This is a genomic window from Vicinamibacterales bacterium, from assembly GCA_036496585.1.
Taxonomy (GTDB): Bacteria; Acidobacteriota; Vicinamibacteria; order Vicinamibacterales; family 2-12-FULL-66-21; genus JAICSD01.
Genome location: DASXLB010000028.1, coordinates 115343 through 171539, shown reverse-complemented (window position 1 = coordinate 171539; position 56197 = coordinate 115343). Strand labels below are relative to the sequence as shown.

Annotated in this window: 51 protein-coding genes; 12 read left to right on the top strand and 39 right to left on the bottom strand. The window is 68.0% G+C overall.

Annotation, left to right across the window (positions count from 1 at the left end):
- Positions 1-1284: NAD(+) synthase (nadE, locus tag VGI12_09460; GenBank protein ID HEY2432885.1), on the top strand; the 1284-nt coding region annotated here is incomplete at its 5' end.
- Here nadE and VGI12_09455 read toward each other — a convergent pair.
- The 3 genes from VGI12_09455 to VGI12_09445 are packed head-to-tail and all read right to left on the bottom strand — an operon-like array spanning position 1265 to position 4844.
- Positions 1265-2344 carry a DUF3500 domain-containing protein gene (locus VGI12_09455; protein HEY2432884.1) on the bottom strand — a complete coding sequence of 360 codons (1080 nt, stop codon included), beginning with the start codon at positions 2342-2344 and terminating at the stop codon, positions 1265-1267. The two genes, nadE and VGI12_09455, sit on opposite strands and share 20 nt — an antisense overlap.
- Entirely contained in the window at positions 2341-3114 is a 774-nt protein-coding gene (locus VGI12_09450) for a hypothetical protein (protein HEY2432883.1), read from the bottom strand. The genes VGI12_09455 and VGI12_09450 overlap by 4 nt, the downstream gene beginning before the upstream one ends.
- A complete protein-coding gene (locus VGI12_09445) occupies positions 3114-4844 on the bottom strand; it encodes a lactate permease LctP family transporter (GenBank protein HEY2432882.1) in 1731 nt (576 codons plus the stop codon). The genes VGI12_09450 and VGI12_09445 overlap by 1 nt, the downstream gene beginning before the upstream one ends.
- A gap of 124 nt (positions 4845-4968) precedes the next feature.
- Between VGI12_09445 and VGI12_09440 the strand changes: the two genes are divergently transcribed.
- A complete protein-coding gene (locus VGI12_09440) occupies positions 4969-6114 on the top strand; it encodes an alpha-hydroxy acid oxidase (GenBank protein HEY2432881.1) in 1146 nt (381 codons plus the stop codon).
- 38 nt (positions 6115-6152) lie between these two features.
- Here VGI12_09440 and VGI12_09435 read toward each other — a convergent pair whose 3' ends face one another.
- From VGI12_09435 to VGI12_09390, 10 genes are all read right to left on the bottom strand, one after another.
- The gene (locus tag VGI12_09435; protein ID HEY2432880.1) at positions 6153-6629 is read right to left on the bottom strand and encodes a hypothetical protein; all 477 of its coding nucleotides are present in this window, start codon (positions 6627-6629) and stop codon (positions 6153-6155) included.
- A 25-nt stretch (positions 6630-6654) separates the two neighbouring features.
- On the bottom strand, positions 6655-7197 hold the full coding sequence (locus VGI12_09430; GenBank protein HEY2432879.1) for a YaeQ family protein: 543 nt from the start codon (positions 7195-7197) through the stop codon (positions 6655-6657).
- Between the two features lie 46 nt (positions 7198-7243).
- A complete protein-coding gene (locus tag VGI12_09425) occupies positions 7244-7708 on the bottom strand; it encodes a DUF1569 domain-containing protein (protein HEY2432878.1) in 465 nt (154 codons plus the stop codon).
- A complete protein-coding gene (locus tag VGI12_09420) occupies positions 7701-8042 on the bottom strand; it encodes a DMT family protein (GenBank protein HEY2432877.1) in 342 nt (113 codons plus the stop codon). Before VGI12_09420 ends, VGI12_09425 begins: the two co-directional genes overlap by 8 nt.
- 16 nt (positions 8043-8058) lie before the next feature.
- Positions 8059-8583: a GNAT family N-acetyltransferase gene (locus VGI12_09415; protein HEY2432876.1), complete on the bottom strand. Its 525-nt coding sequence runs from the start codon at positions 8581-8583 to the stop codon at positions 8059-8061.
- A 53-nt stretch (positions 8584-8636) separates the two neighbouring features.
- Positions 8637-9029: a hypothetical protein gene (locus VGI12_09410; GenBank protein ID HEY2432875.1), complete on the bottom strand. Its 393-nt coding sequence runs from the start codon at positions 9027-9029 to the stop codon at positions 8637-8639.
- Entirely contained in the window at positions 9029-10489 is a 1461-nt protein-coding gene (locus tag VGI12_09405; protein ID HEY2432874.1) for a tetratricopeptide repeat protein, read from the bottom strand. Before VGI12_09405 ends, VGI12_09410 begins: the two co-directional genes overlap by 1 nt.
- A 70-nt stretch (positions 10490-10559) precedes the next feature.
- Positions 10560-11528 carry an amidohydrolase family protein gene (locus VGI12_09400; GenBank protein ID HEY2432873.1) on the bottom strand — a complete coding sequence of 323 codons (969 nt, stop codon included), beginning with the start codon at positions 11526-11528 and terminating at the stop codon, positions 10560-10562.
- A gap of 13 nt (positions 11529-11541) precedes the next feature.
- Positions 11542-11931, bottom strand: a complete 390-nt coding sequence (locus tag VGI12_09395; protein ID HEY2432872.1) for a hypothetical protein — start codon at positions 11929-11931, stop codon at positions 11542-11544.
- Positions 11932-12097: 166 nt separating this feature from the next.
- Positions 12098-15277 (bottom strand): M14 family zinc carboxypeptidase, encoded by a 3180-nt coding sequence (locus tag VGI12_09390; GenBank protein ID HEY2432871.1) that lies wholly within the window; start codon positions 15275-15277, stop codon positions 12098-12100.
- A 44-nt stretch (positions 15278-15321) separates the two neighbouring features.
- Here VGI12_09390 and VGI12_09385 point away from each other — a divergent pair, with 44 nt between their 5' ends.
- Both VGI12_09385 and VGI12_09380 read left to right on the top strand, forming a co-directional pair.
- The gene (locus VGI12_09385; protein ID HEY2432870.1) at positions 15322-16269 is read left to right on the top strand and encodes a TIM barrel protein; all 948 of its coding nucleotides are present in this window, start codon (positions 15322-15324) and stop codon (positions 16267-16269) included.
- Between the two features lie 30 nt (positions 16270-16299).
- Positions 16300-17043 carry an SDR family NAD(P)-dependent oxidoreductase gene (locus tag VGI12_09380; GenBank protein ID HEY2432869.1) on the top strand — a complete coding sequence of 248 codons (744 nt, stop codon included), beginning with the start codon at positions 16300-16302 and terminating at the stop codon, positions 17041-17043.
- 124 nt (positions 17044-17167) lie between these two features.
- Here VGI12_09380 and VGI12_09375 read toward each other — a convergent pair whose 3' ends face one another.
- Positions 17168-20329 (bottom strand): di-heme-cytochrome C peroxidase, encoded by a 3162-nt coding sequence (locus VGI12_09375; GenBank protein ID HEY2432868.1) that lies wholly within the window; start codon positions 20327-20329, stop codon positions 17168-17170.
- Positions 20330-20510: 181 nt separating this feature from the next.
- Between VGI12_09375 and VGI12_09370 the strand changes: the two genes are divergently transcribed.
- The gene (locus VGI12_09370) at positions 20511-23186 is read left to right on the top strand and encodes a hypothetical protein (GenBank protein ID HEY2432867.1); all 2676 of its coding nucleotides are present in this window, start codon (positions 20511-20513) and stop codon (positions 23184-23186) included.
- A 73-nt stretch (positions 23187-23259) separates the two neighbouring features.
- Here VGI12_09370 and VGI12_09365 read toward each other — a convergent pair whose 3' ends face one another.
- From VGI12_09365 to VGI12_09345, 5 genes are all read right to left on the bottom strand, one after another.
- Entirely contained in the window at positions 23260-23802 is a 543-nt protein-coding gene (locus VGI12_09365) for a DUF1697 domain-containing protein (protein HEY2432866.1), read from the bottom strand.
- The gene (locus VGI12_09360; GenBank protein ID HEY2432865.1) at positions 23799-24368 is read right to left on the bottom strand and encodes a YdeI/OmpD-associated family protein; all 570 of its coding nucleotides are present in this window, start codon (positions 24366-24368) and stop codon (positions 23799-23801) included. The genes VGI12_09365 and VGI12_09360 overlap by 4 nt, the downstream gene beginning before the upstream one ends.
- Positions 24369-24780: 412 nt before the next feature.
- Positions 24781-25134 (bottom strand): YciI family protein, encoded by a 354-nt coding sequence (locus tag VGI12_09355; GenBank protein HEY2432864.1) that lies wholly within the window; start codon positions 25132-25134, stop codon positions 24781-24783.
- A gap of 18 nt (positions 25135-25152) precedes the next feature.
- Entirely contained in the window at positions 25153-26841 is a 1689-nt protein-coding gene (locus VGI12_09350; GenBank protein HEY2432863.1) for a M1 family metallopeptidase, read from the bottom strand.
- Positions 26842-26857: 16 nt separating this feature from the next.
- Entirely contained in the window at positions 26858-27709 is an 852-nt protein-coding gene (locus VGI12_09345) for a VOC family protein (GenBank protein HEY2432862.1), read from the bottom strand.
- A gap of 85 nt (positions 27710-27794) precedes the next feature.
- On the opposite strand from VGI12_09345, the gene VGI12_09340 reads away from it, so the two are divergent.
- Complete coding sequence (locus VGI12_09340; protein ID HEY2432861.1) at positions 27795-30401, top strand: protein kinase; 2607 nt, start codon at positions 27795-27797, stop codon at positions 30399-30401.
- Positions 30402-30443: 42 nt separating this feature from the next.
- On the opposite strand, the gene VGI12_09335 is transcribed toward VGI12_09340, so the two are convergent.
- Positions 30444-31040 (bottom strand): hypothetical protein, encoded by a 597-nt coding sequence (locus VGI12_09335; GenBank protein ID HEY2432860.1) that lies wholly within the window; start codon positions 31038-31040, stop codon positions 30444-30446.
- A 35-nt stretch (positions 31041-31075) separates the two neighbouring features.
- On the opposite strand from VGI12_09335, the gene VGI12_09330 reads away from it, so the two are divergent.
- Positions 31076-33730: a hypothetical protein gene (locus VGI12_09330; protein HEY2432859.1), complete on the top strand. Its 2655-nt coding sequence runs from the start codon at positions 31076-31078 to the stop codon at positions 33728-33730.
- A 25-nt stretch (positions 33731-33755) separates the two neighbouring features.
- Here the strand turns inward: VGI12_09330 and VGI12_09325 are convergent, their stop codons facing one another.
- From VGI12_09325 to can, 6 genes are all read right to left on the bottom strand, one after another.
- On the bottom strand, positions 33756-34112 hold the full coding sequence (locus VGI12_09325; GenBank protein ID HEY2432858.1) for a hypothetical protein: 357 nt from the start codon (positions 34110-34112) through the stop codon (positions 33756-33758).
- Between the two features lie 59 nt (positions 34113-34171).
- Positions 34172-36343 carry a penicillin acylase family protein gene (locus VGI12_09320; protein HEY2432857.1) on the bottom strand — a complete coding sequence of 724 codons (2172 nt, stop codon included), beginning with the start codon at positions 36341-36343 and terminating at the stop codon, positions 34172-34174.
- Positions 36344-36369: 26 nt separating this feature from the next.
- On the bottom strand, positions 36370-37482 hold the full coding sequence (locus VGI12_09315; protein ID HEY2432856.1) for a hypothetical protein: 1113 nt from the start codon (positions 37480-37482) through the stop codon (positions 36370-36372).
- 88 nt (positions 37483-37570) lie between these two features.
- Entirely contained in the window at positions 37571-37891 is a 321-nt protein-coding gene (locus VGI12_09310; GenBank protein ID HEY2432855.1) for a PQQ-binding-like beta-propeller repeat protein, read from the bottom strand.
- A 197-nt stretch (positions 37892-38088) separates the two neighbouring features.
- Positions 38089-38964, bottom strand: coding sequence for an alpha/beta hydrolase (locus tag VGI12_09305; GenBank protein ID HEY2432854.1), 876 nt, complete (start codon positions 38962-38964; stop codon positions 38089-38091).
- Positions 38965-38986: 22 nt separating this feature from the next.
- A complete protein-coding gene (can, locus tag VGI12_09300) occupies positions 38987-39655 on the bottom strand; it encodes a carbonate dehydratase (protein HEY2432853.1) in 669 nt (222 codons plus the stop codon).
- Between the two features lie 45 nt (positions 39656-39700).
- On the opposite strand from can, the gene VGI12_09295 reads away from it, so the two are divergent.
- On the top strand, positions 39701-40774 hold the full coding sequence (locus tag VGI12_09295; protein HEY2432852.1) for a Gfo/Idh/MocA family oxidoreductase: 1074 nt from the start codon (positions 39701-39703) through the stop codon (positions 40772-40774).
- A 33-nt stretch (positions 40775-40807) separates the two neighbouring features.
- Here the strand turns inward: VGI12_09295 and VGI12_09290 are convergent, their stop codons facing one another.
- The 8 genes from VGI12_09290 to VGI12_09255 all read right to left on the bottom strand — a co-directional run bounded on the left by VGI12_09290 (position 40808) and on the right by VGI12_09255 (position 47634).
- Positions 40808-41326, bottom strand: coding sequence for a DUF1572 family protein (locus VGI12_09290; protein ID HEY2432851.1), 519 nt, complete (start codon positions 41324-41326; stop codon positions 40808-40810).
- Positions 41327-41328: 2 nt separating this feature from the next.
- Positions 41329-42294 carry a lysophospholipid acyltransferase family protein gene (locus VGI12_09285; GenBank protein ID HEY2432850.1) on the bottom strand — a complete coding sequence of 322 codons (966 nt, stop codon included), beginning with the start codon at positions 42292-42294 and terminating at the stop codon, positions 41329-41331.
- Complete coding sequence (locus tag VGI12_09280; GenBank protein ID HEY2432849.1) at positions 42291-43154, bottom strand: class I SAM-dependent methyltransferase; 864 nt, start codon at positions 43152-43154, stop codon at positions 42291-42293. Before VGI12_09280 ends, VGI12_09285 begins: the two co-directional genes overlap by 4 nt.
- Positions 43155-43231: 77 nt before the next feature.
- A complete protein-coding gene (locus VGI12_09275) occupies positions 43232-44179 on the bottom strand; it encodes a lysylphosphatidylglycerol synthase domain-containing protein (protein HEY2432848.1) in 948 nt (315 codons plus the stop codon).
- Positions 44180-44213: 34 nt separating this feature from the next.
- Positions 44214-44657 (bottom strand): hypothetical protein, encoded by a 444-nt coding sequence (locus VGI12_09270; GenBank protein HEY2432847.1) that lies wholly within the window; start codon positions 44655-44657, stop codon positions 44214-44216.
- Positions 44658-44727: 70 nt separating this feature from the next.
- Entirely contained in the window at positions 44728-44964 is a 237-nt protein-coding gene (locus VGI12_09265) for a hypothetical protein (protein ID HEY2432846.1), read from the bottom strand.
- 26 nt (positions 44965-44990) lie between these two features.
- Positions 44991-45716 carry a hypothetical protein gene (locus tag VGI12_09260; protein HEY2432845.1) on the bottom strand — a complete coding sequence of 242 codons (726 nt, stop codon included), beginning with the start codon at positions 45714-45716 and terminating at the stop codon, positions 44991-44993.
- Positions 45717-45828: 112 nt separating this feature from the next.
- Positions 45829-47634 (bottom strand): amidase, encoded by a 1806-nt coding sequence (locus VGI12_09255; GenBank protein ID HEY2432844.1) that lies wholly within the window; start codon positions 47632-47634, stop codon positions 45829-45831.
- Between the two features lie 147 nt (positions 47635-47781).
- Here VGI12_09255 and VGI12_09250 point away from each other — a divergent pair, with 147 nt between their 5' ends.
- Entirely contained in the window at positions 47782-49122 is a 1341-nt protein-coding gene (locus VGI12_09250) for a hypothetical protein (protein ID HEY2432843.1), read from the top strand.
- A 65-nt stretch (positions 49123-49187) separates the two neighbouring features.
- Here VGI12_09250 and VGI12_09245 read toward each other — a convergent pair whose 3' ends face one another.
- Entirely contained in the window at positions 49188-49940 is a 753-nt protein-coding gene (locus VGI12_09245) for a hypothetical protein (protein ID HEY2432842.1), read from the bottom strand.
- Between the two features lie 127 nt (positions 49941-50067).
- Between VGI12_09245 and VGI12_09240 the strand changes: the two genes are divergently transcribed.
- Positions 50068-51969, top strand: a complete 1902-nt coding sequence (locus tag VGI12_09240) for a S53 family peptidase (GenBank protein ID HEY2432841.1) — start codon at positions 50068-50070, stop codon at positions 51967-51969.
- 6 nt (positions 51970-51975) lie between these two features.
- Here the strand turns inward: VGI12_09240 and VGI12_09235 are convergent, their stop codons facing one another.
- Positions 51976-52383, bottom strand: coding sequence for an SET domain-containing protein-lysine N-methyltransferase (locus VGI12_09235; GenBank protein HEY2432840.1), 408 nt, complete (start codon positions 52381-52383; stop codon positions 51976-51978).
- On the bottom strand, positions 52380-53561 hold the full coding sequence (locus VGI12_09230; GenBank protein ID HEY2432839.1) for a WG repeat-containing protein: 1182 nt from the start codon (positions 53559-53561) through the stop codon (positions 52380-52382). Before VGI12_09230 ends, VGI12_09235 begins: the two co-directional genes overlap by 4 nt.
- Positions 53562-53587: 26 nt before the next feature.
- Between VGI12_09230 and VGI12_09225 the strand changes: the two genes are divergently transcribed.
- Positions 53588-54409: a hypothetical protein gene (locus VGI12_09225; GenBank protein ID HEY2432838.1), complete on the top strand. Its 822-nt coding sequence runs from the start codon at positions 53588-53590 to the stop codon at positions 54407-54409.
- On the opposite strand, the gene VGI12_09220 is transcribed toward VGI12_09225, so the two are convergent.
- Both VGI12_09220 and VGI12_09215 read right to left on the bottom strand, forming a co-directional pair.
- On the bottom strand, positions 54373-55026 hold the full coding sequence (locus VGI12_09220) for a class I SAM-dependent methyltransferase (protein HEY2432837.1): 654 nt from the start codon (positions 55024-55026) through the stop codon (positions 54373-54375). The genes VGI12_09225 and VGI12_09220 overlap by 37 nt on opposite strands.
- Positions 55027-55067: 41 nt before the next feature.
- A complete protein-coding gene (locus VGI12_09215; GenBank protein ID HEY2432836.1) occupies positions 55068-55676 on the bottom strand; it encodes a hypothetical protein in 609 nt (202 codons plus the stop codon).
- A gap of 140 nt (positions 55677-55816) precedes the next feature.
- On the opposite strand from VGI12_09215, the gene VGI12_09210 reads away from it, so the two are divergent.
- Positions 55817-56194 (top strand): MmcQ/YjbR family DNA-binding protein, encoded by a 378-nt coding sequence (locus VGI12_09210; GenBank protein HEY2432835.1) that lies wholly within the window; start codon positions 55817-55819, stop codon positions 56192-56194.
- Positions 56195-56197 lie beyond the last annotated feature (3 nt).

Genomic DNA, 56197 nt, shown 5'->3' with positions numbered 1-56197 from the left:
TGGGACGAGTTCTACGCCGTCAAGCCGCTGCCAGAGCTGGCCGCGCAGGGCGCGTCGGTGCTCCTCAACATCAATGCCTCGCCGTATTACCCCGGCAAGCGGCGGATTCGTGAGCGGCTCATTCAGGAGCACATCGCCGCGCTCGGGCGGCCGATCGTCTACGTGAACACGGTCGGCGCCGCCGACAACGGCAAGAACATCATTCCGTTCGACGGCGAGAGCCTTGTCTACGACGCCTCGGGTCGCCTCGTCGCGATCGGCAGCGCGTTCGAGGAGGACCTGCTCGTCGTCGACCTGCCCAGCCACGCGCGCGGCGCCAAGACGGACAGCGATGCGGACGGGCCCGCGCTCGCCCTGCCGGCGGACGATCGGGAGCGCGAGATCTACGACGCGCTGGTCATGTCGCTCACCGACTACATGCGCAAGCTCGGGTTCACGCGCGCGATCGTCCCGGTGTCGGGCGGCATCGACTCGGCGCTGGCGGTCACGATCGCGGTCGACGCGCTCGGCGCCGGCAACGTGTCGGCCTTCAACCTGCCGTCGCGGCACAACACGGACACGACGCGGTCGATCGCGGCACGGCTGGCGCAGACCCTGGGCGTGCAGTACGGCGTCATCCCGATCCAGGGGATCGACGAGTGCGTGCGCGGGACGTTCGAGGAGCATGCGCACCGGATCCAGCACAACCTGACGCGCGAAAACCTGCACGCCCGCATCCGCGGCCTGCTGATGATGGCAGAATCGAACGACACCGGGGCGCTGCTGATCTCCTGCGGCAACGAAACCGAGATCGCGCTCGGCTACGCGACGCTCTATGGCGACATGTGCGGCGGCCTGTCACTGATCGGCGATCTCTCGAAGACCGACGTCTACCGCCTCGCCCGCCACGCCAACGCGCGGCACCGACGGGAGATCATTCCCGAGGAGACCTTCCGGATCGTGCCGTCGGCCGAGCTCGCCGACAACCAGTTCGATCCGTTCGACTACGCGGTGGTGGCGCCCATCGTCGGCGAGCTGGTCGAGCGTCGTGCCGGACCGGCCGATCTCGTCCGGCAGTTCGAGACGCGGACGCTCGATCCGGCGCGCTTTCCGCCCGACGACCAGGGACGCACGCCGTATGACAAGTTCACGTCCGAGTCGTTCCGCGCGGTCGTCGCCGACGCCGGGCGCCGTATGCGGCGGTCCGTCTACAAACGCCTGCAGGGCCCGCCGATCGTCGTCGTCAGCGAGCGCGCGTTCGGGTTCGATCTGCGCGAGACGATCATCAGCGGCTGGGAGGGATGAGCGGCGTCAGGTTCGGCTCGTGTGGGACTGACTTCAGATGTTCCCGCAACAAGTCCACACCAAAGTCTCCGTTGAAGTCGCGCCACACCGAGTGGATGTGATTGCCGTCGTTCTGCGAGTTGTCGTACTCGACGAGAAAGGTCGGTCCCTGTAACCGGTAGTAGTGCTTCTTGCCCTTCTCCGTTTCACCAGCCCACGCGAATGCGATGTTGTCGAGGCCGGCCTTTTTCAGACGCTCCATCCGTTCGGCGGCGATGTCGGGAACCATGTAGCCGGCGTAGACGTCGACGAGCGCCATCAGCTTCTCTCTCTGCGCCGGCGTCATCGCCGACGCTTTCACGCCGAGGGGCGATTGCGGGTCGGCCGCCAGCTTGTTCGACGTCAGCATCTCGTTCGGCGCGGCGACGTTGACGATGGCGGTCGTCTTCTGCGCGGCGTCGAGCGAGTCGAGCAGGGCGCGGCCGGCGTCCTCCTCAGGGCCGAGCACGCGCGTGCCCCGGGGCGCGGCATCGGGCACGTCGACGCGTACCTCTGCGGGATTGCTGCCAAAGAAGCTCGGAGTGCTCGAGGTCAGCGCGCCGTTGACGAGGTCGAAGCGGACGGAGACGTGATGGCCCTCGAAACGCCAGCCCCACGCCTTCTTGTCGCCGGGTGTGCCGAACACGCTGAACTGATACGCCTCGTGATCGCGCGCGAACTGACCGTTCGGCCCCTCCACCGATTTGAGGATGTTCTCGAGCTCCATGATCGAACGGGCCGTGGTAAAGCCGCGCGCGCTGAGGCCGGTCTTCAGCAGGCTCCAGGCCAGCGTCCGCTGCGTCTCGGACATCTCTTTGATCTGGACCCCCTTGCGCGGAAACTGCTCGTTCGGAACGTAGTGCCAGTGCGTCCGCTCCTCGGAATCGAACGGAAACGTCGCGCGCTGTTTCTGATCGGCGCTGAGCGAGGCCAGCCACGAGCCGGCGGCGCCGGACATCGCGGCCACCGACCGCTGCGAGGCATACAACGAGCCGCCGATGCCGACGGCGACGAGAACGACAGCGGCGACCACGCGTTTCATGCGGGGAATCCTAGCAGATAGCTGAGCCGTGCGCGGCCGCCCACGACCGGCACCTGCCCGGCCTCCCAGCGCATCGGCGCCGAGCCGCCGCCGAGGGCGCGCATCTCGTCGGGCGAATACGCGCGCAGCTGGGAAACGATCCCGTCCCAGCAGCAAGTGAACGGGACAAGCGGAACGAGATAGGTCCAGAGCAGTCGCCGCCAGAGAAATGGACGCATGAACGGCGTCGCCAGCAGGACGAGGATCGGCGTCAGGAGCGCGACCGGAATCAGCGCACGCCAGCGGCGCTCCGAGATCTCGAAGATCGCGATCGGCTGCCGCGCCGCGGCGGCGGCGTGCAGCACCGCCCGCGCGTCCTCCGGCTTCAGGTGATGGAATGCGTTGAAGAGTGTCCGCAGGCCAGGGAGCGCGGCGGGCACGGCGCGCGCGTCGACCGGCGAGCGTTCGTAGTCGATGCGGCCGTCCGACTGCGCCGCGATCGCCTCGAACGCGGGGATGTTCGGGTAGAGATCGGTCATCATCACCGTGGCGGGCCGGCCTTCGTCGGCGAGGTCCTTCACGAGCAGCAGCAGCGGACCCGAACCGCCCGAGCAGAGGTCGATGATGTTCGTGGTCGCGGCCGCGTCAAGCACACGCTTGACGAGCGGGGCGATCGCGCGATCGAAACGCAGCCGCGTCTGCACGAACTGCAGGTAGTCGGTCGCGAGATCGCGAATCGTGCCAGGAAACCACGACTGATCTTCGAGCTCGATCAGCTGGAACCGACGCATCACGGAATCATCTTCGGGAACACGTACGCCTGCAGCATCACGATCGTTCCCATGATCGTGGCCAGCGCCACGCTGTGCCAGAACACGAAGCGCAGGATCTTCCCTTCCTGTCCGGTCTGGCCCGTCGACGCCGTCGACACCACGATGCTCTGCGCGTCGATCATCTTGCCCATCACGCCGCCGGTGCTGTTGGCGGTGACGATGAGCACGGGGTTGAAGCCGAGCTGCTGGGCGGTGATCTTCTGCAGACTGCCGAACAGGACGTTGGAGCTCGTGTCGGAGCCGGTCAACGCGACGCCGAGCCAGCCCAGGAGGGTCGCAAAGAACGGATAGAGCCGTCCGGTTCGCGTGAAAGCGAGCCCGAGCGTCGCGTCCGTGCCGCCGTAGCGGGTCACGAAGCCCAACGCGAGCATGATCATGATGGTGGCGAGCGGGACGCGCATCCGCCGGAGCGTCGACAAGGCGATCATCAGGAGCTGTCCGGGGCGCACGCGCAGGTAGATGGCGCTCGCCAACGTCGCCAGCAGGATGGCGGTCCCGGTCGCCGACGCCCAGTTCAGCGAGAAGACCGCCGCTTCCGCGTGTCCGTTTCGATACGCGGCGTCGTCGATGCGCGTCCGATCGATACGCGTGGTCACGACCGGAAAGTCGCGGAAAACCGTTCGATGCAGCCCTGGGACGTCGATCGATGGCGACCACACGGGTCCGCTCAGCGCCGCTTTGGTTGCCGGCAGCCCCCAGACGATCACCGCGACGCTGAGGAATACCCATGGCATCCACGCCCGTGCGACGGATCCGCCCCGGACGGCCGTCTCATGCGAAGCGACGGCAAAGGTGGTCTGACCCCGGTCTGACCCCGGTTTGACCCCGGTTTGACCCCGGTCCGTGGCGGCGACTGTTGCGTCTTCCCAGCGATCCCGCGGCTGCCACACGCGGCAGAACAGCGTCAGCATCGCGATTGACGCGAGGCCGCCGGCGATGTCGACAAGCTCGACGCCGACGTAGTTGCTCCACGCGAACTGCACCAGCGCGAACGTGCCGCCGCAGACCGCGACGGCCGGCCATACCGCGCGCAAGCCGCGCCAGCCGCTCATCGTCACCACCAGCCACGCCGGCACGACAAGGGACACGAACGGCAGCTGCCGTCCCGCCATCACGCCGATCGTCGCCGCCGGAATACCCGTGACGGCGCCGAGCGTCAGGATCGGCGTGCCGATGGCGCCAAACGCGACGGGCGCCGTGTTCGCAATGAGTGACAGGCCAGCGGCGTACAGCGGCGTGAACCCGAGCCCCATCAGGAGGGCGGAACAGATCGCGACCGGCGTCCCGAACCCCGACGCGCCTTCGATGAACGCCCCGAACGCGAACGCGACGAGCAGCGCCTGGATCCGTCGATCGGCCGAGAGCCGGCCGACCGACGCCTTGAGGACGTCGAACTGCCCGGTCGCGACCGTCACGTCGTAGAGGAACACGGCGTTGATCACGATCCAGCCAATCGGCAGGAATCCATACGCCGCGCCGTAGATCGTCGTCGCCGTGGCCGTGCGTATCGGCATCCCGTAAACAAAGACCGATACGGCCAGCGCCGACAGCAGTCCGAGGAGCGCCGCGCGGTGCGCACGCCACTCGAGAAGACCGAGCGCCGCCAGCAGGAGCACGATCGGCAGCGCCGCCGCAGCCGTGCTGAGCCACGGCGACGCGAGCGGATCGTAGCTCTGGACCCAGGACACGGCGGGGCCATCATAGATCCGAACGGCTTCGCTCCCTGGACTCGCCGACGCCCGTCCCTCGCTCGCGACCGCCGTCCAGACGGATCGCCATGTTCACGGCGTCGGATGTGGTCTAGAATCTCGCGTGCCCATCGTCAATATCGAAGACTTCCGGCAGGCGGCGCGCCGGCGGTTGCCGCGGCCGGTGTTTGAGTACATCGACGGCGGCGCCGATGGCGAAGTGACGCTGCGCGAGAACGTCCGCGCCTTCGAAGACATCAGCCTTCACCCGCGATCGGCGGTCGATTCTCCGGCGATCGATCTCTCGACCACCATCCTCGGCACGCCGATCGCGATGCCGATCATCCTGGCGCCGGTCGGCAGCAGCCGCATGTTCTGGCCGCGGGGCGAGGCGGTCGCCGCGGGCGTCGCCGGCGATGTCGGCACGATCTATTGCCTGTCGACGCTCTCGGGCACGCCGCTCGAGGAAGTCAAGGCGGCGACGACGGGCCCCGCCTGGTTCCAGCTCTATCTCTGCGGCGGCCGCGACATCGCCGCGCAGGGCGTGCAGCGCGCCAAGGAAGCCGGCTACTCGGCGCTGGTCCTGACGATCGACACCGCGGTCGCCGGCATGCGGGAGCGCGATCTGCGCAACGGCTCCAAGGAGATGATCACCGGCAAGTGGCTGCCGATGCTCCCGTATCTTCCCGAGATCATCCGGCACCCGGCGTGGCTGCGCGGCTTCCTCGGCGATGGCGGCCTGATGCAGTTCCCGAACGTCAGGCTGAAGGACGGGCCGATGCCGTACGCCGATGTCGCCGCCGCCCTCGCTCAGTCGACGGTCACCTGGGACGACCTGAAATGGATCCGGCAGATCTGGGATCGGCCAATCATCGTCAAAGGGGTGCAGATCGCGGACGATGCGCGCCGCGCCGCCGACGCGGGGGTCCAGGCAATCGTCGTCTCGAACCACGGCGGCCGCCAGCTCGATACGGTGTGGCCGACCATACGCGTGCTGCCGGATGTCGTGAAGGCGGCCGGTGATCGCGTCGAGGTGCTGCTCGACGGCGGCATCCGGCGCGGCAGCGACGTGGTGAAAGCCCTGTGCCTCGGCGCCAGGGCCGTGCTGATCGGCCGCGCCTACGCCTATGGCCTCGCAGCGGCCGGGGCGCCCGGCGTCCGGCAGTCGATCGACATCCTGCGCGCCGATCTGCACCGCACGCTGAAGCTGCTCGGGTGCGCGTCCGTGCGGGACCTCGGCGCGTCGTACGTCAGCCGCGATCGCTGGTAGATCGCCTGAACGTCCCGGTCCGCGAGTCGCGCGACCGCTCACGACAATTTGCGTCGCGGCCGCTGCTTCGTCGAGATCGACTTGACGATCAGCGGCGAAGGCCCCCGGCGTGGGAACGGCACGTCCGATCGCGCAATCGCCGTCTTCACCAGTGTCAGGATGGCGGGACGATCGAGGTCGCGCGCCGACGCCAGACGGACGTGCCGCACGACGTTGCCGCTCCCCTTCAGCAGCCCTTCCGGATCGGGCAGACTCGGCGCGTCGTTGATGAAGCACAGCGTCACGTGATCGGCGACGACGAGGATGGAGACGATGGCGTCGGACGGACGCGCATTCGGTCCAAAGCCGACGACGAGGCCGTTGTAGTTGTCGTAGACCATGCGGAAGGCGCCGGCAGGGACCAGCCGCCGGATGCGCGTCAGCGCGCCGCGCGCGTCCCTGGCAATCGCCGGCGAGAACTTCGCGATGAACCCGGCGAGCTGCTTCGCCGGCGCCGCCGTCGCGCCCTTTGCCACGCTGAACAGGATACTCCTGGCGAAGTCACGGCAGCGTCAGGCGCGTCACGGGGCCGGTGAGGGTCGCCTCGGCAAACGACACGTACAGCTCGCGGTCCGACACCGACAGCGTAAACGAGGTGCGCCGCTCGAGACGCGCGCACAACGAGGCCACGAACGCGCGGTCAAAGCCCCACACCTCCAGCGCCTCGGCGCGGTGAATACGCGCGCCGACGAGCGACCGCAGCCACTGATACGGATCCTTGTGCACATAAACGGCGACGCGCGGCGTGGCCTTCGAGGCGCGGTGCAGGCGAGCGGCATCCGGTGTCCCGACGTCGATCCAGGCCAGCACCCTGCCGGTCAGATCGCGCACGGCGATCGGCGGTTCGTCCGGATCCGACAGGCCGCCTGGTGAGAACGCGGTGCCGTCGGTGTACTCGAGGCAGTACGCCAGCACGCGCGCGACGAGGTACTCGTCCGACTCCGACGGGTGCCGCGCGACGCGCAGCACCAGCGATTCGTAGACGCCGCGATCGCTGTCGGACAGATCGATCTCGAAGGTGTAGACCGTCGCGCTCAGCGCCATCGATGCTTTCCGAGGGGCGGTGTCGCTCGCCCCTTTCGATCGGCCGTCACAGTGCGAACTGACGCAGATGATGGTCGGTATGGCGCCATCCCCAGATCATCCACTCGTCCCGCGTCAGCGGCCCGAAGAGGGGATGACGCTCGTGGCGGGCGTCGGCGGCAGAAAAGCGCGTCAGCAGGTCGATGACGCGGGCGCGATCGGAATCGAAGTCGGACGGCTTCGTTCCGCCGCGCGTTTGATCGACCTCAGGCCGCGTCGGCGTCCCCTTCGGCCAGGCAAGGCTCGTATGCAGGGCGACGTATTTGATGATCGTGCGGTTTACCCACGTGTCCGCCGGCGAGATCGGCCGTTCGCCGAGGGCGCCGGCCAGCGAATCGCCGAGATGACAGAGCATCTCGTGGGGCGTCATCCTGCCCCACGCGCGCGGGCGCTTGTCGTGCAGCTTGCTCAGCCGTCCGGCCAGCGCGTCGACCGCGCCAGCGGCATCCAGCCTGCTGTGTGCCTCAGCCACGGAACATGAAGTAGACGGCGCCCACCAGACACAGGCCCGCCCACAGGAAGTCGAGACGAAACGGCTGCCGCATGTAGAGGATCGAGAACGGCACGAACACCGACAGTGTCACCACTTCCTGGATGATCTTCAACTGCGACAGCGACAGCTCGCTGTAGCCGATGCGGTTGGCCGGCACCTGCAACAGGTACTCGAAAAGGGCGATCCCCCAGCTCACCAGCGCCGCCACGTACCACGGCTTGGCGCGCAGGTCTTTCAGATGCGCGTACCACGCGAAGGTCATGAAGACGTTCGAGCACGCCAGCAGCCCAATGGTGGTGAGCGCGATTCTCATCGGCCTCGAAATCGTATCAGAGCGTCGCCGCGCCCGCGGCGAACAACCGCAGCGGCTTCTGCTCCGACCCGAGCGTCGTCATGCGTTCGAAGCGAAACCCGAGCCGCTCGAGCACCCGGATCGACGGCGCGTTCTCGGGATTGACAATGGCCAGCAGGGTCTCGATGCCGAGTCGCGCGTGCGCGTCCGCCTTGACGGCCGACGCAGCCTCGAAGGCATATCCCTGCGATCGGAACGCCGGCAGGAACGCGAAACCGAGGTCGGGCGCCTCGAATTCGGCGCGCTGCAGCAATCCGCAGATGCCGATTGGCGTTCCGGTCTCGCCCGTCACGGCGCAGAGGCCGAACCCATGACGGGAGTAGCTGGCGAGCGGTCCCGCCACGAGGTACGCCAGGGCGTCTTCCTCGCTGCGGACGCCGCGGTCGCCGATGTTGCGGACGAACGCCTCATCGTTGAGCAGCGCGACGATGAAGGCCGTATCGGGCGGCTCGAGCGGCCGCACGCGCAGCCGGGCTGTCGTCAGGGGCGGTGGCCACGCCATGTCACGAGGACCAGCTCGTTCGACGTCACCAGCCCGTCCGTCAGCCGAGCCATCTATTTCCGGCGGTGGTGGTCCGACATGCCGAAGCGTGCCGGCGTCTCGCCCATGAAATCGACTTCGATCAGGACGGCCGGCTCGTCGCCGACGACCCACCCGTCGTGGCCGGGCTCGATGGCGACGACCTGCGGCGCCACGAACTCGGCGATCGTGCCATCGCCGTACTGCACATGGATACGGCCGCGCGCGATGAAGCCGACGTGCGCATGCATACAGAGGTCGGTGCCGACCTTGTCCTTCATGTCGGTCGACCAGCGGAACCCCGGCTGGTAAATGACGCGCTTGATGCGGCCGCTGCCGGCCGCGGCGACGTCCACCTGGACGCCGCCGACGACGCGCGTGTCGGCGCCTTTCATCGGAGCGAACAACGGATCGGACTGCTGAGCCATCAGTGCCTCGTCATCTCTTCAGGCAGCGGCCGCCGGCCGTCGCCTTCGCGCATGGGAAGCTTGCCGTCGGCGCCGGCGGTGAGCGACAGGAACTCAGGGTCCTTGACGATGGACGCGAACACGGCGTCGACGCGCGCCTCCATCATCTCCTTGCTGCGGACCGAGTCGAACTTTTCGTAGGCGTAGAAATGCCGCCTGAGCAGCGCGAGCGCCTTGTTGCGATCGCCGAGCTGCGCATGGATCGCCGCCAGGTTGTAGGACGCGCAGAGCAAGTCCTCGTGCGCCTGCGCGACCGCCAGCGCGCGACGCGCCTCGTCGCCGCCGGCGCCGGCCGCGAACGCCGCCGCGAACACGACGTTGAACGGCTCGTCGGGATCGAGCGCCAGCGCCTTCTTCGTGTACGCATCCGCCTTCCGTCGATCGCCCTCCGAGTGCCAGTAGACGGCCAGGTTGCGATAGGTCAGCGGCAGCGGAAACACGGCGGCCGACTGCTCCATCAGGTGCAGCCCCTTCTGGAACTCGCCGTCGTGGATCGTCATCTTGCCGAGCCCGTGCAGCGCAACCGCGCGCGACAGTGGATCGGACGGCATCGCCAGGATCTGCTCGAACGTCGTGCGCGCCTTGGCCCAGTCGCCGGTCTGATGGCGATAGAGTTCCCCCAGGTAGCGCAGCGGCGCCGGATCGGCGGGATCGAGCCGCCGCGCCGCAGCGTAGAACTTTTCGGCCTTGGCGTAGTCGGCCATGTTCTCCGCCATCAGGCCGCTCTTGAGCGCCTGTTCGATTCGCGCGCCGACCGAGGCGTCGAAGTCGGGCGCGTCGGGCATCGGCTCGACGCCGGCGGCGCCGAGCTTCTTCAGCTCGTTGGCCGCGTCCTTCGCCAGCTTGGGGAAGAGGCACTTCTGATCGAGTACCGATTTGTACTGGGCGATCGCGGCGTCTTTGTCGCCGCGCTTGGCGGCGTCCTTGGCAGTATTGAGCGTGCCCTTGACTCCGGCTTCGCGCTGTTTCATCTCGCCGTCGAGCAGTTTTTCGACCTTGCCGACGCGCAGCCGGCCGTCGGGATCGCCCGGCGCCTTGCCGATGATCGTGCCGTCGGTCTGGGCGAGCACGGCGACCGGCGCCTTGTCGTCGACCGCGAACTTTCGTCCGAGCGGCTGCCCGATGTCGGCCACCGCCATCGTCACACACTGCGAGGCATAGAGCGACAGCATGCGCGAGTTGCGCAGGCTCGAGTTCTTCAGCTCGTTTTCCGACGCCGGGAACCAGTAGACGACGAGGCCGCCGCCCTCGAGCGGCTCACTGCCGTTGAGCAGCTTCCATGGCACCTGATAGACGACGTCGGCCATCGCGCCGCCGCCGCCCATCCCGCCGGTGCCGCCCCCGCCGCCTCCGCCGCAGGTCGCCAGCACGTCGACGACGACCAGCGACACCATTCCCGCAACCGATATCCACTTCCGCATCGTTCAGCCGTGCCTCCGCGCGTGACCGGATGGCGGATTGTAGCGCGGTTCGCGTCGCCGGCGCGCCGGGCTACCAGCCGTACAGCCGCGCCGGGTTGTCGACGAGGACGACGCGCCGTTGTGGAATCGTCGGGAGCCAGACCTGGAATTGATTCAGCACCGCCACATCGTCGATCGGCAGGCGCGGAGAGGTGCCGCTGTCGGCGTTGACCGCTTCGGGCGACGTGTTCGGGTGCGGCCAGTCGCTGCCCCACAGGATCCGCTGCGGGTTGGCGGCGATGAGCGCCTTGGCCAGAGGCGCCATGTCAGCGTAGGCGGGTGTCTGGGTCGAACCGCGGTAGGGCGCCGAGAGCTTCACATACGCCTTGCCCGACTGGACGAGCGCCGCCAGCGCGTCGAAGCCAGGCTGCTCCACGCCGCCGGCAGCCTGCGCGCCGCCGAAATGATCGAACACGACCGTCAGCGGCGACGCCTCGATCGCCTCCTTGATCGCCGCGATGACCGATGGCCGCGTGAACATCTGGACGTGCAGCTTGCGTGCGCCGATGCGCTTGACGGCGGCGAGGAACCGTTCGCGCGCCTGCGACGGATCGGCCTGGCCTGTCGTCTCGAGATTGATCCGCAGGCCCCGGATACCGGTGTGGATCATGTCGTCGAGCTCGGCGTCGGAGGTCGTGTCCCCGACGACCGCGATGCCGCGCGCATGTGAGCCAATCTCGCGGATCGCCGCAAGAATGCAGGTGTTGTCGGCGCCGTACACGCTCGGCTGGATGAAGACGGTGCGCTCGATCCCGAGCCTGCGCGCGAGTGCGATGTATTCGGAGACCGGCGCCGCATCGGGCGTGTAGGTACGCCCTGGCGCCATCGGGAAGGCCTTGCTGTCGCAGAAGACGTGCGCGTGGCAGTCGGTCGCGCCAGCCGGCATGAGAAAGGAGACGCTGCCCTGGCCGGATGGCGCCTGCGCCCACGCGTCGTCGCGCATCAACGCGGCAGCCGCCACGGCCGCCGCGCCAGACATCAATTCTCGTCTCGTCAGCATGCTGACGAGCAGTTTACCCCGCCAGCGCGTCGCTCAGCGTGAAGTAGACCCGAAGCCCGCGCGACCGCGCCGCGCCGACGAGCGAATCGGAATCGGTCGAGGCGCCCGGCAGACGGAGCAGTGCATCACAGCGCTCAACCAGACGTTCGAGCACCGGCTCGTACACGTCGTCGAAAGTCGGCTCTCCGGCCGCGAGCGGCGACGCGATCCACTCCCCCAGCACCGGAATCTGCCCGGCGCGAAACAGCGCGATTGCCGCCTGCTCCATAGCCCCGATGTTCGAGCCCGTGATGAGAATCATGCGGATCTCCGCGCGTTGAAGTTCCGGGACGACAGTCCCGAACGATTGTGACGTGTAGGTTGAAAGCACGTCGCAGCAGGTTGCAACCGGCATACCCGACACAGCTGAGGTATTAGAACCGAATCGAATCAGCAACTTGCGGCGACGTGTGCGGATCCGCTCTCGAGGTCTGACACCCAGCGTCAATCGCGGCCGCCATTTTTTGTCACCCTGAGCTGTCGCGCCGTCATCAATGACCCGCGCGAGCTCAGGGTGCCTCCAGCGCGCACTACCGCGGATCCAGCTTTCTTCCGGCGCCCAGGGCGTCGAAGTTGAGGAGCGTATTGAACACCATGAAATAGCTGCCTATGGTCTCGCCACGGTAGATCGGGTTGGCCGCAAACAGGACCACGTGGCCCTTGCCGACCGGCACGTCCACGACGACGGGACGCTGCGCGATGTCGGTGCCGCCGTCGAGCAGCCCGGAGACGAGCAGCGACGTCTGGGCCTCGTAGCGTAGCGGCACCCGCGGCCGGAACTGCGGCGGAATGACATTGGCCGGATTGCGCTTGAGCGCTTCCTCGGTCGGCAACGCGTACTGCCACGGCTGCACGGTCGGCGGCGGCGGAGGCGTCGGCATGCCGGTCGATTCGTCCGGCGGACGTCCCTGCACGACGTCGGCGTCGTCGGGCGTGCCGCGTCCCGTCGGACGAGTGCCGGCGCCGCCGCCGCGACCGCCGCCGGGCGCGGCCCCTCCCCCACCCCCGCCGCCGCGGCCAACGCCGCCGGCGGTGGCGCTGACGCTGAACGTCTCACCCGCGTCGCTGTAGACGGCGAGGTTGTCGGGCACGCCGTAGACGATCGGGCTCGTGTCGTCGGCCAGTTTCGTGCGCAGCAGCGAACCGACCACGCGCGAGGTGGCCCCGGCGCGGTTCGAGGTGACGCCATAGGCCAAGGCGTTGTTGATCGCAAAATCGGCACTGCTGTTGGAGGCGATGAACACACCCCCCTGATCGATGAACTGGCGCAGGTGCAGCAGCCCTTCGAGCCCCATCCCGATGCGCGTGTCATCGGTCTGCGCCCACGTGCCGACGTTCGGCGTGTCGGCGGTGTTCTGGTACGGAATGGCGCTGCGCCAGAGCGGCGTCCCCTCGACGGCGCCCTGGCCGCCGCCCGGGCCGAAGATGATGACGTCGTAGCTGGCGCGCAGGTTGGCAGTGTCGTGAATGAACTTGGGATCGACGTAGTCGTACGGGATCCCGTAGAGATCGAACGCCTGCCGCCACCAGCCTTCCGTCTGCGTGTTCGACCACATGTGCAGGACGGCGATGCGCGCGGCGCGCGCCGGATGGGTCTTGACCGACGGCACCGCGTCGAGCGCCACGGCCTTCAGCCCGATCTCGCCAATCGCCTTGTCGAGATCCGCCTGCGACACTCCCTTGACGATGAAGCTGCCGCGGTTGAACTTCGTGCCGCGGGCGTCGAACGGCTCCTCGGCAATCTGGATGTCGGCGTCCTTGAACCGGTAGCGAAGCGAGATGAGCGCGTTGTCGGCGTTGTGGTTGATCGCGAAGAGGCTGCCAGTGCCGGCGATCCCGCTTCCCGCTTTCACCTCACCCGCCACGCGCTCCATCGGCACGTCGAGCACTTTCGCGTCGGTGACGCGGACGGCCTGCACGGCATACGACTCGGGGAACGTCCACCCGGTGTCGTCGTACGGCCGCTGCTGAGCGTCGTTCGGCGCCCAGTACTGATAGTCGAGCAGCGTGTCGGCGATGCGTGAGTACGGCTGGTCCATGCGCACGATGTAGCTGCCGGCCGGGAACTCACGCGTCGTTGGCTGTGGCGGTGGTGCCGGCGGCGCGTTTTCACCTGCAGTGTCGGTCGGGGCCTGACCGCGGCCGCCGCCGGCCGCGCCGGCCCCGCCACGACCGCCGCCACGACTGCCGCGGCCGGTCGCGGGCTGCTTCACCGGCAGCGTGACCGTGAACGCGGACGTCGAGCGCGAGATTTCCACCGCTTGGCGCTGCAGCACGCGCAGCAGCTCCGCCTGCGCCCCTGGGCGCGGATCGTTGGCCGGGAACACGTAGGCCGCCGGGCCCTCGACCTTCGCCTTGGCGATCGAGCGCTTGCTCTTGTCGTAGAAGTTACGCAGGAAATAGATGCGGTTGTTGGCGAAGTAGTTGAGCGAGACGAGCAGGCCCGTCTGTTCGTAGTTGTTGTTGTTCCTGAGCGACCAGCGCACGCGGCTCGGCGCCGGATTCTGGCGATACCAGGTGCGGGCCGTGTCGGCCTCGGTCAGCGTGCGGTCCTCGGTGTCGGCGCTGCCGCCGTTGCCGAACGTCTCGTAGAGCCGGCTGATGCCGTTGTGGGTCGCCGCCATGAACATCAGGTAGCCGGGCGACCAGGTATCGAACGTGCCCCACGCAAACACGCCCGGCATCCCCATCCGCGTCATCTCGTTGACGTTGTTCCAACCGATGAGTTGCCACTCGTTGGTGAGGATCGGATCGAGCCACGCGTTGTAGGGACCGTTGCCGATCGTGTTGTCGTAGAGCAGCGCCACCGATTCGTGCAGGTCGTGCAGCACCTGCGCCTTCCAGTCGAGGTAGGTGTTGAGCACGTTCTGCGACAGCTTGAGCGTCATCCCCATCGCGTCGCGATTGTTGTCGTGCATCACGTAGTGGCCCCAGTAGACCGGCGCCATCGGCGTGTCGTTGGGATGCTTCTTCTTCCACTCGTAGGCGTCGACAACACGGTCGCGACCGTCGACTTCGACGATCGGCGTGATCAGCGTGACGACGTGCTCACGGATGTTGCGGATGTACGGGCTGTCGTCGACGGCCAGCCGGTAGGCGAGCTCCATCAGCGCCGTCGGCGCGCCGGCCTCGGTCGAATGGATCGTGCCGGTGATGTAGTAGATGGGCGCGGCGCGCCTGGCGATCTGATCCGCCAGATCGTCGTCGAACTTGATCGTTCTCGGATCGGCGAGCTTCGCCAGATCGGCCTTGTCGGCGTCGAGGTTTTTGATCAGCGCTTCGGACGCGACCGCCACCGCGAGCATCTCGCGCCCCTCCTCGGTCTTGCCGATGCTGTAGACCTTGACCCGCGGCGTGGCCTTCTCGAGACGCCGCATGTAGTCGTACACCTCTTTGGAGTAGGGCAGCTTGCCGGGCGCGCCGGCAATGTCGCCGAGCACGGCCTTCGGCGTCGGCACGGTCTTGCTCGCCGGCAGGTAGTCGGTCAGCGGCGAGTTGAAGAACGTCTCGGTGGTGTACTCCTTGATCTTTCTGGTGTACTCCTCGTCGAGCGGCTGGTTCGGATCGCGGCCCGGCTTGGCGGTGGCGAGATCGACGGCGCCGGATTTCGCCGGCTTCTGCGGGGCTTTCGGCGCGGGCGTCTGTTGCGCCGCGATCGGCGCCGTAAGGCACAGCACGGCCAGAAGCGGCACGATGCGCGTGATGGTCATATGGCGGACGATTGTATCGCGTCGGAGGTGCTACACTCCGCGGCATGACGCTCACCCGCCGCGAACTGGGCAAGATCCTCCTGACCGTCCCCGCCGCCGGCCTGCTGGCGAACCAACGGCTCGCGGCCGCCTTCGGGGCCAAGCCCGACTCGAAATGGGGCGGCGTCCAGGTCGGCATGAACGTCCCCTACAACTACGGGACGCGGACGATGGCGGTCGACGAGATCATCGACCGGACGTCACGGCTCGGCGTGAGCGCAGTGGAGTTGCGGAGCCAGCCGATCGAGCTGGCCCTTGGCGCGCCGATGTCGATGATCGCGCCGGGCGGCGACAAGGCGGCGCAGCAGCAGGCGGCCGAACACCTGCGGGCGTGGCGGCTGGCGCTCGATCCCGACAAGGCCGCGGCCGTCCGCAAGCAGTTCGACGGCGCCGGCATCAGCACCGACGTCATCAAGTTCGACGGCATCTACGACTTCAGCGACCCCGAGCTCGACTACGCATTCAGGCTCGCCAAAGCGATGGACGCACGGGCCATTTCCTGCGAGCTGGAGCTGCCGGGCAGCAAGCGGGTCGGCCAGTTCGCCGACAAGCACAGCCTGATGGTCGGCTATCACGGCCACACCAAGACGACCGAAGCGATGTTCAAAGAGGCGTTCTCATACGCGCAGCACAACGGCGCCAACCTCGACATCGGCCACTACATCGCGGGCAATCTCGGCAACCCGCTCGGCTTCATCCGCGATCACCACGAGCGCATCACGCACATCCACGTGAAGGATCGAAAGGCCGGCGTCAACGGTGTCGACGGCGTGAACGTGCCGTTCGGCCAGGGGGACACGCCGATCACCGCGGCGCTGCAGCTGATCCGCAGGAACGGCTGGCCGATCGAGGCGACGATCGAGTTCGAATACAAGGTGCCGGACGGATCCGACGCCATGACCGAATTGGCCAAATGCGTCGGGTTCTGCAAGAACGCGCTGACCAGCCAGTAACGGCGGCGGCGACGATCTAGAATCGCGATCATGTCAAAAGTGATCGTGATTACGGGTGGGAGTGCGGGCATCGGCGCGGCGTCCGGAGCGCTCCTCGCCTCGCAGGGACATCAGGTCGTGCTCGTGGCGCGGCGGCAGGCAGCGCTCGAGGACGTCGCCTCGCGTTCCGGCCGACACGCGGCCATACAGGTCGCCGACGTCACCAACCGCGCCCAGGTGCGGCGGGTCGTAGACGACACCGTCGCGCGGTTCCACCGTATCGACGTCTGGATCAACAACGCAGGTCTCGGCATCTCGCGGAACCCCACCGAACTGACCGACGCCGACATCGACGCCATCATGCGCGCCAACGTCCACTCGGCGCTGTATGGGATGCAGGAAGTCCTGCCGCACTTCAAGCAGCGTGGCGAGGGGCACATCATCAACATCTCGTCACTGCTCGGCCGAATCCCGTACGTCGTCATTCGATCCGCCTACGTCGGCGCCAAGCACTTCCTCAACGCGCTCACCGCGATGATGCGCGCCGAGGTCCAGGCGACCCACCCCGGCATCCAGATCTCGCTCGTCTCGCCGGGTGTCGTCCGCACCGATTTCGGGCTGAACGCCGTGCACGGCGGCCCCGACTCGCGCGCGTTCCCGGAGACGCAGAGCGCCGAAGAGGTCGCCGCCGTCATCGCGAAGGTGATCGATACGCGGCAGCCCGATGTCTACACCCGTCCCGCGCAACAGATGATCGCGAACTATTACGCCACGGTCGGAGTCGATCCGCAGTAGCGGCCGGCGCACCGGGAGGGACGGGCAGCATCCTGGAGCCACGCCTTGCAGCGCAGGTTCTGCGTACCCCTACCATCAACTGGTGGTCTGACCCCGGTCTGACCCCGGTCTGACCCCGGGCCCGTCAGCGCACATAGCGCTTCGCAGCGTCAGGGCGCGCGGGTGCTGAACAGGTCGCGTTCGACGGAACGGCCGGCTCCTGCGGGCCGTCGACGTCGTCGTTGCGCACCTTGAGGTGCTCGATGATCGCCAGCCGCTCGTCTGGCGTCAGAAGGGGGCCGATCAGGCCGTGTGAAGGCGGGTCCCCCTCCTTGTACTCCTGGTAACCCACGTTGAACTCGTGGCCCGTGTTGTGATTGCCGTCGAGCGCGGTGTCGAACACCCAGTAGCCGCTGTCGGGCGGCTTCAGGCCCAGCTTCACCGTGTCGTATTCGCGGCTGCCGACGCGGAACGTCTTCGGACGCTCGGCGGCGGGTGATAGGAGATCGTAAACCGTCGGCACCGAGCCGTTGTGCAGGAAGGGCGCCGTCGCCCACACGCCGGCCAGCGGACGCGGCTTGTAGGCGGCAATCACCTGCGGGGTGTCGAGAATCGCGAAGCCGTCCATCTCGTCCTGCTGCGCCGGCGTCAGCCCCTTGTCGGCGTACGCCTTCAGGCGGATCAGCAGGCCCACATAGCTCAGGCCGTTGCCGACCGGCAGCCGCGTCGCGTCGATCTCCGAAAGGGTCTGCGCCTGTTCGGCGGAAAGACCCGCCAGCTTCTGCTCGATCGGCGCCGCCTGCGCCGCGGTGGCGGGATCGGCCTTGAGGCGCACGATCTCTCCCTGCAAATAGGTGCGCTGGCGGCTGTACCACAGATCGAGTTCGCGGCCCGCGATCGTGCGCAGATCCCCGGTCGACAGCCCCGTGCGCGTCAGATCGACCTTCGCATCCGCGAAATTGAGCGCCGTGTTCGGATCGGTACCGATGTCGTCCCAGCAGACGGTCTTCATCAGCCATTGCGGATCGTTCGGACCCTTGAGCGGCGCGTCGCGCATCTTGACCGCCGGCGGCGCGACGTGCGGGCCATGGCAGCCGACGCAGTGGGTGTTGAACAGCGCTTTGCCGCGGTCGGCCTTGGCGCGGTCGATCGGCCCGAGCACGTCCTCGCGCCACGCCGGCGGCTGCAGCTTCCGCAGCGTCAGCTCGATCGTGTGCAGGTTGTCGAGCAGCGCGGACGAGCGATAGCGCTCGTCCGGCGGCAGCGGCCGGCCGTAGCGATCGAGCAGCGCATACTTGGCGCCCGTGCCCATCGTTTCGCCGATATTGCGGGCCATCGGCTGGCTCACCGAGGCGTTGTATTGCACCCAGTCGAACTTCCAGATGTTCCACACCGGCGGATAGTTCACCGGCGCGTTGCCGACGGCATAGTTGCCCGCCTGAATGTGATCGCCGAACACGGTGTTGGCGATGCGCGCCAGCGCGTCGGTGCGGCCGTAGCCTTCCTCGGTCGGCACCAGGTGGTACCACTTCTCGTTGAATGCCATGCGGCCGAATTGACCGGCGACGTTCAGCATCTGCATCCGCAGCGCCCAGCGGCCGCCGCGGCCGGGCCCGAGCACCGCGTTGGCGAAGCGGTTGAACTTGAAGGGATTGGCGATCGTGCCGAGCAGCGTCGCCGCGAGCGTCGGCACGAAGTGGCCGATCTTGGAGTTGGTGAACGCGTGCAGCGCCGATCCGCCGTCGACCCGCAGCGCCGTCGTCGTGCCGTTGCGCGTGACGTTGATCTGGCCGGTGTGACAGGCGGCGCAGGACACATCCAGCATCTCCTCCTCGAGCTGCGTGTCGTAAGCCCTGGCGAAGCCGACCGGCAGATCGTCGGGATTGGCCGCGGTTGCCGGATCGACGACGAAGCCGTATCGGCGCATGATCGCCGGCGACGAGAGCTTCGTCGTCGACCACGGCATCTCGAGGTTCTTGAACCAGCTGTAGCGGAGCTCCTTCAGCTGCGCGCCCTGCGCCGTGTAGTAATAGGTCTGCCGCGGCGCCGCTTCCAGCCCGGGCCCCCAGCCCTGATCCGGATACACGACGCGATCGACGGTGTCGGGGGGCAGCATGCCGTCGCCGCGGTTGGTGCGCACGATCAGGACGATCGCGCCGGCGAGGGCGACGAAGGCAAGCGCCCCGACCGCCGCGGCCGCGAGCTTGAGCACCTGTCCGACCGTGATCGCGGCGAGCCGGTGCGCGATCGACGGCTGCGTCACGACGGGAACGGCCGCCGAGCTCAAACGCGCCTTCCGGCTGGCGGCCTCGGCGACCCGGCGGGCGCGGTTGATGCTGCCGATCGGGCGATCCCCGGGGAGCGCGTGCTCGGTGACGTCGATCGACCAGGCGTCGCACTCGGCCTGCGGCAGCGCGGATTTCGCCTGTAGCGTCAGCCGCGCCACGGTGTGGAACGGCGCCTGGCCCTCCGGCCACTCGACGCTGGCGTTCTCCACCCAGAAGCTCGGCTCCTGCGTCCGGCCGTCGAGCGTCATCGTCAACGGTTCGAGCAGCTGCAGCCCGAAGTCCCAGCTCGCCTGCTCGGCGTCGTCGTTGACGTGCCGCAGCAGGTCGTCGCGAAGCACGCTGGCACCCTTGCCGATCGGGTCGCCGGCGTTGCCGGCAGACGGCGTCGCCGAGTACTTGATAGCCTCGTCGCCGCCGTGCAGGAAGGGAACGTTGCTCCAGTAGCGCGTCTGCTGGTACGGATGCAGCGGTTGCCGCTGCTGCCGGATGCCGCGCACCGCCGTCTGGCCAAAGCCCTTCAGATCTGTGAACGACAGCGACAGCAGGGCGCGCAGGCGGCCGAGCCCGCCCGCGGCCCCCTGCACCCGCATGAAGGCCGCGAAGGCGTGTGCGTCGTTGATCGGAAAGGTCGTCGCGTTGTTCATCGAGTAGTCGAGCCGCACCGGCTGCGGCCCGAGCACGGCGGCCGGAACCTCGACCGCGAACGACAAGGCGCGCACGTCTGGATCGGAGTCGGGCTTGATCGTCGACGCCGCGTTGGCGAAGCGCACCGTCGCCTGGTAGGTACCTGGCTTGGCGAACAGCCCGCGCGCGAGGCGGGCGGCGAGCGCCGGGTCGGTCACCGACGCAGCGACGTCGAGCACCTCGAACGTGGCGCGGACGCAGACGCCTTTGGTGTGCGTGCCGCGCCCGAGCGGCCGCTTCTGCTGCCGGGCAAAACGCGCCTGCACCGCGAGAATTCCGGCGGTAATGTCGGCGATGTCGGTCTGTTCGCTGGGAAGCTTCCGCTCGAGATCCATCGTCATTCCTGTCTCCGAAATCGGCGTCCGTGCGCTGGTGAGGTCAACGGTGTCGTGGCCGTCGGTGAAGCAGGCGCGGGAGGATGCGAGTGGGCCTGCCGGAGGCCAGCGCGCTCGGCCGGCCTGCCACCAGCGGTCCGTGTCGATGTCATCGGGGAACGCGCGCAGTATACTCCGCGCCGTGAGCAATCCCGCCGACCGCTGGTGTCGCGTCCTCGAGACGGAGTACATCGCGCTGCACGGCGCGCCGCCGTTCGAGGGAAACGGTCCCGCGGAGGCCGACGCACGGCTGCACGCGCTGCACGCATGCATCCACAAGACGCCGACCACGGCCGTCTGCCTCTCGGGCGGCGGCATCAGAAGCGCGACCTTTGCACTCGGCGTGTTGCAGGGCCTCGCCAGAGTCGGCGTGCTTGGCGGGGTCGACTACCTGTCGACAGTGTCGGGAGGCGGCTACATCGGCGGCTGGTTCACCGCGTGGCTGCACCGCGAAGGGGCCGCCGGCCGCGCGGCGGTCCTCGACGCGATGGATCCGACGCACCGCATGCACTCCGACGAGTGCGGACCGGCGGCGGCAACGGCCGTCTCGCCCATTGATCGCGTGCGCCAGACCTGCCGGTACCTGGCGCCGACCGGCGGCATCGTGTCGGCCGACGTGTGGACGCTCGTCTCGACGATGGCGCGCAATCTCCTGCTCAACTGGCTGGTCATCCTGCCGCTGCTCGCCGCGGCGATGACATTGATGCACATCTACTTCGTCGGTCTGCGGTCGGTCGAGCGGCCGATCGTCGAGGCCGCAGGCGGCTGCCTCGCGCGCGGCGACGCCGCCTGGTGGTCGTTTCTGGCGACGTTCGGCTGTTTCGCCGTGACCAATGCCTACATCGTGCTCAATTTCGTCGGCTTCGGCGCGCTCTGGTCGCAGCAGCGCTTCCTGGCGTGGTTCCTGGCGCCGGCCGTGCTCGGCGCCGTCTCGCTGACCTTCTTCTGGTCGGCCTATCCGTGCGACATCAACCTTGTTGACGCGATCGTGGTCTCGGCGGTCGTCCCGGCCGCCGGCTGGATCGCCCTCGGCACGCTGACGAAACTGTTCACGGCGGCGCGTCCCGGCGACGGCGCCACGCTGCGCATCCGAGTCGGATTCCGGACGATCGTCGCCGCGCTCGCCGGCGGTCCGGTGATCGGCGGCGGTATCTGGTACGTCTGCACGCTCAACTACGGCTTCGGTCCAGGCGATCACCTGGAAGCCCTCTACGCGGTGTTCGGCGTACCGCTCGTGCTGGTACTGTCGCTGCTGCAGATTCTGGTGTTCGTCGGGATCGGCAGCAGCGAGCTCGACGACGCGGTCCTCGAATGGTGGAGCCGCTGTGGCGCGTGGCTTGCGATCGCCGCCGTGGTGTGGATGTCGACCGGCATCATCGTGTTCTACCTGGCCGATCTGATCGAGGCGGGCGTAGGCGCCGTCAGCCGCGCCATGGCGATGGATCAACGATCGGCGTCGGCGCTGTTCACCCTGCTGGTGCCGCTCGCCAGCTCGCTCGCCGGGCTGGCGTCGCGCGGCGGCAGCACGCCGGGACAGCCGTCAGCCGTGCGGCTCACACTGCAGAAGATCGCGCTGCCGCTCGTCATCGTCATTCTGCTGGCGACGATGGCGTGGGTCGACATGCGCCTCGCCCGCGCGCTCGGACACCACTGGCTGGCGCTCGGCCTGACGCTGGCCGGCGTCGGGCTCGGCGTCAGCGCCTTCATTCCCGTGAACCGCTTCTCGCTCCACGGCATGTATCAGCAGCGGCTGATCCGGACGTTCCTCGGCGCCTCGCGGCGCGACCGCCGCCCGAACGCCTTCACCGGCTTCGATCGCGATGATGACGTGCGCGTCCACCAGCTGAAGGACGTGCGGCCGCTGCACGTGATCAACACGACGCTCAATGCCGTCTCGTCGACCCACCTGGGCCGCCGCGAAACGCTGGCCCAGTCATTCACCTTCACGCCGTTTCATGTCGGCTGCCACGACCTCGGGTATCGTCCGGCCCACGAGTACGGGTCCGACGGCGGCGCGAAGGCCACCGGTCTCTCGCTCGGCATGGCGCTCGCCGTCTCGGGCGCTGCGGCAAGCCCGGCGATGGGGATGTACTCGACGAAGGCACGCGCGTTCCTGCTGACGCTGGCCAACGCGCGCCTTGGGCTGTGGTTCGGCAATCCCGACAGCGAGAAGCGCTGGCAGAGCAGCGAACCGGTGTTCAGCGTCGAGCCGCTGATGCGCGAGCTGCTCGGGCTGACCACCGACCGCAATCCGTACGTGTATCTGTCGGACGGCGGGCATTACGAGAATCTCGGTCTCTGGGAAATGGTCTCCCGCCGCTGCCGCTACATCGTCGTCTCGGACGCGGGCTGCGATCCGCAGTACACGTTCGACGATCTCGGCAACGCGGTCCGGCGCATCCGACTGGACCTGGGCATCCCGATTCTGTTCTCCGACCTCAACATCACTCGCGCGGGCCAGGGGTCGGCGAATCCGCACGTGGCGCTCGGACGGATCATCTACTCCGTCATCGACGGTCCAGGCGCGCCGGACGGCACGATTCTCTACATCAAGGCGACGCTTTCGGGCGACGAGCCGATCGACGTGCGGAATTTCGCGACGACCGACGCCGAGTTCCCACACGACACGACCGCGAACCAGTTCTTCGACGAAGCCCAGTTCGAGAGCTACCGCACGCTCGGCTATCACTCGGTGCTGATGGCCACCGGCGGCCGGCGCGATCTCACAACCGGCGCAGCGCTGTGCGACGCTGTGCGCGACGTGCTCGCCGCGCCACCTGGCGCCGCCGCCGGTTTCGCGACAGCCGCGGCGACGTAGCCGACGGTCGTGCTGTCGTGGCGAGATCCAAGACCCGGCGCGGACGGACCGCGCCGCGCAAGGGATCCGGCGGCTACGTCCCGGTCGTCAGCGCCGCGAGTTTGAGGACGGTGTTCCAGTTGCGGCCGGTGCCGTGCACCTTCAGGATCCTGCTCACGATCACGCTGGCCTTCGAGTTCCCCTGGCCGTCCGGGAAGTACATATAGAGATGTCGACCGTCGCAGCGGATGACCTCCGGACCGGTGATCGCCGCCTGCGCTGCGTCGACGACGGCGTGGCCGAGCGGTTGCTTGTAGAGGATCAGGAGCATGCGGCTCGGATCCTTTTTCGCTTCGGCCTTCAACGGATTGCCGTCGATGGCCGCTCGCAGTTCGCCGACCGTACGGACGTGAAAGTCGCAGGTCACGCCCAGACGCTTCTTCGCTTCCGCCTCGAGCCGCGCTTCGAGCGAGGCGGTCGGCGTCGCGGCGGCGCGAAACACCGCGTTGCCGCTCTGCAGCAGCGTCTTGGCGTCGGCGAAGCCCATCGCCGTCAGCATCTCGCGCAGCTCCGCCATCGCGACCATCTTGTTGCCGCCCACGTTGATGCCTCGGAGGAACGCGACGTACCAGGTCATCGCAGGCGCTTCCCTTCTTCGCAGGCCGCGATCAGCGTCTGCAGTCTCGCGAGCCGCGTCGCTTCGCGCTTCGCGCTCATCACATACCACCCCATGATCTTGCGGTAGCCAGGCGGCTGCGCCTCGAAAAACGTCCACGCCTGCCTGCACTTCTTCAGCATCGACGCGTATGGCTCTTCAAGCCGATCGCGCCGCTGCTCGTAGGCGTAGATGCCGGACCTGTTCTCGCGCCGGGCCGCGAACGCCTTGTCGCCGGCGGGAAGCACGCGCCTCTCGGTAGCCAGCTCACTGATCCGCCTGATGTTCACCGCGCTCCAGATGCTGGTGGCGCGCCGCGGCGTAAAGCGGATCGTGTAGCGGTGCTCGTCGATCGACTTGCGGATGCCGTCGATCCATCCGGCGCACAACGCTTCGTCCACCGATTCCGGCCAGGTGATGCTCGCGTGGCCGGAGTCCTTCTTATAGAACCCGACCCACAGCTCCTCCGCTTTCAGGTGGTTCGCCTTGAACCACTTGCGCAGGTCCGCCGGAGTCTTGAAATACGTGATCTTGGTCGGCGTCGGCACGGCGGGTTTACTATAGCCCCGAGGAGTTCACCATGCCGCACCCCGCATCCGCCGCCGCCCCGCTGCCGGACTCCGCCGAATGGAACCGACTTCGCTGCTCCTTCTGCGGCAGGGACGCCAACCACGTCCGCTTCTTGAGCGCCGGCGTCGCTGGCGGAAAAATCTGCGACGCCTGCTGCTTCAAGGCGTTCGTGATCTTCGCCAGAGCGTGGCTGCGGCGACCGTTCGTAAGCCGGACCTGAAGGTCCGGCCTACAACCGAAGACGGCGCGGGCGACGTCGAAATGCCTCATGGGCCGCTGATCGCTGCTGGGCGAGCGAGCCACGCGAGCGAGCCACGCGAACGGAGCGCGCCGGCGAGCGGCGCGCGAGAGAGTGTGTAGGGGAGTCCGAGGGGCAAAGCCCCTCGGATGTTAGATATTGTGCTCTTGGATCGGGCGCACTTCGATCGATCCGAGCTTCGCCGACGGAATGCGCGCGGCGATCTGGATGGCCTCGTTCAGGTCCTTGGCTTCGATCAGGTAATAGCCGCCGAGCTGCTCCTTCGTTTCGGCAAACGGGCCGTCGGTCGTCGACGTGCGTCCACTGCGGACACGGACGGTCGTCGCATTGCGGGTCGGCTGCAGATCGTTGCCGCCGAGGTACTGCCCGCTGCCGCGCAGGTCATTCGTGAACGCGAAGTACTCCTTCATGAGCGCTTCACCGTCCGACTTCGACATCGCCGCCAGCTTCGCTTCCTCGTCGTAAATAAGGCACAGATACTTCATGGCTGTTGAGCCCTCCGCCTACTTGTCGCGGGGACCGGCGGAAATCGACACATTCACGTAAAAGAGATCGGTCGCCACCTGGAATTCGTCTTGTTTGAGCTGTGTTTTCATGAGTTTCCAGTCTGTCGTCGGGTGCAGCACGTCCCACGCACCGGGCCGCCCCGCCTTGATTGGCATGTTGAATCCGCGCTCCTCAGCCTTCCACCGGTAAGCCAGCGTCCCCTCCGCCTGGTTGAAGGCGACTTCGAGCGTCGGTAACTCGGCCCGCCGGAGGTACTCGTCGAACACCGGCGTCAGGTCCTGTCCAAGCCTCGTGTTGACGAAACCGACCAGGTCTTCGGTGAGGATGTTCTGGTACTTGAAGTGCTGGAAGAGGTCGTGGATCAGCGCAAACCACCTGGCGTCGTCGTCGACGACGCTGCGGAGCGTGTTCAGGAAGAGGGCCCCCTTGAAATACATGTCCTGCGACGGCGTACGGTGGATCCCGCGCTGGGTGACGATCGGCTCGCGGTTCCTGACTTTCGCCTTGTAGCCGTTGGTGTATTTCAGCGCGTCCTCGCGGCCGAAGAGACGTTCGACGTAGAGGCATTCGAGATACGTCGTCCAGCCCTCGTGGATCCACATGTCGGAGACGTCGGCCGCCGACACCGCGTTGCCGAACCATTCATGGCCGCTCTCGTGGATGATGATGAAGTCGAACCTCGGACTGACGCCGACGCCGGTCCAGTCACGCTCGAGATAGCCGTTGGCGAAGTGGTTGCCGTAGGTGACGGCGCTCTGGTGCTCCATCCCTGAGTACGGCACTTCGATCAGCTTGTAGCCGTCCTTCTTGAAGGGATACTCGCCGAAGTAATGCTCGTAGGCCTCGATCATCCCCTTGGCCTGGGCGAACTGGATCCTCGCCTTGTCGAGGCTGCCGGGCATGACGTAGAAATCGAGCGGCTGGTCGCCGAGCTTGTCCGCGAAGTGGACGTATTTGCCGATGTTGAGCGAGACGTCGTAGTTATTGATCGGATAGTGGATCTTCCAATCCCAGCGGGTATAGCCGTCCTCGAGGTCCGTCTTCTCCACGAACGCGCCGTTCGACACGTCGACGAGATCGCTGGGGATCGTGACGCTGAGGTCCATGTTCTCGACCTCGTCGCGCCACTGGTCCTTGTTCGGCCACCAGATCGCCGCGCCTTCACCTTCGCACGCGGTAAAAATCCAGTCGTTGCCGTCGGGATCCTTGCGGAAAACGAATCCGCCGAACCGGCCGACCTCCTTCGGGCTGCCCGAATAGTAGAAGTCGATCGAGTATGTCTTCCCCGCCTCGAGCGCCTTGGGGAAATCGACCCAGACAGTGTTCAGCTCGCGCTCGTACTTGAGGGGCGCGTCGGCGAGCAGAATCTTGTCGACGTCCAGGTTGGCATAGAGATCGAGCTGAATGCGCGAGTCGTCCTTCAGCATTTTGAAGCGGATCGTGTTCTTCCCTTCGATCCAACCGATCGGACGCCCGTCGCGATCGAATTTCTTCGCGGGATCCACCTTGATGTCGAGGTGGTAATACAAAAGGTCGTTATTGGCGCGGTAGCGTCCGTACTCACCGCGCAGGACGTCGGCACGGGTCGGCGGCGGATCGATCGGCCGCGGCGCCGGGGCCGCTTGCGGGGTTGCTTGAGGCTGCGCCTGGGCGAGGAGCGCGGTCAGCAGAATCGGTGCGAGCATACGGCCCAATCATGCCTCAACTGGGCCGCCGCAACGGCTCGAGGAATTCGAGCCAGAGGCCGTGCGTTCGCGACGGCGGCACGAACACGCTGCGGCTGTTGCGGGTTGTGACGATGGCGAGTGGCGTCGGTTGCCCGCGATCCAGGATGGCGCGCGCCGCGGCGAGATCGCCGACCCGCAGCGTCGCGCCGACGACGCGGCGGCCGGCGACGAGTTGACGCGAGCCGGGGAGAAGAATCACCTCTCCCTCCTGCAGCCGCGCAACCGACGCGTGCATGGCGTCCGGGACGCGGACGTCGGCGTCGGCGACCGCGGCGCCGAGGCCGTCGAGCAGCTCACGCTCGCGCGAGAGATCGTCGCCGGCAAGCCAGACACGGACCAGCGACTCCGCGGTGTTGACGTGCGCAAAATGCTCGGGCCGATCGGTCGGCGACGCGTTACGACCCGAGAGAAAGAGGTAGCCGAGCGCCGGATCCTGCGGAAAGTCGATGGCGCCGGCGTCACGCGCGTGCGGAATCCTCAGTTGCGCGAGCCGCGCGTCGGCGGCGGTCATGTCGGGCGCGAAGAGCGCGAAGAATGCCGGCCCGTCTCCCTGCGCGAGATGCTGCCGGTAGGTTCTGGTCAACGCGTCGCGCGCCGCCGGCGCGGTGATGAGCTCCAGTTCGGTCCCGTCGGTGAACTTGACGTGCTGGTTCTGGATCCCGTCGTCGTGCGAGCGGCCAGGCTTCAGCGCAAAGCCGAGCGCGCGATAGTCGGCCGCTGCCCGCGCGAGATCGCTGACGGCGATCGGGACGTGATCGAGGCCGGTGACGGTGGCCGCGGACGACGCGAGCAGGAGGGCGCCCAGGACGGCCGTCAGGATGCGCACGTCGACAGACCCTAACTCATAAATGCCCGGCAACGCGAGTGAGCGCCGCGACCGCAGTCCCGGATCGGACTAGAATCCTGCAGCCATGCCGCTCACCGAAGGCGCACGCCTCGGCCCCTACGATATCGGCGCCCGCCTCGGCGCGGGCGGGATGGGCGAGGTCTATCGTGCGCGTGATACGCGCCTCGATCGCGAGGTCGCGATCAAGGTCCTGCCGGCGCCGCTCTCGTCAGATCCCGAGGCACGGGCACGCCTGAGGCGCGAAGCGCGGGCGCTCTCGCAGTTCTCCCACCCCCACATCTGCGCGATCTACGACGTCGGGGAACACGCCGACATCGACTACGTGGTGATGGAGCTGGTGCCGGGAGAGACACTGGCCGCGCGGTTGGCGCGCGGGCCGCTCAAGCTTTCTGAAGTCGTCGAGTTCGGCGCCCAGATCGGCGAGGCGCTGGAGCGCGCCCACCGCGCCGGCATCGTGCATCGCGATTTGAAGCCGGGCAACGTCATGCTGACGTCCTCAGGCGCGAAGCTGCTGGATTTCGGACTCGCGAAGCCGATAGCGCCGCTCGCCCAGAGCCCCTCGGCGGAAGGTGCTACGTTCGTCCGTTCCGCCGTGACCGCGGTGGGAACGGTGATCGGCACGCTCCAATACATGGCGCCGGAACAGATCGAGGGCCGGGCGGCCGACGCGCGCAGCGACATCTTCGCGCTCGGGCAGGTTCTGTTCGAGATGACGACGGGGCGCCGTGCCTTTGAAGGCCAGAGTGCCTCGGCTATCGCCGCGGCGATCCTCACAGTCGATCCGCCGGCACTGTCGTCGCTGCAGCAGGGGGCGCCGCCGTTGCTCGACCACCTGGTGCGCGTCTGCCTCGACAAGAGTCCGGACAGGCGTTGGCAGTCCGCGCAGGACGTGGCCGTGGCGCTTCGGACAATCGAGGTCCCGACTCGGGCGGATCGTCCGCCGCCTGGCACCCGGCGCGGCGTGGCCTGGATCGCGTGGGTGCTGGCAGCGGCCGGCGTCGGGGCCGCGCTCGCGCTGTGGCTGAAACCGGCGGGATCGGCCCCGGCGCAGCCGATGCCGGTGACATTCAGCGTGCCGCCACCGCCTGGGAGCAACTTCCCGAGCTCGGTGGAAGAGACCGAGATGGCACTCTCGCCTGACGGCACCCGCCTCGCCTTCATCGTCGCCGGCGGGGGTATCTGGATTCGCCCGCTCGCGTCGGTCACCGCTTCGCCGCTCGCCGGGGCCGAGGGGGCGAACGGTGCGTTCTGGTCGCCCGACGGCCGCGCCATCGGCTTTTTCCGCGGCGGCATGCTGAACCGGGTCGATAGCGGGGGCGGCCCGGTCGTACCCCTCTGCAGCGTCTTGAAGTCGACGGGCAACACCGGGACGTGGGGGACGGACGCGATCGTCTTTGCGCCGATTACCGGCGTCGCGCTCGTTCGCGTCGCAACGGCGGGAGGCGCGGCGGTCGAGATCCTGAAACCAGATCCGGCGCGCCACGAGACGCGGTTGATCCAGCCGCACTTTCTTCCTGACGGCCGGCGGTTTCTGTACACCGCCTGGCGTGACGACCGGACGTCGCGGCTGATGCTCTGGGAACCGGACAAAGCGCCTCGCGAGGTCATGACCGTGACCTCGAACGTCGAGTACGTCGAACCCGGCTACCTGCTCTACGTCAGCGAGGGCACGCTTCTCGCCCGTCGCTTCGACGCCGTCACGGCGACGGTTTCCGGCGATCCGGTGGCGGTGGCGCAGCCGGTGAACTACATGGTGATTCCGGGCACGGCGCATTTCACCGCTTCGCGCACCGGGGTGCTCGCCTACCAGTCGCACCGTGATCAGGCGCGCGTGGCGTGGTTCGATCGCACCGGACGCGAACTCGGGACGGCGCTGAAGACGGGCATCTATCAAAGCCTGCGGCTGACGCCGGACGGCCGGTCTCTGCTCTTCGTCCATGGCACCCCCGGCGTCGGCACCTTCGACGTGTGGACGCTGGATCTCAATCGCGGCATCGAAACGCGTACCACTTCCGACGCGGGCAACGAGATCGATCCTCTGATGACGCCGGACGGATCCAGGCTTCTCTACAGCGCTGGACCCTATGCCGCGCCGAAAATCCTGGTTCGCGACCTCGCCAGCGGCGACGAGCGTCCGCTGCGGGCCGCGCCGAACGCGGCGCTGCAGGAGGCCGACGACGTCGCGCCCGATGGACGATTCGCGATTTTTCGCGAACGTGGACCGAGCGGCACGTCCCAGCTGTTGAGCGTCCCGCTCGCTGGCGGCGACGCCACACCGCTGCTCGATCCCCGCTTCAACTACAGCGGGGCGCGGTTCTCGCCGGAGGGAACGTGGCTCGCGATCAATTCCGACGAGTCCGGCGGTCCGGAGATCTACCTCGTCCGATGGCCGGGAGGGCGGGACAAGATCCGCGTATCGGCCGACGGCGGCCAGGCCCCCCGGTGGGCCCGCGACGGTCGCGAACTGTTCTACGTATCGAAGGGCGGTCTGATGAGCGTGCCGGTCTCGCGCGATCATCCCGGCAACGCGCGGCTGCTCCTCGACAGCGCCCGAACCGGCGTCTGGTCCGACTTCGACGTAGCGGCCAACGGACGATTCGTCGCCATCGTGTCGGAATCGATCGGCGCGCAGCAGCCGTTGACCGTCATGGTGAACTGGCGGTCCCGTTGATACGCCTTCGCGCCGGCATCCTTCGACGCCGACTCGAGGCCGTCACGCGCCCCGCCTGAGCGCGAGGCGCGCGCCGAGCACGCTCAGCGACACGAGCAGGACCAGACCGAGCAGCCCGAGGAGCTTGTCGATCGCGCCGACACCCGTCCACTGCAGGTAGTGCACGCGATACAGCGCGTCGATACGATCGGTGTCGCGGCCGCGCTGCTGCAGCGCCAGCCGGCTCCAGTCGAGCGTCACAGTGACGCCGGTCGTGGTGTGGGCGATCGCGTCGACCTGGGTCGCGACGTGGCCGTAGCGATCGGGGTTGGCGAGGAAGGCATCCTCGAACAGCAGCCGCAGCTTCTCGGGCGGCGGCACCGGCGTAATCTTCGACGTCGCCGGATCCAGATTCCGCCAACCCGTGTCGGTGCGCACCAGCAGATGGCTCCCGAGAATCGTCTTGAGCAGGCGCGCCTCGCGCCACGGCTGCGCGCGCAGCACCAGGTTGTCGTCGAGCGGATAGGTCCGGATGGCGAGCGGCTCGTAGGCGCCGGCATATCCCGGCTTGACGAAGAACACGGCGCCGGTGATCGCCCAGCCGAGACAGGGCAGCAGCAGCACCACGCCGAGAATGCGGTGAAGCGATCTGGTCGTCACGGTGGCCACGATCCTAACCTACCTATAATGCCCGCATGCAGACACGATTCGCCGCGGCCTGGCTCGGGCTCCTGTTCGCAGGGGCCGCGGCCGTCGCAGGCGCGCCGCAGCCGGCCCCGCTCGACGGCGTGATCAACGCGATGGCGTTCCGCAACATCGGCCCGTTCCGCACCGCCGCCTGGGTGACGGCGGTTGACGTGCCCGAGACCCCCTTGCACGATCATCTCTACACGATCTACGCCGCGAGCCGCAGCGGCGGGCTGTGGAAGACGACGAACGCCGGGACGACCTGGACGAACGTGACCGACAGCATCGGCGCCGAGGCCATGGGTGCCGTGGCGGTGGCGCCGTCGAACCCCAATGTCGTCTGGATCGGCGAGGGGGATCAGGCGAACGCCCGCTCGTCGATCTCGGGCAAGGGCGTGTTCAAGTCGACCGACGCCGGCGCGACCTGGCAGTTCATGGGACTGCCCGACTCGCACCACATCGCCCGAATCGTCATCCACCCGACCAACCCAGAGATCGTCTACGTCGCCGCCATGGGACATCTGTTCTCGAAGAATGCCGAGCGCGGCGTATTCAAGACGGGCGACGGCGGCAAGACGTGGCGAAAGGTCCTCTACGTCAACGACGGCGTCGGCGCCATCGACCTGGTGATCAACCGCAAGGCACCGGCGACGCTCTACGCCGCGATGTACGACAAAGATCGCAAGCCGTGGCAGATTGTCGAGAGCGGCCCCGAGAGCGCCGTCTACAAGAGCGAGGACGGCGGCGAGAAGTGGACGCGGCTGGGCGGCGGGCTGCCGACCGGCCGCATCGGCCGCATCGGCCTCGACATCTACCAGAAGAACCCGCTCGTGCTCTACGCCCTGCTCGAGAATCAGAATGCCAGGCCCGGCGGCCCGGCCCGCGAGGTCAGCCCGACCAGTCCGCTCGCCGCCGGGATCATCGGCAACGAGCTGTATCGCACCGACGACGGCGGCCGGACGTGGCGGAAGGTGACCGACGTCAACGTCGCCGGCGGCAAAGCGCCCTACTCGTTCAACCAAATCAAGATCGATCCGCAGGACGACCGGACTGTCCTCGTCACCAGCGATTCGATGTACGTCTCGCGCGACGGCGGCCGCACCTGGTCCTCGGACTTCATGCGGGGCGTGTTCGGCGACTTCCGCGCCATGTGGTGGGATCCGCGCGACAAGGACCGGATCATCCTCGGCAGCGACGGCGGCGTCAACGTGTCGGTCGACGGCGGCAGAACCGGCGACTACTCTCCCAACATGGGCGTCGGCGAGCTCTACGCGGTCGGCGTCGACATGGACGATCCCTACAACGTCTACGGCGGCATGCAGGACCACGACTCGTGGAAGGGGCCGAGCAACGGTCCGACCGGCCGCATCACCCTCGAGAACTGGGTCACGGTCGGCCCCGGCGACGGCATGTACAACGTCGTCGATCCGACCGACAGCCGCTGGGTCTACAACACGCGCGAGCTGAACTCGATGGGCCGCATGGATCAGAAGACCGGCATGCGCACGCCCATCGCCCCGTCACGCCCGGCGGGGCAGCCGCGGCTGCGCTACAACTGGATCGCGCCGATCGCGCTGTCGCCGCACAATCCGAAGATCGTCTACGCCGGCGCGCAGGTGCTCTTCCGTTCCTTGAACCAGGGCGACACGTGGGAGGAGATCAGCCCGGACCTCACCACCAACGATCCCGACCGGATCGGCAGGAACGTGCCGTTCTGCACCATCACTTCCATTTCGGAGTCGCCGGTGAAGGCCGGCATCATCTGGGTGGGCACCGACGACGGCCGGGTGCAGATGACAGCCAACCACGGCGGCACCTGGACCGACCTGACGCCGGCGCTCTCCGCGGCGGGAGCCCCCGCAGATCGCTGGGTCAGCCGCGTCTTCGCCTCCCCCTTCGACCCGGGCACCGCGTTCGTGGCGAAGAACGGCTTCCGCAATGACGACTTCGCACCCTACCTGTACAAGACGGCCGACGGCGGCAAGACCTGGACCTCGATCGCGGCCAACCTGCCGGTCGCGCCGATCAACGTGGTCGTGCAGGATCGCAAGGCGAGGAATCTGCTGATCGTCGGGAACGACAGCGGTGTGTTCGTCTCGGTGGACGGCGGCGGGACGTGGACGCAGATGAAGGCCAACCTGCCTGCCGTCGCGGTCCACGATCTCACCATTCATCCGCGCGAGAACGATCTCGTGCTCGGCACCTACGGCCGCGCGTTCTGGGTGGGTCACATCTCGCCGCTGCAGGAGCTGTCGGCCGCGCTGCTCGAGGAGCCCGCGCATCTTTTCGAGATCGAGCCGCGCGCCCGCTACGACTTCAGCGAACAGGGGATGAACTATCACCTCTTCGGCGACAAGTACGTGGAGGTGCCGAACGAGCCCGAGGCGCTCGCCGTCAACTATTACCTGAAGGCGGATGCCGGCGCGGCGGCGAGGATCACCGTGAAAGACTTCAGCGGCGCAGTGGTCCGGACGCTCGACGGTCCGGCGAAAGCGGGACTCAACCGCGCGCTCGTCCCGCTTGGAAGCGGCGGCGGACGCGGCCGCGGTGGCGCGGCGCTCACGCCGCTGGCCGTCGGCGATTACACGGTGACGCTCGACGTCGGGGGACAGGCGCTGACCAGGCCCGCCCGCGTCCGGGAGCGCATTCCCCGGACCTGGTAGGGCCGCCAGGCCGGCGCGGATGCCGTCACCGCCACTGCGGATCGTAGCCGCGCCGCCGCACCCGCTGCTCGACGCGGAGGCTGATCATGAACAGCAGGATGACCTCGAACAGGGCGATGAACGCATAGACGGCGAAGCGGGTAAACGCCTCCGGGTGCGGGAAGCAGGGAATACCGTCGTCGATGCACTTGCGGACCACCACGTCGATCTGGATGTGTTCGCGCATGATCAGCGCGAACGCGCTCCCGAACATGATGACCGTGCCCAGCAGGTTGCCGAAAATCGGCTGATCGTTCAGCCAGAGCGGCAGGGCGAAGAGAAGGCCGACCAGCGGGGTCACCGTCAGCTCGATCGTGATCCAGTACCAGCTGAGTCCGTTCATCGTCTTCGAGCGGGCTGACCCGCCGTGTGCCCGCGTGATTCGATCCGTGCGCTCATCCGCTATTGGCCTGGATGATACGTTCGCTCGGTGTGACCCTTGAGCTGCGGCGGGTAGAAGTACACCTCGCGCAGATTCCCCGTTGTGTACCGTTCGGCCTGATCGTCGAAATGCTTCGACGCCGGGTCGCCGCTCTCGCCGCCCGCGGTCACGGCCCGAGCGTGGACGGCGTCGGCCCCGAACTCGACGACCGCGACGAAACTGTTGCCGCTCGTACCGTACATCTTCTTCGTGCCCGGATACGTCCGCGCACCGAACGAGGCGAGCGAGCCCCAGGTCGCCGACGAGAACATCACCGGGATGCTCGGCTTATTGTCGTCGAACTGCTGGACGATCGCATCGTCGTTGCGCTGGAACCGGTTGATCCGGCCCCAGGGCGTCTTCCAGGTGCCGAAGTCGGCCGTCAACCTGTCGGCCGCCGCCGCGAGGTTCCGCACGAGCTGCTCCGGCTCGGGCGCCGGGCCGCCGCCGCGGCGCCCGCCGTCACGAACGGCGCCCTGCTGGGAGTAGTAGACGGCCAGCGAATTCGCGATCGAATCGACGCCCCAGCGGAAATCCCAGGTGCGGAGCACCGCAATCGGCTCCGCGGTCTTCTTCCTCACCTCGCTCGTCTCCGGCAGCGAGTCCCAGGCGCGGACGAGCGCCGGAATAGAGATAGCGAACGCCGGCTGATAGGCATCGAAGGCCGCGTCGATCAAGCCCTGGACCGTCAGATCCCGCTTCCCGCCGAGGACCCGGAGCGCGTGGACGCCACGTGGCATCTCGACGTGGCTCTTCTCGACGTACGGCGGGTACTTGGCGCGATCGATTGAGCTCTTGCCGGCCGCGTCCCAGGGCCAGTCGTTCGAGTTGTAGGCGAACCCGCTGGGCGGATTGACGAGGTGCGGCACCTCGTCGTTCGACAGCAGCCCCTGCCATTCGGTGGCGGGATCGCTCCCGTCGACCGGACGGCTCCAGTCGAACCGCGGGTCGCGCTTCGGCATGAAATTGGTGAAGAAGAAGCCGATGTTGCCGTCCGCGTCGGCGTACAGGGTGTTGTTCGAGGAGTTCGCGTGCAGATCCATGACCTGACGGTATTCAGCCAGGTTCGTCGCCTTGGTGCGGCGGAATGACTGCGTCAGCGCCTTCACCGGCTCCTGCATCATCCGGACGGCGACCCATTGGCCGTCCACCTCGCGGACGATCGGACCGTGATGGGTGCGATAGACGGTGAACTCGCGCGAGGACATGCCGCCCGCGGTCCGGTAGGGGACGACGATTGTCTCGGCGGTCACCGGTCGCTCTTCGGTGCCGTACCGGTACACGTAACCGCTCCCCTTCTTCGACACCGTCTCGAGGTACTCATCGACGCCGTCGCCGCCACTCGTGGTGTGCATCCAGCCGACGCGCGGGTTGAAACCCTGGTAGATGAACAACTGCCCCCAGGTCGACGCCCCGTAAGCGTTCAAGCCCTCGCCGCTGGTCATCTGCAGTTCTGAGCGGAAGAAGAACGACGTGTGCGGGTTGATGAGCAGCAGCGGCTTGTGATTCGTGGTGTTCGCCGGACCGATCGCGATACCGTTCGACCCGCGCGGCTCGCTGTCGTCTGGTGCCGCGTCGCCGGCGGCATCCCGCCCCGGGGCCGGAGACGCGCCGGCAGACCCGTAGAAGCGCTCGAGGCCCTGAAGCGACACGCTTTCGATGTCGCCGCCGATCGAGCCCTCGCTGAACGTCAGCGCCATCCAGGGCTCGAAGTGCGCAATGACCCGCGGCTTCACCGACGGATGCGTCGCCAGGTAGTAGTTCAGGCCATCGGCCCACGCCGTCATCAGCGCCTTCAGCCAATCGGGGCTCGTGGCGTAGGCGGCCTGCATCGCGTCGGGCCTGATGAAGATCTTCATGCGCAGGTCGCGCCAGACCGCGCTCTCCCCTTCGGCTTCCGCCAGCCGTCCCTGCGAATTGATGAAGTTGGTCTCGACGCGGTTGAAGTCGTCTTCCGCCTGCGCGTAGATCATCCCGAAGACGGCGTCGGCGTCGGTCTTTCCGCTGACGTGGGCGATCCCCCAGTCGTCTCGAACGATGGTGACGCCCTGGGCTTCGTGCTGCAAGCGCGCCAGGTCCGCCGACCCCGACGGCACCTGCCGGCCGGGAGCAAGCGCCAGGAAGACGCATACGACGAGCAGGAACCTGGGCATCCAGGGATCTTACAACCTGCGCGGTGTCACATCGTCGGCTTCGGCGAGCAGCTGACGAACAGCCCCTTGACGTCCTTCGAGGTGCGCACGGCGCTGTAGAAGCCGTCGATGAAGTCACGCACGGTCTGCCGCGTCTGTTTCGTCATGCCGGGAATCTGGTCGGGGAGGGCGCGGATCTCGTCCTTTTTGGCGACGAAGTTCGCGATGTAGGGATCCACCCGCTCCTGGTTGCGGCACGGGCCCCGGTAGAGCCGCTCGGTGACGCTCTTGATCAGGAGTCCGCGCGCCGGGATGGCATACGGGGGGTTGACCAGCCCCGAGAGATCGAAGTCGTAGGGGACGAGGAGCAGCGTCCGGTCGGGCCGCTGCACGATGCACACGTTATGCAGCGCATAGAGCGACATGTCGGTATTGCCAATCATGAACTCGAGGATCATCGCCGGCATCAGCGAATCGGAATCGACGTCGTCGAACATCAGCCGCGGCAGCTTGACGGTGCGGCCTTCCAGGCGGCGCGCCACGTCGGTGTCGTCCTCGAGAAACATGCCGAGACGCGTGCCGATCGGTTTTCCGACCGGATCCACGTACGAGACCCTGGCGAGCCGCGCGCGGAAGGATTGCTTCGTGACGACGTTGTAGATGCGATATGCGAGGTACTCACGGAGCAGGAACTGCTCGAAGTCGCCGCCGCCCGCGCACTGCACGACCAGCTTCAACCCCTCCTGGTGGGCGAACACGCTGCCCTTGCCGGCAGACTTCTCGAACTCGACACGGAGCGGCACGTAGTCGCACGTCCGGGCCATCCGGCGCACGTGCCCGCGCGCTCCGAACGTCACCGCGATCTCGGTGTTGTCGCTCAGCCGCAGCGTGCCCGGGTACTTCTGCTTGCTGTCGGGATTGTGATCCTTGTTGATTGTCTTGAAATCGCCGACCAGCGTAATCGGCAGGATGTCGTCCTGCGCGAAGAGCGGGAGTCCCTCAGAGGTCGCCCGCTGCTCCTTCATCTTCTCCGGCGACGGCCAGGGCTGAACGAGCTTGAGCAGCGGGTTCTTTTTCGGCGGCGGCGCGGGCGTCTGGCCCTTCTGCACAGGCGCCGGGACGGCCAGGAGGAGACTCGCGAGGAGGACTGCTGAGCGCACGCGCGGCATTGTAGCCGCAGTCGAGGCAACCGCCGACCGCGAACCGCCCGGATCGTCTGACTCGGGGCGCCCCGCCGCCCAATTGGACCTAGGCCGGGGCCGCCGCCGCGGCGGCAGCTCGGTCGCGCCGGACCGTCTCGGCCGCAGCCGCCGGGCGGGCGCCCGCGATCGTAACGATGCCCCAGCCAAGCCCGGGCAGGTCGTTACGCCACAAGACGTCGCCGGTCGCGGGATCCAGGCGATACAACCGCCCCTTCGACGCCGCGAACAGATCGCCGTCGACGATCATCGCCTCGACGAATTCCCCGCCCTTCAAGTCCGCCGTCCAGATCGTGTCGCCGGTAGCGCGATCGACGGCGATCACGGTTCCGCGCGCGCCGACAAACAGCGGCGTGCTTCGTGCAGCCATGGTGTCCCCTCCACTCAGGAGATACGTCCGCGAGGTAACAACGGTGCAACGGACACGCCACCGAGCCCGCAGGTCCGCGGGACGCGCGCCTCACGCAGGCTGGACGACTCTGCGCCCTCTCCGTCACAAGCGGCGGGGCGGTCGGGCGTTACATCACGTCACGTCTCCCGGACGTTCAGGTCCGGCGTCTCCGCCGCTTACTTGATGACACCGCGACCGCGCAGCCAGGTCGCCAGCAGGGACGACCAGGGCGCCAGCGCCGGAATGTCGTTCGCCAGGCCGACCCCGTGCGCCCCCTTCTCGAAAACGTGGAGTTCGGCCGGCACGCCGGCCTTGCGCAAGGCGAGGTAGTAGTGCACGGCGTTTTCCGCCGGCACCGTCGTGTCTTCGTTGGTCTGGAAGATGAACGTCGGGGGCGTGTTCGGAGTCACCGCGTTCTCGCCCGACAGCCGCTTCGCCAGATCCGGATCGGGCGTCTCGCCGAGAAGATTGCGCTGCGATCCCTTGTGGGTCCACTCGGCGGTCATCGAGATGACGGGGTAGCCGAGGACGGCGAAATCGGGCCGGCTGCCGGCGCGATCGACGACATCGGCGGCCTGCGGGTTGCCGGCGTCACTCCAGGTGCTGGCGGTCATGGCGAGGTGTCCGCCGGCGGAAAAGCCCATGATCCCGATGCGCGAGGCATCGAGACGCCAGTCGGAGGCGTGCGATCGCAGCGTGCGGATGGCGCGCTGAGCGTCGCCGAGTTCGACCGGATGGTGATACTTCGGGCCGAGGCGGTACTTGAGCACGAACGCCGCGACACCGAGTGAGTTCAGGAAGTTGGCGACCTGCCGGCCCTCGTGATTCGACGCGAGGTTCTGATAGCCGCCGCCAGGACAGACCACCACCGCCGGCGTGCCGTCACGCATCGTGCGTGGAAGAAAGACGGTGATGGTCGGCACGTCGGCGTCTTCCGAGCCCTGGGCGCCAGGCGCCGAGCCGCTCCACAACGAGATGACCTGTCCGTCCTTGATCGGCAGCGGCGGCGGCGCCTGGACGATGGTCGCCATCACCAGCAAAGCGGCAATCATGCTCACTTCCTCCCGCGCGGGCTCACCGCGCCTTCAGTTCGCCGTGCCCGAGCGACGCGATCGCGGCCGGCAGCTCGTGCGCCAGCAGGCCGTCGCGCGCGATCGTCAGGCCAACGTCGCGCAGCAGGCCGTCGGTGAGTCCGTAGATCCAGCCGTGCACCGTCAGCGGCTGCGCCCGCCGCCAGGCATCGAGCACGATCGTCGTGCGGCAGACGTTGGCCACCTGGCTGAGCACGTTCAGCTCGGCGAGCCGCGCGATGGCGGCCGCATCGGCCATGCCGCGCGAAAACAGCTGCGGATGCTGATCGGCTACGTCCTGCACGTGGCGGAGCCAGTTGTCGGTGAGGCCAAGCTCGGTTTTCTTCCACGCCGCCTCGATGCCGCCGCAGCCGTAGTGGCCGCAGACGATCACGTGCTCGACCTTGAGCACGTCGACCGCGAACTGCAGCACCGACAGGCAGTTGAGATCGGTGTGAACGACGACGTTGGCGACGTTGCGATGGACGAACAGCTCGCCCGGCGCGAGCCCGACGATCTCGTTCGCCGGCACTCGGCTATCTGCGCAGCCGATCCACAGATAGCGCGGCGCCTGCTGCCGCGACAGCCGGCTGAAAAATCCCGGGTCGCGCGCGTTCATGCCTTCGGCCCAGCGCCGGTTCTTCTCGAAGAGCTCCTTGGCGTCGTCGCTCATTCGGCGTGTACCTTATCAGACCGCGGTTGCGGTACCGTATCTCCGATGACTGCTCCGCCCAAGCGCGTCCTTGTGGTCGGCATGGGCCACATGGGCCTGAGTCACGCCTCCGCCTATGCCCGGATTCCGGGTTTCACGCTCGCCGGCGTGTGTGCGCGGAGCATTCAGACACAGACGCTGCCGCCGGAGCTCGCCGCCGCCCCGCGATTCGCGTCGTTCGACGAGGCGCTCGCCGCATCGACGCCGGATGTCGTGTCGATCAACACGTGGCCCGACACGCACGCGGGCTACGCCATCCGGGCGCTCGAGGCCGGCGCCCACGTGTTCCTCGAGAAGCCAATCGCGGAGACCGTCGCCGACGCCGAGCTGGTCGTCGAGACCGCGCGGCGGACGCGGCGAAAGCTGGTCGTCGGCTACATCCTGCGCCAGCACCCGTCGTGGATCCGCTTCATCGAGCTGGCGCGCACGCTGGGCGCGCCGCTCGTGTTCCGCATGAACCTCAACCAGCAATCGAGCGGCGCACAGTGGCAGACGCACCGCCGCCTGCTCGACAGCCTGTCGCCGATCGTCGACTGCGGCGTGCACTACGTGGACGTGTGGTGCCAGATCACGCCGGCCGAGCCGACCACGGTCCACGCCGTGGGGGCGCGACTGACCAACGACCTTCCCGACGGCATGTACAACTACGGGCACCTCCACGTGACCTTCAGCGACCACTCGGTCGGCTGGTACGAGGCGGGCTGGGGCCCGATGATGAGCGAGACCGCGTTCTTCGTCAAAGACGTCATCGGACCGAAGGGGTCGGTCTCGATCGTGCTCGCGAACGGCACCGCATCGGTCCGTTCCGACGACATCAACGCACACACGCAGACGAATCAGCTGCTGCTCCACCACGCCGAACTGGCCGCCGACGGCTCGTTCGCGCGCGCCGACGAGCGGCTGTCGACCGCCGACGAGCCGTCACACGACGATCTCTGCGAGCGTGAGCAGCGGTTCCTGCTCCGCGCGATCGACGAGGATCTCGATCTGACGGCGCACCTGCGCGATGCCGTGCGCAGCCTGCGCATCGTCCTCGGCGCCGACGAGTCGGTGCGGACCGGGCGGGTGGTCAGCCTCTGAGCGGCGCGCTCGGGATCGGCGTCACTCGCCGTGTCAGCCGCGTGGGCCCCTCGGCACGTACGACTGCGACTGGCCGCGCGGGATGCTGAGGCTCTGCCACGCATCGCCGCGCAGCCCTTTGGCGACATAGACCATCTGTCCGACGTGATACGCGGCATGCGCGACCGATCGGTGCAGCGCCTCGTGGACCGTGTGCGCGTGGCCGCGGATCGTGATCGTGTCGTTGAGGTTGGCGTCGGTCAAACCGTCGAGTGCGGCCAACAGCACGCGCCAGCCCTCCTCCCAGGTGGCGAGGAACTCGGCGCGCGAGACCGCGCGGTCGTCGAACTCCGCCTCGCGGTCCCGCCAGGGCTTCTCGCCGTCCGACGTCAGGAAGTCCGTGAACCGCGATTTCAGGTTGCCGGAGAGATGCCAACAAATGACGGCGAGCGAGTTGCCGCCGTTAGGGCCGGGCTGCGACAGCTCGGCGTCGCGCACCTGCGCCACGGCTCCCTCGCCGAGCGCCTTGTAGCGCTCGTACTCGCCCCGAATCGACTCGATCAGATCCCGCATGGCTATGTTCTCGAGCGGCGCAGCGCGTCGCCTGCTTCCGCATGGGCGCCGGCGTCCGTGTAGACGCCGCGGTATGCCTGGGGCAGCAACTCCGCGACCGCCAGACCGATGGCGTCGACCGCGACGCGGCGATTGCCTCCCACCTGGGCAAACAGCGTCGCGGCCGCGATCGGCCTGCCGATGCGCATCGCGATCCGCGCGGGACGCACCGTCGCGGCGTCGACGGGAAAGAGCGCCTCGGGGCCGGTGAGGCCGACCGGCAGCACCGTCGTGCCGGGCCGTTCGAGGTAGCGGGCGACGCCGGCCAGGATCGGCTGCATGCTCGCGGTACGGCTGCGCGTCCCCTCGCCGAAGATCAGCAGCGCGTCCCCCGCGGCGAGACGCGCAAACGCCACCTCGATCGCCTGCCGCGCGGCGCGCGCCAGCTCGCGCGGGTTGAGCTGGGCCTCCCCCGACGACACATCGGCGCTCTGCGGCACCTTGATCGTGCCGAAGCACAGGCTCGAGAAGCGACGCTCGCGGCTGGTGAACACCTTCGGTCCGGCAATTGCCGTCAGCCGGCCGGCCAGCGCGCTTGCGCCGACACGCTGCAGCAGCACCTCGACGACGTTGGCGTCGGCGTAGGAGAGGTGATTGGCGAAGAGCGTCAGCGGTCCGGCGCCGATGTCTTTCACGTGCTCGAGGCCGAGCAGCGTCGAGTTCCCTTCGAGAAAACGATCCGCGAGCAGATGATGGATGCGCCGCGCGAGCGGATCGCGCGGGTAATAGGCCCAGCCCTCGTCAGCGCGCAGCCGCGCCATGAGATCGATCAGCGCGCCCGGGCCCGCATCGTCGATCTCGCGCTCGAGCACGGCGCGGATGTCGTCGGGCGCAAGCAGATGGCCGCGGCCGATGAACGCGAGGATCGCCGCAACGAGCGCGTCGCGCGTCGACCGGTGTGGCACCGCAGGCAGCGTAGTCGGGGTCACCGCACTACTTTACTCAAGGTCCCCCCCGCCCACATCATCCGCGCCAGGCTGCCGACGCGCAGGCCATCCGCGCGTCCCGCGAAATAGCGCGCGTTCAACTCGTCGCCGCCGGCGTCCTCGACCGCGCCGAATCCCAGCGTCCCGAGCCGCGACGCGAGTGCCGTGGGATCGAAGGTGGTGCGCCACGGCTCCCCAACGCGCTCGACGCGCGCCGCCAGGGCGTCGAACGCGGCCCGGCCGGCCGGCGACATCAGGGCGCGATCCATCGCGTAGTCGAAGGCGATGCCGCCGCAGGCGCCCACGGCCGCCGCGACGGCGCGCAGCGTCCGGTCGATGGCCTCCGGCGTCAGGTACATCGTCACGCCCAGCCAGGCGAACACGGCGCCCGCCGCAGGATCGAACCCGGCGCGCGCCAGCGCCTCCGGCAGGACGTCGTTCTCAAAATCGACCGCCACGAATCGAAGGTTGGCAGGGACGGGAATGCCGCCTGCCGCGAGCCGCGCCTGCTTCCAGACCTGCGTCTCCGGACGGTCGATCTCCCAGATCGTCAGCGGCGGTTCGACGCGGCCCTGGCGATACGCAAACGTGTCGAGCCCGGCGCCCAGAATCACGTACTGCCGGACGCCGCGATCGCGTGCGGCGTCGAGATGGTCCTCGGCGAACCGCGCCCGCGCCACCATGAACGCGCGCAGGTAGACGTCGAACGGCCCTCGCTCGAAGGCCGACGGGTTCTCCCGGAGCGCTGCCGCCGTGTCGCCGCCCAGGATCGGCACGGCAATCGGGTCGTCGAGGACCAGCGGCCGATCGAGCAGTTGATGCTCGGCCCGCCGAACGGCGACCCGCCAAGCGGTACGCGACACGGGTCGGATCGGATCCGGCATCTACGGCGCGATCAGCACGCGAACCCGGACATTCTACCGTCCGCTCCGGCGATCCGTCAGCGCGGCGGCGCGGCCAGCAGCCCGACAGCCGCGACGAGATAGGTTCGGACGCGGCGCATCAGCGACAGCGTCACGCCCAGCACGGCGGGATAGCCGAGGGCGCCGACGATCAGCGCGTTCGCGCCCTCCGCTGCGCCGAACTGCCCCGGAATGAAGATGAACGCCGAGTTGACGAACTTGACGCCCCCCTCGACGATCACCGGATCGATCCGATGGCCGTGGAACCCGAGCGCGCGGAAGAGGAGGATCACCTCGAGCGCCAGCAGCACATTGCCGAACGTCTGGGCCGCCAGCGCCTCGATGAGGTGCGGCTTGTTGCCGTGCAGCATGTCGAGCAGGTGCAGTTCCATCTCCGCAATACTGTCGACCACCGCGGCCGCGCGCGCTGGGCCGAGCACCGGCGACAAGAGGCGGGCGGCCGGCGCGAGCAGACCGATGCCGGTGATCGAAGCCCAGAGCACGCCGGCCGCGAAGACGCCGAGCGCGGCGACGAGGCCGACGATCGCGCCGTGCACCCCGCCTGAGAATGCGCCGCGCCGAAGCAGCACGATGAGGCTGGTCAGCGCCATCGCGGCGGCCACCAGCATGTAGGTGAGCTGTTCGAACACGATCACGCCGGCGGCGCGCGCCGGCGCCACGCCGCGGCGGATGAACATGAAACCCTTCGCCGGCTCGGCGAGGAACGGCCCGGTGAAGGTCAGCGTCTCGACCGCTTCGGCGGCAAACCGAATCCGCACCGTCTCCGTCAACGGGATGCGCGGGATCGGCAGGCTGCGCCAGATCACCCAGCCGCGAACCGTCAGGTGCAGGGCATACAGCCCGGTCATCCAGGCGAGCGTCCAGCCGGACCGGCGGGCCAGCGCGAGGATCTCGGCGACCCCCATGACGCGGAGGACCACGCCGAAGATCACGAGCCCGACGATTAGCAGCAGGAGGCGTACCACGAAGTCCGCGCGGGCGTTCAGCGCCGCGTCAGCGTCACCGCCCGGCGCGGCGTGCGCCGAGCGCGATCGGCGTCCCGATCAGGAACATGTGCACCAGCAGCCCCGAGACCAGGACGATCGGCGGCGGCGACGGCCGCACGCCGATGCGTGACAGCGGGATCACGACGTAGTTCATGACCGCATAGACGCCAATCCCGTAGAGCGGTCCGCTGACGAACGGCCGCGCCCGCAGCCACGTCAGCCGCGTCGAGGCGGCGAAGAAGATCGCCGTGATCGTGAACGCGATCAGGAAGTGGAAGCCCAGCCCGGCTGCCGCGGTCGCGGCCCCCCCGGCGAAGGCCGCGTCGCGCCCGAACCAGCCCGTCGCCACCGACTGCAGCAGCCGCTCAGGGCTGGTGCCGCTGCGGAAGTACGAGAACAGGATGGCGTAGCTGATATCGAGCGTGCCGACGAGCAGCGCGGTGAAGAGGTACGTCACGCGGCCTCAGGCGCAGCTCGTGCGATAGGGTTCATGCGGGGCATCATACCGCGCCGCCCGGATGAGGTACTCAGCGGCGCTGCCAGCGGATGTCGACCCCGTCGGACGTCCCCAGCGCCTTTCGAAGCACGCCGATCAGGTGCTCGGTCGCCTCGCCGTCGCCGATGACATCAATCGTCGCGGCATCGATGTAGTAGTCCTGGTCGTCCTCGGCTTCTTCTTCGAGGTGGTCGACCAGGACTTTCAGATCCGCCTCCGTAACCGAGCCAATCAGCTCATCGGTGGCGACGTTGTAGATATCAATCATCAGGGCCGATTGTACCGTGGAGCGGCCTAGTCCTTGTCCTTGTCCTTGTCCTTCTTCTTCGGCGCAAAGGCTTCCTTCACCTGCTTGCGGATGTCACCGTAGTTCTTGTCGGCGAACTTTTCCTCTTCCTTGGTCAGGATGCGGAACGGCACGCGAATCAGCGACTTCTCGAGCTGCACGTTGAGCCAGTACTGCCCGTATTTGATGCCGCCTGGCACCTTGAAATACAGGCGGCCCACACAGGCACGGTCGGGGCTGATCTCGAACTCGTCCCACGGCATCGCGCGATCCTGGACGTCGCTGAAGAATCCGATGCGGCACGCCCGCGACGCCATCGGCGGGAAGTAGTTGATCGAATCGCGCTGAATTCTCGAACGCGCCTGCAGCGCCTGCGTGTCGGCTTGACGGAACTGCTCGACGGTCGGCAGCGGAACCTTGGTGCCGTCCGGCGTGTCGAGCGACACCGCCTCGCGCTTCAGCTGCTGCGCCGATACGCCCTCACGCAGCGTCATGCCCGTTTCGATCAGCATCCAGTCGTCGCCGATCGAGTAGTTCGCCGTCTTGTAGCCGAGGATCACGTAACCCTCGTTGTTGTACGCGGCGCGTACGAACAGCCCCTCGATCGTCATGATCTGCGGGACACCCGCTTCGGGTATTTTCACCTGCGGCTTGTCCTGCGCGGCTATCGACGCCGACAGCGTCCCAGCGACGAGTGCCACCGCGCTCGCCTGCCATATCGCCTTCCTATTCATGTCGCCATCTCCCTGAAACCGGTCCATGGACGATAGCAAGGCCGATCAGGGGATGACCCCTGTCAGTTCAGCCAGCCAGTGAAAATACGAGTGACAGGGGCGAGACGGGATCCTAGAAACGGGGGGGACGCTCCGCCGCGACATTCCAGGCGCGTTCGAGCGCGATCCCGACCTGTCCGAGCAGGCCGTCGTCGAAGAGCCGCCCGATCAGCGTCACGCCGTGCGGAACGCGCCGTGGCGGCGAGAATCTCGGCAGCGGGTTCGCGGGATCGGGAGCCCAGTCGCTACGCGCTTCCGAGACCTGCACGAAGCCCGCCCGCAGCGTCAACGACGGATGGCCGGTGAAGTTCGTGATCGTCAACTGCTCGTCGCGCAGGGACGGCACCAGCAACAGATCCACCTGGCGGAAAATCCGGGACATCTCCTGCGCCACTTTGCGCCTGAGGCGATCCGCCTGCACGACGTCGACGGCCGACAGGAACCGCGCCTGTCGGAACAGGTTCGGCCACGCATCCTTGACCTGCACCTTCAGATCGGCCAGGTGATCGTCGAGCGCCAGCGCCTCGAACGACGCCGCTCCCTCGGCAAAGAGGATCGGATTCAGCGAGCCGTACGGCCAGTCGGGCAGGGTCACCGCCTCGAGCCGCAGGCCGAGCGTGCGCAGCGTCTCCATCGCCGCCCGATCGACGTCGGTGGCCGGCGCCTCCTGCATCCAGGTCGGGACATACCCGACCTTCAGTCCCGCGACCGGCGCCGTCGCGTCGAAGTCGAGCCGGCTGGGCACGCTCGACGGATCACCGGGATCGGGGCCGCCGATTGCCTGCAGTACGAGCATCGTGTCCTCGACCGATCGCGTCATCGGCCCGAGCTTGTCGAGCGACCAGCACAGGGTCATCGCGCCGGTGCGCGCCACCCGGCCGAACGTCGGACGGAAACCGGTGACGCCGCATCGCATCGACGGCGCGACGATGCTGCCTTCGGTCTCGCTCCCGATCGCGAATGCCACGAACGCCGCCGCCACCGCCGCGCCAGGACCGGCGCTCGATCCCGACGCCCCTTCCTCGACCAGCCACGGGTTCATCGTCTGGCCGCCGAACCAGATGTCGTTGAGCGCCAGCGCCCCGAGCGCCAGCTTGGCCACGAGGACCGCTCCGGCGTCGTTCAATCGGCGCACCACGACGGCGTCGTCAGCAGGGATGCGGTTGCGAAAGGGTTCGGCGCCGTAGGTGGTCGGAATGCCCTTCGTGTCGAGCAGGTCCTTCACGCCGTAGGGGATGCCGTGCAGCGGACCGCGATAGTGGCCGGCGGCGATCTCGGCATCGGCCTGCGACGCCCGCGCCAGCGCGTGATCCCGGGTCATCGTGATCACGGCGTGCAGCGCCGGGTCGAAGCGCGCGATGCGATCGAGATAGATCGCGGTCAGGCGGGCCGACGTCAGCTGCCGAGTCTCGATCCAGCGCGACAGCTGCGTCACCGGCGCATAAGCCACGGCGTCGTCACCAGACGGCGGCGCCGGCGCCGCTCCGCTCGAGCGCACGAAGCGGTCGCGGCCGCCGGGCGCCGCAGGGTCGCCGAGCAGCGGATCCCATCGCAGGGCGGGCACATCGGTGGCACCGAGCGGAACGACGCGCGGCCCGGTCCGGCGCTCGAGCAACGGCGCCATCGACGCGCGCCAGCTGTCGGCGGCGAGCCGCCGTTCCGCCGGCGTCAGCGTCACCTGCAGCAGCTTCTCGGCTTCCGCGAACGTCGCCGGGGTCACCTCCGGTCCGGAACCCGCGCCCGTCGCGAAGGTTGGCGGCGCACCCGGCGTCGTGGCGGCGCCCGGCGGCGGTGCGTCAGTCGCACTCCGCGTGCACGCCTCCGCGGCGATCAGCACGCCCAGCGGAGCGGTGATCAAGAACTGTCGGCGGGTGTTCATGAAGCGGACTACCTATGTGGCGTTGTCGCGGCCGCGGGATGGGCCCGACCGACGTCATGCCGGCCGCCGCTGCGGATTCTGGCACAGATCAGGTATCCTGGAAGTCCCCCCAGCTACCCGCTCCCCGAAAGAGACTTGGAGCGCTCGATGAAACCGCGCGCCTGGATTGTTGCCTTCGCCATGCTCGCTTCCAGCCCCGCGGCGGCGCAGCTGCCGCCGCTGCCGGATGGCTGGCCGGCGCACGTCGAACTCGGGATGGCCGACTCGCCAGGCGGCGCGGCCGCGCTGCGCGCGACGGCGCCGTTCCTCTTCCGATACCAGTATCTCGCCGGCGGCGTGAACACCGGCAGCGGCTGGGCGACCTGGAACACCAACGGCGACTTCCCGAAGTTCTACATCCAGGAGTCGATCGCCCAGGGCATGGTCCCGGTGTTCAGCTACTACCAGCTGCTGCAGTCGAGCCCCGCCGGCAGCGACGAAGCGGGCGCCGATTTCGCCAACCTGAACAACACCGCGACGATGACGGCGTACTACGCCGATCTCATCCTGTTCTTCCAGAAGGCCGGCGCGTTTCCATCGCAGCGTGTGGTCCTGCACGTCGAACCCGACTTCTGGGGCTACATGCAGCAGCGCGCCGCGAGCGACAACGCCTCGACGGTCGCGGCCAAGGTTTCCGAGACGGGCGTCGCCGCACTCCAAGGCCTGCCGAGCACCGTCTCCGGCTTCGCGCGCGCGATCGTCAAGCTGCGCGACCTGTACGCGCCCAACGTGATGCTTGCCTACCACGTCAGCGTGTGGGGAACCGGCATCGACATCGCGCTGTCGAATCCATCCGACGCGGCCGTCGACACGCTGGGCGGGCGCGCCGCCGCCTTCTACACGTCGCTCAACGCGAACTTCGACATCGCGTTCGCCGAGTTCAGCGATCGAGACTCCGGGTTCTACCAGTATGTCTACGGCGACGGCGGCGCATCGTGGTGGGACGCCGACGACTTCCGCCGCAACACGCGGTTCCTCGCGCGCTTCTCGACCGCGTCGGGCAAGCGGCTGGTGATGTGGCAGATCCCGCTCGGCAACACGCACATGCGCGCGCAGAACAATACCTGGGGACACTACCAGGACAATCGCATCGAATGGCTGCTCGACGAACCGGCCCGCACGCACCTCACCGCCTACCGTGACGCGGGAGTCGTGGCGTTCCTGTTCGGGGGAGGGGCCGGCGGCGTCAGCTGTGCCTGCGACGCGTCGAGCGACGGCGTGACGAACCCCGCGGCCATCGGCGGGAACACCACCGTGTCGCAAGCGGCGGCGAGCGGAACCGCCCCATCGCTCGGCTCGCCTGGCGGCGTGCCGACGCTCGTCACGCCCTATGCCGCCGACGACGACGGCGGATTTTTTCGGTGGAAGGCGTGGGCGTACTACCAATCGGGCGCGCTGGCGGCCGGCGCCGAGCCGAAGCCGCCGACCAACCTGCGCATCGTTCGCTGAAAGATCGGAGCGGCGAGCGAGAGCGCGTGTCGGGGAGTCCGAGGAGCGACGCCCCTCGGATGAAACTACACTCCGCCGGGCTTCGAGAACAGCGCCTGATCGATCTTCACGTTGTGCTCGACCTTGGTCAGGGTGATGTTCACGGTCTGCACCGCTGAGACGTTGTGGATGCCGAACGGCACCTTGACGCCGTCGACCTCGCGATAGTCAGACAAGTCGGAGGTCTGCTCGACCCGTCCGACCTCGGGGAGCTCGAGCGTCTGGACGAGCCGGATGGGCAGCCACGACTGCGTGTCGATCGAGACGCGCGAGGTCGGCCCGGTCTGCGGCGTGATCACGAGCACCTGGACGTCGTGGTCGCCGACCTTTTCCTTCGGGCCCAGCTCGATCTTGGTGCCGCGCTCCTTGTAGCGGAGCAGAGGCGTCGGGAAGTCCGCGTTCTTCATGTTGGCGAGTTGATCGCCGGTGATGTCGCGGTTGCCCTGCATGCTGTCCGCCGCGAAACCCGTCGTCCCGTCGAATCGCTGGTCGACGGTCATCGCGCCGGCGCCGAGCGACGACAGGTCGAGCGTGATGAGCGTCCGGACCTTGTTGGGCGCCTGATTGAACACCTCGACGGTGCCAGGCACCTCGCCGGCCGGCGTCGAAACCGAGATCTTGCCGGACGTCGAGCGGGAGGTGAGCTTGCTGAGCGCTTCACGTCCGCCGAGTGCCGCCACCGCCTTGTCCACGACCTCGTCGGCCGTCTGGGCCAGGGCTCCTCCGGCCGACGCGAACAGCAGCGCGGCGACCAGGCATCCCGTCACGGAAACGCGCATACACGATCCCTCCTTCGCAGCCCCCTATACTACACGCCGATCCGCCGCCTTGACAGCATGGACGGCCTGGACGCAGACTCGGCGGCGCCCGGTTCACTCGTCCGCTTCTCTTGCACAGGAGCCCGCCATGCGCAGTCAGGTTCGTTCGCTGTTCGCGCTGCTTGCCATCGTGGCGGCGGCCGGTGTCGCCGGCCTGCCCGGCGCGCGGTTGACCGCGCGCTCGCTGCCGGATCGTCCAGTCCGCGCGCACGCGCAGGATCTCGGGGCCACCGCCGCCAGCCAGATCATGAGCGCGTCGCTGATTCTCAAAGTACGGCACCCGGACGATCTCGAGTCCCTGGTCGCCTCGACCCAGGATCCGCTGTCGCCGCGGTATCACCGGTTTCTGACGCTCGACGAGTTCGTCGCGCGCTTCGCGCCGGCGGCGTCCGATGTCGCCGCGATCACGCGGTACCTGCGCGGATTCGGCATCCAAGTCGACGAGGTCTATCCCAACCGCCTGCTGCTGCGCGTCACCGGGACCGCCGACGCCTTCGACCGGGCGTTCGATCTCGACGTCCACGACTTCGTCCGCGGCAGCCGCCGCTATCACGGCCCGCGCCACACGCCGCGGATTCCGGTGCTCTTGCGCGATCTGCTGGTGACCATCGTCGGGCCCGGCGACGAGCCCGAATTCCACCCGATGCACCGCCGCGCGGCGAACGCGGCGCTGCCCATTCGCCGGCCGTTCGGGGCGATGCCGCCGGCCGGCGCGATCGCCACCGGGGTGCCGGGCGACTACACCGTCGGCGACGCCGCCAACCTCTACGACGTCAATCCGATCTACGCGGCGCATATCGACGGAACCGGCCAGACGGTCGGCATCGTCACCCTGGCCGACTTCATTCCTGCCGACGCCTACACTTACTGGAACCTGATCGGTCTCGCGGTGCCGGCCAACCGCATCACGCAGATCCGCGTGGACGGCGGCGCCGAACTGAGCGCTGACGCGGGATCGGGCGAGACTTCGCTCGACGTCGAGCAGGCGGGCGGCCTGGCACCGGGCGCCGCGATCCGCGTCTACGACGCGCCCAACAGCGCCGCCGGCTTCATGGACGCGTTCTACCGCGCCATTTCCGACAACCTGGCCGACAGCCTGTCGACGAGCTGGGGCTCCGCGGAAGAGTTCTATGCCGAGGCCGTCGTCGGCGTCGACCGCTCAGGCGAGCTGCAGGCCTTCCACCAGGTGTTCCTGGAGGCGGGCGCGCAGGGCGTCTCGCTGTTCGCAGCGTCGGGCGACAACGGCGCTTACGACATCAACGACGCGTTCGACGATCCGGTCGATAACGTCCTGTCGGTCGACGTGCCGGCCGCGGACCCGGCGATGACTGCGGCGGGGGGCACGACCACGCCGGTCAAGCTCAGCGCCGGACCCGGTACGCCGACGCTGGTGGTCGCGCACGAGCAGGTGTGGGGCTGGGACTACATCGAGAACTACCTGATCGGCATCGGCGCGTTCCCTGCGGGGGACACGTCGCTGTTCCCCGTCGGCGGCGGCGGCGGCGTCAGCGTCAACTGGGCACGCCCCTCCTATCAGCAGTTCACCCCTGGCGTGCGCCGCACCGAACCCGGCCAGGCGGTCGTCTATCAGGGAGAAACACTGCTGCAGCTGCCGGCGCATTTCAAGGGCCGCAACCTGCCGGATATCTCGCTCAACGCGGATCCGTTCACCGGCTACTACGTGTACTCGTCGACCGACGGCGGCCTGATCGACGGCTTCGGCGGCACCAGTTTCGTGGCGCCGCAGCTGAACGGGATCAGCGCACTCGCCGCGCAGGGCACGCATGGCCGCGTCGGGTTCTGGAACCCGATGCTGTATCGCTTCCAGCGTCTCTACGGCGCGTCACCGTTCTCGCCGATCGTCGACATCACGGGCGGCGACAACTGGTTCTACACGGGCATCAGCGGTTACGACGCGGGCGCGGGACTCGGCGTCATCGACGCGGCGAAGCTGCTGAACGCGATGCGGCTCGAGAACCGGTTCAACTGATCGCGATCAGATCACGCGGCGGCAACGCGGACGGCAGCGGCAGGCAATCCCGGCCACGCCGTCCGTGTTGTAGTCGTAGGTCAGCTCTTCTCCCGTGCGAATGCGCCGCGACGCCTTGATCCAGATGTGCCGTCCTTCGATGTCGACGTAGCAGTTCGGGTGGCACGAGTGGTTCACGTAGCGCGCGATGTTGCCGCCAAAGGCCGCGTCGCGCGCCCAGCGATCGTCGATCGTGAAGATCCAGATCCGCTGGCGCGGCAGGTAGCGCTGCTCGCGCTCCCAGGCCTCCGCCTGGGTGATGAGCGTCCCCTTGTACTCGACGATCTGAACGTCTTCCTCGATGGGCTGGGCGGCGTAGACGCCCCAGCCGGAAATCCGCGAGCGGCGCCGCAGGATGCGCGGGAGCGGCCTCATCGCGCGTGGTGCCAGACGACCCGTCCGGTCGCATCGACGTAGGCCAGCTCGGGCTTGCGCATCGGCGTGCCCGGGTGAAAGTCCGCCTTCGCCTGCGTCTTGATCGTCTGATTGGCGGCGTCGTCTTCCAGGCCGCGGAGGAGCGCCCGGTTCAACAGCTCCTGATCTGAGCCGCCGATCTGCACCAGCGCCAACGGACCGTCGAACGCGGCCGCCGTCGAAAACCGCGCCGCGATCGCCATCCGCCCGCTGCGGTCGACGTATCCCCATTTGGCGAGCGCGGCGTCGCCGGTGTTGACCGCCGCGACGCCGCCGCTGAAGCGGCCGGCGCTGAAGTAGGCCGGTGGAATGACCGTGGCGCCGGTCGAATCGATGTATCCCCACAGGCAGCCCACGCGCACCGCCGCGAGCCCCTCCGAGAAGCTCCCGGGCAGGCCGTCCTCGGTGCTGCCGGCGCACGGCGCGAGATCGTGCGCCTCGAGCGTCACGGTCGTGCGGCCGTCGCGATCGATGAACGCGGCTCGCGAACCGTCGAGGACACTGGCGACCCCCCCGGCGAAGTCGCGCGCCTGCTGAAACCGCGGCGGCACGACCCATCGACCGGCGCGATCGATATAGCCGAACCGCGCCTCCCCGTCCGGCTCTGGCCGCGCCACCCGCGCGCGATCGCCGGCAAACGGAAAGGCGACGGCGTACTGGAACGCGATGACGGCCCGGCCGGCCCGGTCGATGTAGCCCCGCTTCGAACGGACGTCGGTCACCGCGGCGAGGCCGTTCGAGAATGCCGCATCGGCGATCCGGTCGGCGTCGGCGGCGAACTGCGGCGCGATCACCAGCGCGCCGCGCCGGTCGATGTAGCCGAGCCGCCCGTGCAACACGACCGCCGCTCGATCGTCGGAGAAGTCGCCTGCGGCATCGAAGCGCGGCAGGATCGCCATGGCGCCGTGCTCGTCGATGAAGCCCCACCGCACCCCGGAGGCCTCGCGGCGGGCGACCGCGGCCAACCCGCCCGCGAACGGTCGCGCCTCGGTGACGGCGGCCGGCAGCGTCAGCACGCGCCCGCCTGCCGCGTCCACGAAACCGTAGACGCCGTCCTCGTTGACGAGGTATCTCGCAGGCGCCGGAGCGGACGCGCCGAGGGCGATCGCTGCCGCGGCCGCCAGCATTGCGCGCACCATCCAACCCACCCTAGCATGGACGGCGCATGCCGCGAATCGAGGTCTCACCCGACGCCGAGGACTACCGCGACGTCCGCTGGCAGCGTGAGGGCGCGCGGGCGATCGAGACAGCCTTCGACGCCGAGCGTTTCGTCGAGCGGGTCGGCTTCGCGTCGTGTCTGACCGACGCGCGGCGTCCGGGTCCGTCGCTCTACGTCGCCGTCTGCGGCCGCCGCGACGCGATCATGCCGCGTAACGTCCAGAAGGACCCGGAGGCGTCGCACACGTGGCGGCTCAAGGACGAGGTCGTGCGCCGCGGCAGGGTCTACTACGGCAAACTCGCCGGCGCGCGGACGCTGTTCATCGCGCCGCGGATGATCCGCTACTTCCACGCCGTGTGGGGCGCACGGCGCGCCGACGAGCCGCGCCGCCTGAGCCGCTCCGCACAGGCGATCCTGCGGGTGCTACGCCGTGAATGGGAGATGGCGACGTCGGATCTCCGGCAGGATGCAGGCATCGCCGATCGCGGACGGTTCACGCGCGCACTCGACGAGCTGCAGGCGGCGATGCTGGTCGTGCCGAGCGAGGTCTATTACCAGCCGAAGTTCACCTATGTCTGGACGCTCGCGGTGGGGCGGTTCCCCGACGAGTTGCGCCGGCGTGTCGCGCGCGACGCCGCCGTCCGCGAGATCGCGCGCTGCTTTCTGACTGGTGCGGGGATGACGGTGCCGGGCGAACTGGCGCGCGTGATCGGACTGCCCCGCTGGGAAGCTGGCCTCGGCAACCGCGCGCTCGTCGCCGAAGGCTTCGCGACCTCGCCGTCGCGCGGCGTCTACGTCCTCGTGCCGGGCGCGACCCCCGAAGCCTGAGACCGGGCAGCGCCGACCACGAGCGGACGGACGAAGGGCGGCGCCTTCTGGATCGTGTCTTTCGTCAACGCCGTGATCGCGAAGCCTGCGGCGCGGATGGCGTCGACGGTCGAGCGGTTGCAATTGCAGCCGCAGGCTACGAAGCGGTTGACGCCGTTCAGCCGGTCCTGCCACTTCGCCAGCTTCGGATCCTCCGAGCGGACGTGCTCCATGAACAACAGCGTGCCGCCTGGCTTGAGCACGCGCCGCACTTCGGCGAGGGCCTGACGCTGATCCGCGACTGTGCAGAGCACGAGGGTGGAAACGACGGTGTCGAAGTGGGCGTCGGGCAGCGGCAGACGCTCGGCGGGCGCCTCGACGATCTCGATCGGGCGCTGTTGCTGCCTGGCTTTCAGGGCAAGGCGCCGGATCATGGCGGCCTCCGGCTCGACGCAGGTGACGGCGTCTGCCGCGTCGGAATAGAACGGCAGGTTCGCGCCCGTCCCGGCGCCGATCTCGAGAACCTTTCCGCGCGCGCCAGTGAGCAATTCGGCGCGATGGGCGCGAAAGCACGCCTCCTCGGCGCCGGCGGTGAACCGATCGTAAATGCTGGCAAACAGCCGGCTGCGGAGGCCCATCGCCTCATGCTACGCGTCGCAGAACGGTGAAGGAAGCGCGATCAAGGAAGCCTGACGACGAGACCCGCGGTGAATTCTCCCTGCCAGGCGGCGTGGACGTGCAGCTGAACGAAGCACGGGCTGTTGCCGCTACAGAACAACCGCGTGCCTTGGGCGTCGAGGATCGTCGCGAAGAGTCGGCCGTCGACCCGGAGGCCGACGCGCGATGAAGACCAGAGCTTGACGCCGCCTCCGGCGCCCGCTAGGAAGCGGACCTCGTTGTCCCCCCCGACGCCGTAGCGCGTCAGCCCGAGCACGCCGGTGACGAACGGCCGGACACGGCCGTGGAAGAAGTACTCCTGCAGTCCGCCCGCCTGCCAGTGATCCGTCGTCACGTCGCCCGTGCGCTGGTGGCTGAAGGCCCCTTCGAACTGGAGGCCGTCGTCCAGTGGCACGTCGACGACGACGCCGAGCGCCGGCGTGCTGCCGCGATCCACATGTGGCCCGGTGATCGTGATGAACTCGGCGCCGCCGGCACGGACTCCCGCGATCGGCGCGATCTCGATGCCCTGCGCCGATACGGGGGCCGCCGTCGCCAGGAGGCATGCCGATGACAGAGTCGTCAGGATCGCCGCAGCCGCGCCGGGACGGGCGAGCATGGTGCTGTCCATCATAGGCGCTCGTAGTGGACTTGGCGTGCATCCCGTCACCTCAAGACCGGCTGGCGACGCCGACGATCTCGCTGGCGGTCAGCGCCTCGTTGGAATACCGGGAGTGGCCTTCACGTAAGCCGGCGCCGCTACAATGCCCCATGGCGCGCCGCCGGCCCGCATCCACCTTCGAGACCGTTCGTGCGATCGGCGCGACGCTGCCGGGTGTCGAAGAAGGGACAGCGTGGGGGGTGCCGGCGCTCAAACTGCGTGGGGCGCTGCTCGCGTGCGCCGCCTCGCACAAATCCGCCGAGCCCGGCACGCTCGTCGTCCGCATCGGCGCCGATCAGCGCGACGCGATGATCGCCGACGATCCGGCGACCTACTATTTGAAGCCGCACTATGAAGGCTATCCGTGTGTGCTGGTGCGGTTGGCAGCGATCGACCGCGCCGCGCTCGCCGACCTGCTGCATGCGGCATGGCGATTCGTCGACGCGATCGCGCGGAAGCGCGCGCCCAGGCGGGCCGCTGCCAAGTAGCAC

Coding starts and splice junctions, on each gene's coding strand:
- VGI12_09265 (HEY2432846.1), bottom strand. CDS start 44,964: ATGATTGATATCTACAACGTCGCCACCGATGAGCTGATTGGCTCGGTT.
- VGI12_09220 (HEY2432837.1), bottom strand. CDS start 55,026: ATGGGCCTCCGCAGCCGGCTGTTTGCCAGCATTTACGATCGGTTCACC.
- VGI12_09245 (HEY2432842.1), bottom strand. CDS start 49,940: ATGCGCGTTTCCGTGACGGGATGCCTGGTCGCCGCGCTGCTGTTCGCG.
- VGI12_09215 (HEY2432836.1), bottom strand. CDS start 55,676: ATGGACAGCACCATGCTCGCCCGTCCCGGCGCGGCTGCGGCGATCCTG.
- VGI12_09290 (HEY2432851.1), bottom strand. CDS start 41,326: ATGCGGGATCTGATCGAGTCGATTCGGGGCGAGTACGAGCGCTACAAG.
- VGI12_09410 (HEY2432875.1), bottom strand. CDS start 9,029: ATGGCTCAGCAGTCCGATCCGTTGTTCGCTCCGATGAAAGGCGCCGAC.
- VGI12_09230 (HEY2432839.1), bottom strand. CDS start 53,561: ATGGTGCGCGCAATGCTGGCGGCCGCGGCAGCGATCGCCCTCGGCGCG.
- VGI12_09400 (HEY2432873.1), bottom strand. CDS start 11,528: ATGCTGACGAGACGAGAATTGATGTCTGGCGCGGCGGCCGTGGCGGCT.
- VGI12_09310 (HEY2432855.1), bottom strand. CDS start 37,891: ATGGCTGCACGAAGCACGCCGCTGTTTGTCGGCGCGCGCGGAACCGTG.
- VGI12_09260 (HEY2432845.1), bottom strand. CDS start 45,716: ATGAATAGGAAGGCGATATGGCAGGCGAGCGCGGTGGCACTCGTCGCT.
- VGI12_09405 (HEY2432874.1), bottom strand. CDS start 10,489: ATGCGGAAGTGGATATCGGTTGCGGGAATGGTGTCGCTGGTCGTCGTC.
- VGI12_09255 (HEY2432844.1), bottom strand. CDS start 47,634: ATGAACACCCGCCGACAGTTCTTGATCACCGCTCCGCTGGGCGTGCTG.
- VGI12_09295 (HEY2432852.1), top strand. CDS start 39,701: ATGACTGCTCCGCCCAAGCGCGTCCTTGTGGTCGGCATGGGCCACATG.
- VGI12_09340 (HEY2432861.1), top strand. CDS start 27,795: ATGCCGCTCACCGAAGGCGCACGCCTCGGCCCCTACGATATCGGCGCC.
- VGI12_09330 (HEY2432859.1), top strand. CDS start 31,076: ATGCAGACACGATTCGCCGCGGCCTGGCTCGGGCTCCTGTTCGCAGGG.
- VGI12_09365 (HEY2432866.1), bottom strand. CDS start 23,802: ATGACCTGGTACGTCGCGTTCCTCCGAGGCATCAACGTGGGCGGCAAC.
- VGI12_09320 (HEY2432857.1), bottom strand. CDS start 36,343: ATGCCCAGGTTCCTGCTCGTCGTATGCGTCTTCCTGGCGCTTGCTCCC.
- VGI12_09350 (HEY2432863.1), bottom strand. CDS start 26,841: ATGCTCGCACCGATTCTGCTGACCGCGCTCCTCGCCCAGGCGCAGCCT.
- VGI12_09235 (HEY2432840.1), bottom strand. CDS start 52,383: ATGAGGCCGCTCCCGCGCATCCTGCGGCGCCGCTCGCGGATTTCCGGC.
- VGI12_09375 (HEY2432868.1), bottom strand. CDS start 20,329: ATGGATCTCGAGCGGAAGCTTCCCAGCGAACAGACCGACATCGCCGAC.
- VGI12_09450 (HEY2432883.1), bottom strand. CDS start 3,114: ATGCGTCGGTTCCAGCTGATCGAGCTCGAAGATCAGTCGTGGTTTCCT.
- VGI12_09415 (HEY2432876.1), bottom strand. CDS start 8,583: ATGGCGTGGCCACCGCCCCTGACGACAGCCCGGCTGCGCGTGCGGCCG.
- VGI12_09210 (HEY2432835.1), top strand. CDS start 55,817: ATGGCGCGCCGCCGGCCCGCATCCACCTTCGAGACCGTTCGTGCGATC.
- VGI12_09420 (HEY2432877.1), bottom strand. CDS start 8,042: ATGAGAATCGCGCTCACCACCATTGGGCTGCTGGCGTGCTCGAACGTC.
- VGI12_09430 (HEY2432879.1), bottom strand. CDS start 7,197: ATGGCGCTGAGCGCGACGGTCTACACCTTCGAGATCGATCTGTCCGAC.
- VGI12_09355 (HEY2432864.1), bottom strand. CDS start 25,134: ATGAAGTATCTGTGCCTTATTTACGACGAGGAAGCGAAGCTGGCGGCG.
- VGI12_09325 (HEY2432858.1), bottom strand. CDS start 34,112: ATGAACGGACTCAGCTGGTACTGGATCACGATCGAGCTGACGGTGACC.
- VGI12_09455 (HEY2432884.1), bottom strand. CDS start 2,344: ATGAAACGCGTGGTCGCCGCTGTCGTTCTCGTCGCCGTCGGCATCGGC.
- can (HEY2432853.1), bottom strand. CDS start 39,655: ATGAGCGACGACGCCAAGGAGCTCTTCGAGAAGAACCGGCGCTGGGCC.
- VGI12_09305 (HEY2432854.1), bottom strand. CDS start 38,964: ATGATTGCCGCTTTGCTGGTGATGGCGACCATCGTCCAGGCGCCGCCG.
- VGI12_09385 (HEY2432870.1), top strand. CDS start 15,322: ATGACGCTCACCCGCCGCGAACTGGGCAAGATCCTCCTGACCGTCCCC.
- VGI12_09390 (HEY2432871.1), bottom strand. CDS start 15,277: ATGACCATCACGCGCATCGTGCCGCTTCTGGCCGTGCTGTGCCTTACG.
- VGI12_09250 (HEY2432843.1), top strand. CDS start 47,782: ATGAAACCGCGCGCCTGGATTGTTGCCTTCGCCATGCTCGCTTCCAGC.
- VGI12_09240 (HEY2432841.1), top strand. CDS start 50,068: ATGCGCAGTCAGGTTCGTTCGCTGTTCGCGCTGCTTGCCATCGTGGCG.
- VGI12_09380 (HEY2432869.1), top strand. CDS start 16,300: ATGTCAAAAGTGATCGTGATTACGGGTGGGAGTGCGGGCATCGGCGCG.
- VGI12_09225 (HEY2432838.1), top strand. CDS start 53,588: ATGCCGCGAATCGAGGTCTCACCCGACGCCGAGGACTACCGCGACGTC.